The 45706-nt window shown below is 47.8% G+C and carries 39 protein-coding genes, 3 tRNA genes and 1 other RNA gene; 24 read left to right on the top strand and 19 right to left on the bottom strand.

The features are described 5' to 3' along the window. Positions 1-211 precede the first annotated feature (211 nt). Positions 212-2149 (top strand): IS1634 family transposase, encoded by a 1938-nt coding sequence (locus ACZND6_RS07330; RefSeq protein ID WP_489524509.1) that lies wholly within the window; start codon positions 212-214, stop codon positions 2147-2149. A 132-nt stretch (positions 2150-2281) separates the two neighbouring features. Here the strand turns inward: ACZND6_RS07330 and ACZND6_RS07325 are convergent, their stop codons facing one another. The 5 genes from ACZND6_RS07325 to ACZND6_RS07305 form a co-directional block, all read right to left on the bottom strand. Further along, positions 2282-2908, bottom strand: a complete 627-nt coding sequence (locus ACZND6_RS07325; protein WP_489524508.1) for a molecular chaperone TorD family protein — start codon at positions 2906-2908, stop codon at positions 2282-2284. 3 nt (positions 2909-2911) lie between these two features. Continuing rightward, positions 2912-3616, bottom strand: coding sequence for a 4Fe-4S dicluster domain-containing protein (locus ACZND6_RS07320; RefSeq protein ID WP_489524507.1), 705 nt, complete (start codon positions 3614-3616; stop codon positions 2912-2914). A gap of 24 nt (positions 3617-3640) precedes the next feature. Then, on the bottom strand, positions 3641-3775 hold the full coding sequence (locus ACZND6_RS07315; RefSeq protein ID WP_489524506.1) for a hypothetical protein: 135 nt from the start codon (positions 3773-3775) through the stop codon (positions 3641-3643). A gap of 63 nt (positions 3776-3838) precedes the next feature. Next, on the bottom strand, positions 3839-6292 hold the full coding sequence (locus ACZND6_RS07310; protein WP_489524505.1) for a molybdopterin-dependent oxidoreductase: 2454 nt from the start codon (positions 6290-6292) through the stop codon (positions 3839-3841). A gap of 322 nt (positions 6293-6614) precedes the next feature. Beyond that, positions 6615-8381, bottom strand: a complete 1767-nt coding sequence (locus ACZND6_RS07305; RefSeq protein ID WP_489524504.1) for a LysM peptidoglycan-binding domain-containing protein — start codon at positions 8379-8381, stop codon at positions 6615-6617. A 116-nt stretch (positions 8382-8497) separates the two neighbouring features. On the opposite strand from ACZND6_RS07305, the gene ACZND6_RS07300 reads away from it, so the two are divergent. From ACZND6_RS07300 to ACZND6_RS07290, 3 genes are all read left to right on the top strand, one after another. Then, positions 8498-9238 carry a class I SAM-dependent methyltransferase gene (locus ACZND6_RS07300; protein ID WP_489524503.1) on the top strand — a complete coding sequence of 247 codons (741 nt, stop codon included), beginning with the start codon at positions 8498-8500 and terminating at the stop codon, positions 9236-9238. Between the two features lie 35 nt (positions 9239-9273). Beyond that, positions 9274-9729 carry a ribonuclease HI gene (gene rnhA, locus ACZND6_RS07295; protein ID WP_489524502.1) on the top strand — a complete coding sequence of 152 codons (456 nt, stop codon included), beginning with the start codon at positions 9274-9276 and terminating at the stop codon, positions 9727-9729. Between the two features lie 30 nt (positions 9730-9759). Further along, positions 9760-9834: transfer RNA gene (locus ACZND6_RS07290), tRNA-Val, on the top strand. A 377-nt stretch (positions 9835-10211) separates the two neighbouring features. Here the strand turns inward: ACZND6_RS07290 and dcuC (ACZND6_RS07285) are convergent. Both dcuC (ACZND6_RS07285) and ACZND6_RS07280 read right to left on the bottom strand, forming a co-directional pair. Then, a complete protein-coding gene (gene dcuC / locus ACZND6_RS07285) occupies positions 10212-11534 on the bottom strand; it encodes a C4-dicarboxylate transporter DcuC (RefSeq protein WP_489524501.1) in 1323 nt (440 codons plus the stop codon). Between the two features lie 26 nt (positions 11535-11560). Then, positions 11561-12979 (bottom strand): amidohydrolase family protein, encoded by a 1419-nt coding sequence (locus ACZND6_RS07280; RefSeq protein ID WP_489524500.1) that lies wholly within the window; start codon positions 12977-12979, stop codon positions 11561-11563. Positions 12980-13089: 110 nt separating this feature from the next. On the opposite strand from ACZND6_RS07280, the gene ACZND6_RS07275 reads away from it, so the two are divergent. The 9 genes from ACZND6_RS07275 (at position 13090) to ACZND6_RS07235 (ending at position 21796) form a co-directional block, all read left to right on the top strand. Beyond that, positions 13090-14022: a LysR family transcriptional regulator gene (locus ACZND6_RS07275; RefSeq protein WP_021868233.1), complete on the top strand. Its 933-nt coding sequence runs from the start codon at positions 13090-13092 to the stop codon at positions 14020-14022. Positions 14023-14236: 214 nt separating this feature from the next. After that, entirely contained in the window at positions 14237-15916 is a 1680-nt protein-coding gene (locus ACZND6_RS07270; RefSeq protein ID WP_300874090.1) for a putative transporter, read from the top strand. Positions 15917-16088: 172 nt separating this feature from the next. Then, on the top strand, positions 16089-17525 hold the full coding sequence (gene gltX, locus ACZND6_RS07265) for a glutamate--tRNA ligase (protein ID WP_489524499.1): 1437 nt from the start codon (positions 16089-16091) through the stop codon (positions 17523-17525). Positions 17526-17602: 77 nt separating this feature from the next. Beyond that, positions 17603-17678: transfer RNA gene (locus ACZND6_RS07260), tRNA-Ala, on the top strand. Positions 17679-17719: 41 nt separating this feature from the next. Continuing rightward, positions 17720-17795, top strand: a tRNA-Glu gene (locus ACZND6_RS07255). Between the two features lie 624 nt (positions 17796-18419). Next, positions 18420-19319, top strand: coding sequence for an AraC family transcriptional regulator (locus tag ACZND6_RS07250; RefSeq protein ID WP_489524498.1), 900 nt, complete (start codon positions 18420-18422; stop codon positions 19317-19319). 150 nt (positions 19320-19469) lie between these two features. Further along, positions 19470-20255: a carboxymuconolactone decarboxylase family protein gene (locus tag ACZND6_RS07245; protein ID WP_489524497.1), complete on the top strand. Its 786-nt coding sequence runs from the start codon at positions 19470-19472 to the stop codon at positions 20253-20255. Further along, positions 20252-20818 carry a flavodoxin gene (locus tag ACZND6_RS07240; protein WP_293737760.1) on the top strand — a complete coding sequence of 189 codons (567 nt, stop codon included), beginning with the start codon at positions 20252-20254 and terminating at the stop codon, positions 20816-20818. Before ACZND6_RS07245 ends, ACZND6_RS07240 begins: the two co-directional genes overlap by 4 nt. Positions 20819-21019: 201 nt before the next feature. Continuing rightward, positions 21020-21796, top strand: coding sequence for a dienelactone hydrolase family protein (locus tag ACZND6_RS07235; RefSeq protein ID WP_008864274.1), 777 nt, complete (start codon positions 21020-21022; stop codon positions 21794-21796). A gap of 95 nt (positions 21797-21891) precedes the next feature. On the opposite strand, the gene dcuC (ACZND6_RS07230) is transcribed toward ACZND6_RS07235, so the two are convergent. The 3 genes from dcuC (ACZND6_RS07230) to ACZND6_RS07220 all read right to left on the bottom strand — a co-directional run bounded on the left by dcuC (ACZND6_RS07230) (position 21892) and on the right by ACZND6_RS07220 (position 25276). Then, entirely contained in the window at positions 21892-23271 is a 1380-nt protein-coding gene (gene dcuC / locus ACZND6_RS07230) for a C4-dicarboxylate transporter DcuC (RefSeq protein WP_489524496.1), read from the bottom strand. A 94-nt stretch (positions 23272-23365) separates the two neighbouring features. Beyond that, positions 23366-24262, bottom strand: coding sequence for a DMT family transporter (locus ACZND6_RS07225; protein WP_417152595.1), 897 nt, complete (start codon positions 24260-24262; stop codon positions 23366-23368). Positions 24263-24334: 72 nt separating this feature from the next. Continuing rightward, positions 24335-25276: a glycosyltransferase family 9 protein gene (locus ACZND6_RS07220; RefSeq protein WP_489524495.1), complete on the bottom strand. Its 942-nt coding sequence runs from the start codon at positions 25274-25276 to the stop codon at positions 24335-24337. 121 nt (positions 25277-25397) lie between these two features. Here ACZND6_RS07220 and msbA point away from each other — a divergent pair, with 121 nt between their 5' ends. Both msbA and ACZND6_RS07210 read left to right on the top strand, forming a co-directional pair. Continuing rightward, positions 25398-27140: a lipid A export permease/ATP-binding protein MsbA gene (msbA, locus tag ACZND6_RS07215; RefSeq protein ID WP_489524494.1), complete on the top strand. Its 1743-nt coding sequence runs from the start codon at positions 25398-25400 to the stop codon at positions 27138-27140. A gap of 200 nt (positions 27141-27340) precedes the next feature. Then, positions 27341-28873, top strand: coding sequence for an SLC13 family permease (locus ACZND6_RS07210; RefSeq protein ID WP_293737986.1), 1533 nt, complete (start codon positions 27341-27343; stop codon positions 28871-28873). A 76-nt stretch (positions 28874-28949) separates the two neighbouring features. Here the strand turns inward: ACZND6_RS07210 and ACZND6_RS07205 are convergent, their stop codons facing one another. Then, positions 28950-29819, bottom strand: a complete 870-nt coding sequence (locus tag ACZND6_RS07205; protein ID WP_300835157.1) for a LysR family transcriptional regulator — start codon at positions 29817-29819, stop codon at positions 28950-28952. Between the two features lie 363 nt (positions 29820-30182). On the opposite strand from ACZND6_RS07205, the gene ACZND6_RS07200 reads away from it, so the two are divergent. From ACZND6_RS07200 to nikR, 6 genes are all read left to right on the top strand, one after another. Next, entirely contained in the window at positions 30183-30890 is a 708-nt protein-coding gene (locus ACZND6_RS07200; protein ID WP_240141108.1) for a carboxymuconolactone decarboxylase family protein, read from the top strand. Between the two features lie 340 nt (positions 30891-31230). Then, entirely contained in the window at positions 31231-32355 is a 1125-nt protein-coding gene (locus tag ACZND6_RS07195; protein ID WP_489524493.1) for an ABC transporter substrate-binding protein, read from the top strand. Further along, positions 32352-33389: a FecCD family ABC transporter permease gene (locus tag ACZND6_RS07190; RefSeq protein ID WP_279173360.1), complete on the top strand. Its 1038-nt coding sequence runs from the start codon at positions 32352-32354 to the stop codon at positions 33387-33389. Before ACZND6_RS07195 ends, ACZND6_RS07190 begins: the two co-directional genes overlap by 4 nt. A gap of 2 nt (positions 33390-33391) precedes the next feature. Further along, the gene (locus tag ACZND6_RS07185; protein ID WP_008810772.1) at positions 33392-34147 is read left to right on the top strand and encodes an ABC transporter ATP-binding protein; all 756 of its coding nucleotides are present in this window, start codon (positions 33392-33394) and stop codon (positions 34145-34147) included. A gap of 7 nt (positions 34148-34154) precedes the next feature. Further along, positions 34155-34862, top strand: coding sequence for a class I SAM-dependent methyltransferase (locus ACZND6_RS07180; RefSeq protein WP_279173358.1), 708 nt, complete (start codon positions 34155-34157; stop codon positions 34860-34862). A 52-nt stretch (positions 34863-34914) separates the two neighbouring features. Next, positions 34915-35337, top strand: a complete 423-nt coding sequence (gene nikR, locus ACZND6_RS07175; protein WP_008863413.1) for a nickel-responsive transcriptional regulator NikR — start codon at positions 34915-34917, stop codon at positions 35335-35337. A gap of 101 nt (positions 35338-35438) precedes the next feature. Here nikR and ACZND6_RS07170 read toward each other — a convergent pair whose 3' ends face one another. From ACZND6_RS07170 to ACZND6_RS07160, 3 genes are all read right to left on the bottom strand, one after another. Further along, positions 35439-35972: a hypothetical protein gene (locus ACZND6_RS07170; protein WP_278748031.1), complete on the bottom strand. Its 534-nt coding sequence runs from the start codon at positions 35970-35972 to the stop codon at positions 35439-35441. 24 nt (positions 35973-35996) lie between these two features. Continuing rightward, positions 35997-36992 carry an ABC transporter substrate-binding protein gene (locus ACZND6_RS07165; protein ID WP_489524492.1) on the bottom strand — a complete coding sequence of 332 codons (996 nt, stop codon included), beginning with the start codon at positions 36990-36992 and terminating at the stop codon, positions 35997-35999. Positions 36993-37161: 169 nt separating this feature from the next. After that, positions 37162-38508, bottom strand: a complete 1347-nt coding sequence (locus ACZND6_RS07160) for an ATP-binding protein (protein ID WP_418941866.1) — start codon at positions 38506-38508, stop codon at positions 37162-37164. A 266-nt stretch (positions 38509-38774) separates the two neighbouring features. Between ACZND6_RS07160 and ACZND6_RS07155 the strand changes: the two genes are divergently transcribed. The 3 genes from ACZND6_RS07155 to ACZND6_RS07145 are packed head-to-tail and all read left to right on the top strand — an operon-like array spanning position 38775 to position 40237. Further along, entirely contained in the window at positions 38775-39137 is a 363-nt protein-coding gene (locus ACZND6_RS07155; protein WP_008810777.1) for an ArsR/SmtB family transcription factor, read from the top strand. Next, positions 39134-40060 carry a permease gene (locus ACZND6_RS07150; RefSeq protein ID WP_008810778.1) on the top strand — a complete coding sequence of 309 codons (927 nt, stop codon included), beginning with the start codon at positions 39134-39136 and terminating at the stop codon, positions 40058-40060. Before ACZND6_RS07155 ends, ACZND6_RS07150 begins: the two co-directional genes overlap by 4 nt. Positions 40061-40075: 15 nt before the next feature. Further along, positions 40076-40237, top strand: coding sequence for a hypothetical protein (locus tag ACZND6_RS07145; RefSeq protein ID WP_008810779.1), 162 nt, complete (start codon positions 40076-40078; stop codon positions 40235-40237). Between the two features lie 121 nt (positions 40238-40358). On the opposite strand, the gene ACZND6_RS07140 is transcribed toward ACZND6_RS07145, so the two are convergent. The 5 genes from ACZND6_RS07140 to ssrA form a co-directional block, all read right to left on the bottom strand. Next, complete coding sequence (locus ACZND6_RS07140) at positions 40359-40667, bottom strand: ArsR/SmtB family transcription factor (protein WP_008863407.1); 309 nt, start codon at positions 40665-40667, stop codon at positions 40359-40361. Then, on the bottom strand, positions 40651-41202 hold the full coding sequence (locus ACZND6_RS07135; protein ID WP_008810781.1) for a molecular chaperone TorD family protein: 552 nt from the start codon (positions 41200-41202) through the stop codon (positions 40651-40653). The genes ACZND6_RS07140 and ACZND6_RS07135 overlap by 17 nt, the downstream gene beginning before the upstream one ends. Positions 41203-41252: 50 nt before the next feature. After that, positions 41253-42014, bottom strand: coding sequence for a 4Fe-4S dicluster domain-containing protein (locus tag ACZND6_RS07130; RefSeq protein ID WP_279173353.1), 762 nt, complete (start codon positions 42012-42014; stop codon positions 41253-41255). 14 nt (positions 42015-42028) lie between these two features. Next, positions 42029-44578: a molybdopterin-dependent oxidoreductase gene (locus ACZND6_RS07125; RefSeq protein ID WP_300817196.1), complete on the bottom strand. Its 2550-nt coding sequence runs from the start codon at positions 44576-44578 to the stop codon at positions 42029-42031. Positions 44579-45079: 501 nt separating this feature from the next. Continuing rightward, positions 45080-45446: a transfer-messenger RNA gene (gene ssrA / locus ACZND6_RS07120) on the bottom strand. Positions 45447-45706 lie beyond the last annotated feature (260 nt).

Genomic DNA, 45706 nt, shown 5'->3' with positions numbered 1-45706 from the left:
TAGCAGGAATTACCCTTAGAGTCAATTTCAACTATTTAAATTTACGAAAGATTTTTCTCAAAATGAAAAAATCCCGGAGCTATGTTCTGGGAGTTCGGGATCTCAACAAGGGAACTCCGAATTTCTTTAGCCCACCCTTTAAATTATTTTATGATGGCGAATTTACAGCGAATTGTGGTATAATTAGTTGTCCACAACAGCGAGGATCGTTATGTATTTAGTAATCCGAGGAGACCGGCTCTACGAAGGCTATTCGATCGTCTATACGACTAAGTCCGGGAAAAAGTCCACAAAAGGCTGCATCGGAAAAGCCTTGGGAAGTAAGTCAGAGTTACTTGCTAAGGATCCTTTGGCTCTAGAGAAACTCCGCGCTGAACTAAAGAAAAGATCCGCACCCAATCAAGCTACCGAGAGAACAAAGCAGCTTTTAGAGGAAATTCCGAGGAAGCGTCCCTCTCTTCCGTATGCCGGAGAGCCGGTGCTTTGTTACGCAAACTACATCCTCAAGCCAATCTGGAATGAAACTCTCAAACTAAAAGCTTTGGTCCGGTATCAGCAATCCAAGACCGATATTGAATTTGATGCCGAGGCACTGCTTTGGCAGACGGTTGTCAACAGAATCGTCTCCCCGAGCTCTCATCTGAAACATTACCGCTCTCAAACGAATTGGCTCGGAAATTCCTTGGCCGAGACTAATTTAAGAAGCCTTTACCGGATGCTTTCCTTTGCCGCTCGGATCAAAAAAACTATCCTGCGAGGTCTGAATAAAGCTTTGAATCAAGCAATGCCGCGTGATTTATCCGTGGTCTTTTACGACGTAACAAATACCTGGTTTGAAACGGTCTGGGACGATGAGCACCAGTGGGCAATGGAAGTAGAAAAGCAGCTCAGTGCGCTTCCTTCAGGAGCCACACCTGAAGAGAGAAGACAGCTCATTGAGAAGCTTGAAAGAGCCAGAACAAGCTCTTTACGCATGAGAGGACCGTCGAAAGAATGCAGAAAGGATCCGATCGTCTCCATCGTGATGGTTGTCGACAGGGACGGAATCCCCATCGACTTCAGAGTTTATCCGGGCAATAGCTCGGAGAAGACAACCATGAAGTGCTCGATTGACGAACTCGCCAAAACTTACAAGATTACAAACGCCGTTGTTGTTGCAGACAACGGACTCAATACGAATGCGAACCTGATCCGGCTGACCAAAGAAAATCAGGGCTTCCTGCTGGCGCACAGCTTATCCAAAGCCAAGCAAGGTTCTGTAGATGAATGGCTTAAAGACACAGGCTGGCAATGGGATAAGGAAAAAGAACGAAAGATAAAAATCATTCCTTCAAGTCTCGTCGATGAGGACGGAGTCGTTCAAACCAATTACCGAATGGTCATTGGCTGGAGCGAGAAACGGTATCGGGAAGACATGTTCAAAATTGAAATGCATGAGCAAGGAGCCAGAGAAGCTATTGCTCATCATGCCAAGCTTCCGCTGGCCACATTCGGTTGGAAAAAATACATTGAGACCGGGAAAAATAAAGCCCAGAAAATCAACGAGAAGAAGCTCGCTAAAGATAAGAAGCTTGCCGGTTATTACGCCTATTTGTTCAAAGACTCTCGAGAGTTCGACAAGGAATGGGTAAAACTTCCGGCAGAAGAAAAGAAAGAACTGTCGGGCTGGGAGATTATCGAACAATACAAAAAGCAGGCGCAGATTGAAGAATGCTTCCGGATTATGAAGACAAACTTCAATTTAAGGCCGATGTATGTCTACACAGATGAACACATCGAAGCACAGGTCTTGATCTGCGTTCTGGCTCTCATCCTGCTTCGAATATTAAGCAAGAAGCTCAAGCTTGCAGGCAGCCCAATGACGACAGAACAAATACTTGCGGCGCTCAACACCGCCAAGCTGTCGGTTCAGCTGGACAAAGAACAGCCGGCCCTTTATAGGCCGTTAAGACAAATCCTGCGTCGACCTCAAGATGATGATCCACATACACCGATACACCTGTACGAAGAGACAGACCTAAGCCGGATCATGAACTGCGTAGATTTAACTCCTCTGCCGCCCGTAGCAGACAAGAACGAGCTTGCACACTGTCTGAAGACACGCTTCGATACGGACAAGGAAGCTCTGGGCGCCGTTTATCAGATTTAGCGAAAGATGAAATAAAAATCCGGAGGGGAGTTTTACAGTTAAAAAACTTAATTAAAGCCCAAAGCACTCTGGGGACCCAGCGATTTAGGTGTCAAAGACAGGAATCACAGCCTTTTCAAATAGAAGCGAAACTTAGCTTTCAGAAACGCTTTCTAAGTGCTCTGAAAGAAATCCGGAAAGTTCATCAATGAACTCGAGGATTAAGCTTACAAAAGGAAGAATCAGAGAAAAGTCGGGGTTGTCCTTCTTGTTTTCGAGCGAGACATAAAAATCCTTTGTCCAAGCAAGTCTTTCTCGAACAAAAGTTTCGGTCTCTTTGAGGACGTTCGTTTTTTCCGTTTCATTGTCTTCCGGAATTGAAGAAAGAATTCGACCCAGGAACAAGAGCTCTACGCCGAGGTTGTCTGCGGGGAGTCCTGCCGCCGGTTTTATCTTGAATCGATAGTACCAGTCGAGCGCCATGTCTCGCGGTTCCTGCATCGACAAACCGGTTTTGACAACGCTTTCTTCCGGAGGAACACACCCCGGACCGATGCAGAAAACTTGAGACCAAGCTCTCTGCAAGGTTTCTAATTCATTGTCGTCGAGAATTTTCCTCGCCGTTTCGATAAGAGACTCCCGCCCGGAGGCAGATTCAAAATTGAAGTAACAATCCAGCAGCTTGACCGTTCGCGTGTTAAAGCCTTCGATCAGCCAAGTGCCGAATGTCTCTGCCTTCATTGAGGCAATGACAAATTCCGAGATGTGTGCCTGATTCATAAATTAACTTCCGGGATTAAACGTTCTCGATTTGAAGAGGATGCAAGGCTTAGTGTTGCCGGGCTCGAAACCCAAAGCCGTGATGGTCGCATCCGGGTGGCGTTTCCTAAGTTCCTCGATCGGACCGCATTCGAGTGCTCTGCCGATACAGGCTGCAACGCATGCCGGTTTGAGTCCTTGTTTCAAGCGATCGATGCACATGTCGCATTTGGTCATCTTCGGATGTTTCGGATCATCAAAGGCAGTCTTGCTGAGATCTTCGTAATACTGAGGAGCGCCCCAAGGACAAGCCTTTGCGCAGCTGCCGCAGCCGATGCACTTCGAAGAGTCGACGATGACGGCGCCGAACTCCGGTTCCTTAGTGATTGCCTTTACCGGACAGACCGGGATACAGGCCGGGTTTTCGCAGTGGTTGCAGGAAATCGAGAGCGGAGCGATCTCAACATTCGGAGGATTGTCGCCGAGTTCTGCGAAAGTCACTCTTCTCCATGTTTCCTTCATGTCGAATTTACGCAGCATCGCAAGGTTGCTGGCAGATTCGTCACTGCCGGCCTGCCATTTTTCAGGCGTTTCGTACTGAGGCAAATCCTTTAGTTCATTGATCTTGGCATCGCCTCTGCGGCCTTCGTTCCATTCTTTGCAGGCAACGGCGCATGTCTTGCAACCGTAGCAGCGGGTTTGGTCAAAATAGAAACCCCATTGTGTCATGATGTTTTCTCCTAACGGTTGTCATTAGCCGAAATTCGGCAGAGTTTTGCTGACTTCGCAAAGAAGTCCGTTGACGTACATACCGCACGAGTCGCCGGTTTCCTTGTTCAGGACCGGGTCGGATACGCCGGTATCTTGGTCTGTCAGGAGTACGTTCATGCAGCCGCCGACGTCGACAGGAACGACATGCTTTTCAGCCTTGCCGTCGTAGTCCGCATCGAACTAAGCTTCGTAAGTTTCGTCCTTGCTCGGCTGGTACCAGGCGCCTTGTGTGATGGACACAACGCCTTTCGGCTGAGCTTTGGTAACGATCGCTTTAAGCTTGGTGCAGCCCATGTCGTTATAGACATAGACCTTTTCGCCGTCCTGAATATTTCTCTGAGCAGCATCCTGAGGATTGATCATGACGCCGTGCGGAGTCGTATCCATCAGCATCGAAGTGTTGTCGTAGACGGAATGGCAGCGGTGAATCAGATGAGGAGTTGTGTACTGCAGGGTATAGACTCTGCCGGAAGCCGGGCTCTTCTTGCCTTCCATGATGTCTTCGTAGCCCTGCGGCGGCCTGACGTAGCGTGCAGACGGTACACCCATAACCACACGGTCGCGAGAAGCGAGGAACGGAGAATAGAAGTTGATCATGCCGGTATCGGTCGGGAATTTTCCAGGCTCGAATTTTGCAGACGGAATGATGCTTTCTTCCGGAGGAACAGGCAGCTGAAGGTTTGCTGTTTTAAGCATTTCTTCAAAGCTCGGGAGCTTCATATCCGGATCAATCTTCTTATAGGCTTCGGGCAGTTTGGCGCCGGCCCATTGCTGACGCATGACATCCAAGTCTGTCATGCCGTTCATGCTCCAAGGAATACCGAGGCGTTTGGCAAAGAGTTCATTAATTTCGTTGTCCGTCTTGCATTCGTACATCGGATCGATCAGCTGACGAACGACGTTGGTATCGGTCTTGACGCGACCGCCGTGGAAGTAGTTCTGTTCAAACTGCGTGACTACCGGGAAGATGATGTCCGAGTAACGAGCGGACGGGCACAGAACTCGTTCGCAGGAAATAATGGACTTCAGGTTCTTATAGGCGAGGATCTTCGGATTGATGGAAGAACTCTGATTGAAGCGGTCGCCTGAACCGGCGCCTCTCCAAATCATGTCGATTTCCAGGTGAGCATTCGGACCGAGGTCAATGCCGTTGAGTCTCAATACGTCATCGCGAAGCTGCTGAGCGGTGCGGTTGTCCAAACCTGTTTCCAGAACTTTGGACTGCATGTACAGAGAGAAGCGGATCGGAGCAAATTTCTTGGCTTCGCAGAACTTAGGTGCCGGACCAAGTTTCAGTGCCATGCCGTCAGTTCTTCTGAGCGGACCGAAACCGCCGCCGCGAACGGTGGCGTTGCCTGTCATGGCGGCTAATGCCAAAGACAGCCAGCAGAAGTAGAGACCGTTGCCGGAACGTTGAGCGCCGCCGGAAGCTGCGCCGGAGTAGATGCAGGCCGGTTTTGTTGTGGCGTACTTAATGGCTAGATTTTCGATTGTCTTGGCAGGAACACCGGAAAGCTCGGAGGCCCAGCGCAGAACGCCGGCTTCGCCGCCGTATTGTTTCTGCAGAGAATCTAAGTACTCAACGAAAGACTCGCCGGCAGGAACGGTGAAACGCTGTCCTTTGTACGGTTTTCCGGTCATCGGATCATTGATCGGAGACTGGCTGACAACAGAATCATTCGGGTAGAAACCGAAGCAGTATTTCTTCAAATAGGCTTCGTCATGAAGTTTGCGGCGGTAAATGGTATTAGCCATTGCCGCAAGGGTGGCAGAGTCGGTTTCAGGACGCGGGCAGATCCAGGCCGGAATGCCGTCAGCACCTGTACCCATTGCACCGACTGTTCCAGTGTAACGCGTGTCGATGACGACGATAGGTATGCCTCTTTCCTTAGCCTTCGTCATGATGAAGGGAAGGTGAGGAGAGGTGGATTGAGAGTCGGCCGACCAGCAAAGAATGAAGCGGGAGTTCAGCATGTCAGAGGCTGGGTGACCTAAGACACCTTTACCGATACCGGCATAGTTGCTGTCGAGCTGGTTGCCGGCAGACATGTTTCCGTAAGTGTTGAGGTACGGTCCCATGTACGGAAGCAATGTCTTGGAGTGCTCCCAGATAGGAATGTATCCGAGCTCTTTTTGTCTTTCTTTTGCTTTGAGGATTGCTTCGCAGGCTCTGTCTAAAGCTTCATCCCATGTAACGCGTTTGAAACCGTTGATGTTTCCGCGTTCAATGGTTTGAATCATCGGATATTTCAGACGATCGGGTGCGTAAATTCTTTTTCTTTCAGACAGGCCTTTTAAGCACGGACGGCGCTGAATGTGGAAAATATCTTCATCGCTTGCGGTGCAGCCTTCCAAAGGAATATCACCGGCTGAAGTCAGAGCAAGAACGCGGCCGTTCTGCACATGAGCTTTCAAAATGCAAGAACCATGCCAGTGCATGTCATGGAACGTGTTGATGACTTTGACGTTCTTGTTGAGTAAATCTTGAGGAGTGACCGGTTGGAAAACTTCTAAATTATCGGAGGCAAGCGCACTTGCCCAAGGACCTAATGCCGCACTTCCGCCTAAGGCAGTCATTGCTTCGAGGAAGGTACGGCGCGACAACTTCATGCCGCCGGATGAATGTTTAATCATAATATGTCCTAATCGGATTTTGAGGTGAATTTGTCAGTTTGGGATACCTGACATTTGGGAGTCTTTCGAGGTAGATTAATCCGGTCAATTTTTGTTACAAATAAATATTACCAGAGGGGTTATATAGTAATGATTACCCTAAGAGCCTTGTACCTCTTTAGTAGACCTTTGTTGTTTTTAATTGATTTTGTTTGCTTTTTTTGAACTTTTTTCGCAAAAAGAGGCAATTTTCCCGTTCGGGTTTTTACGAGCGGAAATCGAACAAATAAAAAGCGCAGCCTACTAAAGCACACTGCGCTCGAAAATAGATCTCTCCGAATAGCTATTGGGCCAACTTTAAGGTTTGTCCGACCTTGAGATTGTTATTACGAATGCCGTTTAGCTTTTTCAGCTGATTGACAGACATATTCGCCGCCGAAGCAATAGAGAAAAGTGTGTCGCCTTTTCTGACCTTGTAGGTTTTCTTCTTGGCCAACGGGCGCTTGCTGACTTGTTTCTGTACTTTTGCAGGAACCTCCTCTAACACGACATGACGTTTCGTCGGGGTACCGGAGGCATTAATGGTTAAACGCTGGCCGACTGCGATGTTATTGCCGGAAATATTGTTGGCATTTCTCAAAGCCGCAGCCGTGATGCCGTAGCGATTTGCGATGCTGTAGAGGGTATCGCCCTTACGCACGACATAGAACTTAGTGGAGGCTACCGGGGTGTCAGGTGTGCTCCTTGTTGTAGAGGGGCGGGAGGTTGTTGTCTGACGAGTAACGATCGGGACATTGACGCGAAGGGTTTGACCGACGCGCAGACGCTGCGAACGCAGGTTGTTGCTCTTCATGATCGTTGCCGGGGAAACGCCCAAACGGCGTGCCACACTTCTCATGTTGTCGCCGCGGCGGACGCGGTAGGTGACGCGGCGGTAGTCCTGCGCTAACGCGAAAGAAGCATCAATGGTGTCGGAAGCGATGTCTTCAGCATTTCCTAGTCCGCTGGCCTTACTGACGAGGACCAGGGAACCTGCTTTGATCCGTCTTCCGGCCGGGATCTGATTGGCTTCGCGCAGCTCGGCTGCTGTCATATGTGCCTTACGAGCGATAGAGGCCACAGTATCTTCGGGTTTCACTCGATAAGTGGTCCAGCTGGAAAGCGGCTTGCCGCTGGTGCGGTAGGCAACCAAGTTTTCAATAAATTGGTCGAGTTTATCCGTCGGCATCAGCATCGAGTGATTGTGGGAAGCCACAATAACGGGACGATTGAAAGAAGGATTCAGAGTGCTGAATTCTTCATGGCTCATGCCGGCAAGGTTCGCGGCACGTTTAACGTCAATATCCTGGTCTTTGAAGATTTGAACGAAGAAGGGTTCGTTATAAATCGTCGGAAGTTTGATGCCGTAATCGTTCGGATTCTGAACGATGTTTTTGATCGCCTGAAGTTTAGGGTAGTAATTGCGGGTTTCGGCCGGCATCCTAAGCGACATATAGTCTGTCGGAAGTCCTAAGGACTGATTTCGTTTAATCGCACGGCGAACGTTGCCTTCTCCCCAGTTATATGCGGCAAAAGCAAGAGGCCAGTCGTTGAATTCATCGTGCAGCCTCTGCAGATAGGTCAGAGCGGCCGACGTGCTCTGCAGAACGTCATAGCGTTCGTCCTTCCACATGGTCTGATCAAGTTCGTAGTGTTTTCCGGTGGCCGGCATGAATTGCCAAAGACCCGCAGCTTTTACTCGCGACTTTGCGTTCGTGACAAAAGCACTTTCTACGAAGGGCAGAAGCGCAATTTCAGTCGGCATTCCGCGTGCGGTGACTTCTTCAATGATGTGGTACAGGTACTTTTGAGAGCGATTGGCCATGCGCTGTAAGTAATCCGGCCGCTTGGAGTACTTAGCTAGGTTTTCGTCAACGACGGAGTTCTCCATGTTCGGAATCTTGAAACCGTCTCTTACACGTGTCCAAACCGTATAGATTTCGTCGTCATCGGCGCCGGGCGTCACGATTTCTTCAATTTCACTCTCCGGAGGTTCGGAAGCGTAAGAAGTAAACGGAAGCGCTAAAACCAAAGACAAAGCCAAGGTACGGAGAGAGGTTCTAAGAAACATCGGAGTGGTGCTCAGAAGTCAGGATAAAGATACAATTATCAGGCACTTTAATGGAAAATCGTTCCGGATCGATTTGATTGTGTTTCAATTGTCATCGTCCGAAACGTCAGTCATTTATGGCCGAAACAATAACGCTCGAAAAATTTTACTCTTCATCGCTGGGTCAATATGCCCTTCGGTGGGAGCAGAACCAATACGACAAATTGGTATCCGATTGTTTCGGATATAACGCGGTGCAGCTGGGTGCTACCGGAATCGATTTTTTAAAGAACAATCGGATCGGGCTCAAAGTCGCTGCGGAACCGACTTTGCGGCCACTGACTCAGCTCTTGGAAACGGATGATCGCGTTCCTGTGCAAATGCTTTTTGAGGCCATGCCGTTTGAGAGCGAAAGCATCGATTTGGTCGTTATGCCGCACGCTTTGGAAGTCTCCGAGGATCCACATGCCTTATTGAGAGAGGTTTATCGAATATTGATTCCGGGAGGCCGAATTATCCTGACCGGATTTAATCTGATGAGCCTATGGGGACTGCGTTTTAAAATGCAGCGTTTCGGCGCAAAGACTTTCCTGCCAGGTAAGCAGTTTATGTCGGTTTTCCAGATTCGAGATTGGCTGCACTTGCTCTCATTCCATGTCGATCGAGGCGCTTTCGGGTGTTACGGCCTTACATTTTCTTCTCCGCAGAGCCGAGAAGACTCATGGATTGAGAAGGCGGGCGATCGCTGGTGGCCGCAATGCGGTGCAATTTTTGCGATCAGTGCTACTAAAGAAGTGGCCGGCTGCAAGCTGGTTGGAAGAGCTCTCAACAAGAAGTTTTTCTTCTTGGGGCGCCAGCCGGCTCCGAAGAGCGAATGAAGACTGAACGCATTCAACGTAACAAAGATATATCGATGAAAGAAGTAGAAATTTGGACCGACGGCGCCAGTAAGGGCAATCCTGGTCCCGGGGGCTGGGGCGCATGGATGAAATACAAAGGCCATGTGCTTGAACTATGCGGAGGAGCACTGAGTACAACGAATAATCAAATGGAACTCACTGCTCCGACTGAAGCCTTGTGCCGCTTAAAAGAACCTTGCAAAGTTACGCTCCACACGGACAGCAAGTACGTTCAGCAGGGAATGACCGCATGGATATACGGCTGGATCAAAAAAGGCTGGAAGACAGCCGACGGCTCTCCCGTGAAGAACTCAGATCTTTGGAAAAAGCTGTACGAAGCTGCAAAGCCGCACGATATCGAATGGGTCTGGGTCAAGGGACACGACGGAATCGAGGGTAATGAACGCGCGGATTTCCTTGCAAATCTGGGTGTAGAAAAGACACTGGAGCAGAGTAAGAAAAAGAATTAAAAATCGTGTAGAATCTCGCTTCACTGGAGCGCACGGTTAGCTCAGGGGTAGAGCACTGCCTTCACACGGCAGGGGTCACTGGTTCGAAACCAGTATCGTGCACCAAGCCATATTTCAAGTAGCCGCAAGTCATCCTTTATTTCAGGGTTTGCGGCTATTTTCATATTTAGCATTCTGACTAAAAAGCAGCAGATTTTGAAGATGTAAATGCAGGAGTGAAGTATGGAAGAGTCAACACTGCAATCTCTAGTGACTTAACCCGCCTGTTTTTCTCCTAGTTTTGCCTGCGACTAGTCGGCCAGTTATCCGCTGTGTTCCTCCCTAGTACACATTACTAACTTCATTTTGTTCCAGGGTTGAGAATGTTCTTTGGATTGAACGTAAACGGTTACACCGTGAAAATCAATTTCTGGTTTCTTCCTCCTACGAAAAATTCCGGCGAGAGTGTTGAACTCGCCGGAACTGTTAGGGGAAGAACTTAATCAGAATAAGTACATTCCGACTGTAAATACGACGAGTGCCGCACAAACGGGAATAAAGGTTCGCTTACAAATGTCGATCGGATTAACACCTGCGATGCTGGCGATAACGATAACGCCTCCGGCGACAGGAGAAATTGTTCTTCCGAGGCCTGCAGCAACTTGCGCAACGGCACCCAGTTGAACAACTGTCATACCGAAATCAGCAGCATGAGGTGTGATGACTTCATTGAATGCCAGGGCCGCAGCGTTGCCGGATCCGCATACAATCGCCATGAGCCACGGGCCGACGGCTGCTGAAATCATTGCAATGGATTGAGAGCCTTTCATTGCATCGACAAGAGCGCCTGTCAGACCAATAGATTTCATACCGGAGGCAAAGACAGCAGCTGCACCAATGAGCAGGGCGACGTCACAGAAGGCGTCTCCGCAGCCGCGGCAGAACTTTTTAGAGATATCGCCGGCTTTCAGTTTGTTTACGACGCCTACGATAAGCCCGATGCCGGTTCCAATTAACATGCAGCAGGGGACAGTGAAAATTTTCGTGGGCAGCCAGCCGACTTGCTTAGAACCAATAACCAGTAAGAAGAGTGGGAGTATAGGAATCAGTGCATAGAGATAATTCACTTCCCAAGAGCAATCAGCCTTCTTTGTAATGTCTTCTGAGAATTTACGACTTCCTACGCCTTCTTTCATTGCAACAGCAAGGAAGGCCAGGATAATGGCTGCAATTACAGCACCGCATAAAGCCGGGAAAAATTCAGACATGATGACGATCATTGCATCGGGGGAGCTAATTTCGCCGGCTTTGAATGCAAGGTCGGCGACCTGCGGATTAAACATTAAGCCGGGACTGGCAACCGATCCCCACGTACCGAGGAAAACGGCAGCTCCGGCCATGACCGGAGGAACGCCAAGAGCAATTAAAGCAGGAATAAGAAGAACGCCGACAGCTGCAGCGATACCGACAGCAGATGGGAGAACAATGTTCAAAAACCACGTGATGATGACGGCTCCAGGAATTACAAGCATGGGAACTTTGGCTAAAGGCCGTACCAGGGCATTGACTAAGTGGTCTGAGCACTTGGTGTAGCTCATAACGTACCCGAAGCCCATGACGGTCGTGTAAGTGGGGACTAAGCCAGGGTTGGTTAATTGTTTTACGAAAGCGTCAATAGCTTGGCCGAAACCGACCGAGGAGCCTGCTACAAAAACTCCTACGACGGTCATCAAAATGCCGGATAAGAAGAGAACCAAACGGGCTTCATAATTTTTATAAATGAGCCAAAAGGTTCCTATAACGATAGCGATGCCTATCCACAACATAATTAACTCCTTGGGTGATGGGATTTTTATTGATTTTTTGCAAATCTTTCAGTGCGATAAGAAAAAATATCTTTGATATCAATGAGGTACGGTTCGATTTCGTATTCTTTGCAAGCCGATAATCCTTCCTGCGTTGTGATGAATTTGCCTCCTTGCCCTTTAACGCAGCCATCGACGAGTACTTCTTTGCCTTCTACGAAAGAATGAATTGGCTTTTGACGCTCAAAGTCAATGATGGTGATGTCGGCATCGGCGCCGGGACTGAAGTGTCCTTTGTTTTTGAGACCGTAAAGCCTCGTAGCGGAATAACTGGACTTGAAGACAAACTCCTGCAGGCTGAGGGCGCCTAATTTCACAAGGCTGAAGCCGCTTGAAATGATGACGTTTCTAGGAATTCCGCCACCGTCAGTACAAAAGGCGTCAACTAGGAAGTGCTTACCGTCTTTTCGTTTCTGAGTAGCGAAAAAGAAACGAGGAAGTGCCGGATTGACTTCGAAACTCATAGGTACATCCGTCTGAGCTTCCGACCAGATCTTCAAACCTTTTTCTTTATTCGTCAGGACAACAACACCATCGGCTCTTTCGTGAACATGGGCAGCGCCTTCCTCTATGGCCGCTCTCAGCCCATCGATGGTTGGTGCATAGCCTTTGGCAATTAGACAGTTTCTTGTGACTCCGCTTTCAGGAACGCCGTCGATACACTTTCCTGAACAGCCGTTGATTGGGGAGAGATAGCTTTCGCAAAGGATTTCAGGATGTTCTTCGAGCAATTGTTCGGCTTTGCGAATCTCTTCTTCCACAGAAAGTACAGCACCACGGCAGTAGGCGTTTATGTGTGCGAGATGGAAACTCCTCCCGTTTGCTATTTTGATTATTTCTTCCATTCCGCGGATATTCGATCCTTGCTTCGTGGAGCCGGCGTGGACCGCCAAAAAGGTTCCGTTTTCGGAGCAAACTGAAAATAACGTATCCACGGATTCCGGCTCAAGCGGGTAATGGCCGCCCAATAGTTTTACTCCGAAGGCTCCTTTCTTAAGAGCGATTTGAACGGCCCGAAGAATTTCTTGCGATGAAGGATGGTTTGAGCTGAGATTGACGCCGGGTCTGAGCTGTTCCAGACAGCCAATATTTAATCCGGTCCCGTTTTCTTTTATGAATTTTTTAACGCTGTCCACAGGGCCTGCCATTTCTATGGCAGTTGTAACACCGGCTAAAGCCAGCATTTTCAGGCTGTCGGGGCCTCCTAACCAGGAGGATGCATGCATATGGCTGTCGACAATTCCCGGGACAACAAGGAGATTTTTTGCATCGAGATGGCTCTTAGCTTTTCCCAGTGCAGTGCCGATAGAAGCGATTCGACCGTCTTTTACAGCGATGTCGGTAACTTGATCGAGATGGTTTTTGTAATCAACGACCCTTCCGTTGTGAATGATGAGATCAAACATGGTTTTTGAAGTTGAGGAAACAGGAATTTGTTGAGAAAAATTCTAGGTTTCGCTACTTCACTTGAAAAATATTATTTATGATTTGTCTAATTAACAAAAATGTTATAAACATGAGAAATCTGATTCTTCATCACTTGGAAGCCATCATTGAGAGCGGCTCTGTTATCGGTGCATGCAGAAGATTGTTCTTATCACAGCCTGCACTAAGTCAGTACATCAAGAGACTGGAAGCTGAGTACGGAATAGTGATTTTTGACAGATCCGTAAGTCCTTGGAAGTTGACGGAAGAAGGGGAGCATCTTCTTGAGACCCAAAGAAAAATACAACAGCTTGATGAAGAATGCCGACAGTTTTTTAGAGATCGAAAAGGTTTAAAGAGCGGGACTGTCAGAATAGGTTCGACAGCATATCGCACGGCCACAATATTGAATCCGATACTCTCTGTGTATAAAAAACAGTATCCCAACGTGATTGTCAGAATAGAGGAAGGGACGACTCAGGAAGTTGCTGAATTTGCAGATAACGGGAAGGTGGATTGCTCATTTGTTATTTCTTCGATGGTTCCGTCCTCTCTCGAGTCTGTCGAGATTTACAGCGAAAAGGTATTAGTGGGCCTACCGCCGAATCATCCTTATACGAAACGAGCCTCCGGCGAAGCCTCTCTTGAAGAGAAGTTCCCGAAAGTGGATTTTAAGGAGCTCGATGGTACGCCTTTCATCATTATGAAGAGGGGACAGATTTTCAATCAGTACTACTACGACTTATGTCAGAAGCATAGGGTACCCCCGCAAGTTGTGTTAGAAACTCAATCCATTCTTACGGTTCCCGCGCTCATCTCGGCTAACGTCGGTGCTGCTTTGGTTCCATCCACGATCGCAGACGATTGTATGGCCAGAAATGTCCGGCTTTTTTCTCTTGGAGACGATGTTCCTCAAAACAATGTTTCTCTAGTTTGGAAACAAGGGAAATATCAAAGTTACGCTCTGACAGAATTCATAAAAACGGCAAAGGAGATTTTCCTGCCAGCTTTCACTCATCAATAGCCTAACCTGTCCAAAATCATGAATCCGGCTTAAGTGAAAACGCCTGCAACTCTTCAAAAGTTTAAAGTTTGCTAGGGAAAACAATAGGATGTTTCCTCGGAAATAAAGGTTCTCTTTCCGAGAACTAATTAAAATTTATTCCACATTATGAGAGCACTTATCACTATTGGTAAGGCTCTCGATTTATTAAATATTTCTTCCCAAGGTTCAAACTATGGATTGGCTCGTTTCTTTGTGGAGCGATTCAAATTCGGTCGGGCATATTCTTTTGGTTTATGCGATCGTCATCACGGTCGGTTTGCTGCTCGGACGAATCAAAATTTTCGGAATCTCGCTCGGCGTCACTTTTGTGCTCTTTGCCGGTTTAGCGGCTGGTTACTTCGGCTTTACCGTAAACACGACGGTTCTTCATTTTCTTCGTGACTTCGGCCTGATTCTTTTTGTTTTCTTTATCGGCCTTCAAGTCGGACCATCGTTCTTTTCATCCTTCCGAAGCGGCGGTGTTCAGCTGAATCTGCTTACGCTTTTAGCAGTATTTCTGAGCTTGGCTGTAACGGTCGGTCTTTATTTCGCATTTTCGGACACTGTTTCGCTGCCGCAGATGCTCGGCGTTTACTTCGGTGCCGTGACAAATACACCGGGTCTCGGTGCCACGCAGGAAGCATTAAACATGCTGGATTACAAAGGCGAAGATATTGCCGTCGCCTATGCATGCGCCTATCCGCTCGCCGTTGTGGCCATCATCGCAACGTCTATCTGCCTGCGCTTTATCTTCCGTATTGATCTCAAGGAAGAAGACCGCATGTGGGAAGAATCGGAAAAAGAAAACAACGAAGCCCCTATCTTCTTCCACGTCAAAGTCACAAATGCGGCTTTAGAAGGTAAACAGCTGGAGCAGCTCCGCAACTTTATCGGCCGTCCCTTTATCTGCTCTCGATTGCTGCATGACGGAACGATTATTAGTCCTCATGCTAAGGACACGGTCCACGTCGGCGACGTGATGCGTATTGTTGCTTCCGCTGAAAACAAGGACGCGATTACGGTTTTTTGCGGCGCTGAAGATAAAGATGTTGATCTGGCCACAGAAAGCTCTCCGATCACAACGCGCAATATTCGTGTGACAAGGAGCGCCATGAACGGTTTGACGGTTCACGACCTGCACCTCAGCCGTTATGACGGTGTGAACATCACACGTATCTTCCGTGCCGGCATGACCCTTTTCCCGTACCAGCATCTGCGTTTCCAGATCGGTGACGTGGTTTACTGCGTGGGTCCTGAACGCTCGATTCGCCGTTTGGCCGACAAGCTCGGTAATCAGGAAAAGAAACTCGACCATCCGAACCTGATTTCTATTTTCCTCGGAATTGCAGTTGGCATTCTTTTCGGCAGCCTTCCGATCGCCATTCCCGGTATGCCCGTTCCGCTGAAATTAGGTCTAGCCGGCGGCCCGCTGATTGTTGCGATTCTGCTGGGTTACTACGGTCCGAATTTCAAGCTCATCACTTACACCACGGCTTCGGCCAATCTGATGCTTCGAGAAATGGGCATCGCATTATTCCTTGCGAGTGTAGGATTAGCTGCAGGCCGTCCGTTCGTTGATGCGATCGTCGAAGGCAACGGACTGCTCTACGCCTTCTTAGGTTTGTTCATCACGATTATTCCTTTGGTTGTCATCGGAAGTATTGCCCGCAAGGTCTACAAGATGAACTATCACAGCATTGTGGGCATGATTGCGGGTGCGACAACCGACCCTCCCACATTGGCTTATGCCAGCACGCTGACGGAGAAGAACGTTTCCGCAGTTGCATACTCTACGGTCTATCCTTTGGCGATGTTCCTGCGAATTCTTTCGGGCCAGTTTGTATTGCTCATCCTCTGGCAATTCGTTAGCTAACAGGTACAGTTTCATAACTCAGGTCGGTCGATTTTTGGCCGGCCTTTGTTTTTATCGGCTGCCGATGTCGAACTGCTCATATCCAGCTTGGTTCTAACGCGGTAAAATCAAAATTTATGCTTGCCCCGCGCGTTTGCGGGAAATTCAATATTCACGGGATTAGTTTAGAACCATGTTTACAAAAGTCCGTACTCGCATTGCTCCGAGTCCTACAGGAATGATGCACTTGGGAACCGCTCGTACAGCGATTTATTGTTGGGCTGTTGCCCGTCATTTCGGCGGTGAATTCCTTCTTCGCATTGAAGATACCGACCGTGAGCGTTCCACTCCTGAAGCAACTCAAGTGATTCTGGACGCAATGAAGTGGCTCAACCTTGACTATGACAACAAGGAAGTCGTTTATCAGATGAATCGCCTTCCTCGTTACAAGGAAGTGGTGGACCAGCTGTTGGCTAAAGGCTTAGCCTACAAGTGCTATGCCACTAAGGAAGAGCTTGATGAGATGCGTGAAGCCCAGAAGGCCCGCGGCGAAAAACCTCGCTACGACGGCCGCTGGCGTCCTGAAAACTGTGTTGGTAAACCCATTCCCGAAGGCGTAACTCCGGTTATCCGTTTCCGCAACCCCGATGACGGCGTTGTGACCTGGGAAGACGGTGTTTACGGCGAAATTACTGTTGCGAACTCCGAATTGGACGACCTCGTGATCATGAGAGGCGACGGTATCCCGACTTACAACTTTGCCGTTGTTGTTGACGACTGGGATATGCAGATCAGCCACGTTATCCGCGGCGCCGACCACATCAACAACACTCCGCGTCAGATCAACCTGTACAAAGCTATCGGCGCACCTCTGCCGACGTTCGCACACTTGCCGCTGATCCATGGTGAAGACGGTCAGAAGCTTTCTAAGCGCAACGGCACTGTCAGCGTCCTGCAGTATGACGAAGAGGGCTATCTGCCGGAAGCCTTGTTCAACTACCTGGCTCGTTTGGGCTGGGGCCACAAGGATGACGAAAAATTCTCCCGCGAACAACTGGCCGAATGGTTTGAGCTTTCCGACTGCAGCCGTTCTCCCGCCCGCTTCAGCATGAAGAAGCTGGATTGGCTGAATCACGAATACATCAAAGAATATGACGACAAGAAGCTTGCGGAGCTCGTCAAGCCGAGAATTGAGAAGCTCGGTGGTGATCTGAGCCTCGTCAAGGATCTTCCCGGCGTCATGGCTCTTCTGAAGAGCCGCGAACCGACCCTTCAGGCTCTTGCAAAAGCAGCAATGCTGTTCTGCCATAACAATCCGGTTGATGCTTCTTCTCTGCCTGCTCAGCTCAAGGATAAGGAAGATGCTTCTTTTGAAGCGATGGCTGCTTTTGTTCGCAGAGCTCCTTCCATTGATTGGAAGAAAGAAAACATCTATGGCTTAATGAAAGAAATCATGGATGAGCAGGGTGTCAAGGTTTTGCATCTTGCAATTCCTCTGCGCGTTTTGGTGACGGGCGCTGAAAAGACTCCGTCTATCGACGCAACCCTGGAACTGTATGGCCAAGAGCGCGTTCTTACCCGCCTCAACGAAGGTATGGAGAAGTGGGCTGCTCAGAGAGCCGGAAACTAATTTTTACTTTTTAGAATGCGATTTTCTCAGATGGAGTTGACAAGATCAAAAATGTCCCGTAATATCGCACTTCTTTCGGGGGTATAGCTCAGCTGGGAGAGCGCTTGCATGGCATGCAAGAGGTCAGCGGTTCGATCCCGCTTACCTCCACCAAGATTTTAGAAACTTGGTTTTTTGACCGGGTTTCACAAATTGTCCTCATCGTCTAGAGGCCTAGGACACGACCCTTTCACGGTCGGTACCGGGGTTCGAATCCCCGTGAGGACGCCATCATTTGGAAACCCGATAGCTGTTTAGCGTCGGGTTTTCGCTTTTCCGCCAGTACTGCTAGGATTTTTGGTTGGGCAACTGTTTCGTCAATATCTCGACGCTTAATCGTTATTTTCATAGAACTTCGGTTCACCGGCCCTTCTTTCTCGGCATACAAAGTTTGAGCTGCTTATCAAACTTTTCGAGAGGAGGTGGTACTGAATTATCCAGAGGAAAGGATCTCCCAAATAAAAAATCCAATACCAGTTTTTTCATCTTTGATGACTTGTATGCGTAACAACAACGTGTTAGGGGCGAAAATCGCGGAAGCTTGCTCCGGCAGTCACTACAGCTTCTAATCAGAAGTTGTTCAACTAATAAAAGCCAGGGGATAAATCTTCGGGATTTCTCAATTCTGAGTTTTCTGAGAGATAAAAGGACGGCTAGAAATTTCTAATTTAAGCGTTCAACTTGCGCTTCAATCGGCGAGATCGGGCGTTTTTCGTTTCTAAGTTCGCAAACTTAACAGAATCAGGCAAAAGACTAACGGTTTTTTGTCTTTTCACTCTTTTCAATCCGCGTAACAATAGCAATCATGGCGGCGGATTGTCACTTCGAAATCCTGTATCGCCAAAAGGAACAACCATGGAAACTCGAGATACAGAACAGAAAGAAATAACAGAAAAATTCATAAACCAGGCGATTGAAGGCCATCGAGCCCATGATCTCAGTTGGAAAAGAATTCCCGGATTTAATGTAAGCGTTCTGGAAAAAGACGCCGTTAATCGAAGCTGCTTTTACACTCTCTCTATGGCCGTGATTTTTCAGGGCGAAAAAATAGTCGATGTCGGCGACAACCAATACCAGTATGGCGGCGGCTCTATGATCGTTACATCCGTGGAAATTCCGACTTCCTATCGTATTCTCAACGCCAGTCCCGAACATCCCTTTGTTTCCGCCTCTATGAAATTAGACCGCGCTTTGTTGGCTGAAATTATGGGAGAGATCTCGGGAAAGAAAGAATTTCCGCCTTCTGAAGACAGCAATGCATTTTGCGTCGCAAGAACGCCGGTTCAAATTTCAGATTGCTTTTTAAGGCTTCTTCGTCTTGCCGACCACCCGGAGGACATGGATTTCGTTTTCCCTTGTATTCAGCGGGAATTGCATTATTTTGCTTTGACGGATCCTCAGTGTAGCAACCTTAGAGAACTTTGCACCGGAGGTTTGCCGAGCAATCGAGTTTCCAAGGCAGTTGAGTGGCTGAAGCAGCATTACAAGGAGCCAATCCGTATTCAAGAGCTCGCGGACATGGTTTACATGTCTTCGTCTACCTTCCATAACCATTTCAAGAACGTCACGTCGCTCACACCTCTTCAGTACCAGAAACGTCTTCGCTTGCACGAGGCCAAGCGTTTAATGATTACCGAGTCATATAACGCTTCAAGCGCTGCCTTTGAAGTGGGGTACGAAAGTGTTCAGCAGTTCAATCGTGAATATAAGCGCCTGTTCGGTAAGCCTCCCGTTCAGGATGTCTCCGGCTCATAGCTAATTATTGGTAAAAAGAAGCAAACATTACCTGTAATTTTGCGCAAGCCTTGTTTAATTGCAAAAGGATTAGGCAAATATATGCATTATTCAAGGCAAAGATAAAAAAACGAGCTCCCTAAAATATTCTTAACTTAATAGGAGCTCGTTATGACCAATACCTTGAAAAGAAGATCAGTTCTTGTAGCATCCGCTGCCGCATTAGTCGGAGTCTCTGTCGAAGAAACCCAAGCTAAGACAAGCAAAGCAAAAGATCCGGATTTAGACGGTGTTCTCGAAAGACTCCTAAATCAAAAAGAACGCGGTGAAACGCTCAGCCCCCTCCAAAAATACTGTGCGCTTCTCTCTTGTGTGACGGCTCAAGCCCTTCCAGAAGCCGCAGAAAAGATTGTTCTTCGAGCTCTCAAAGACAAAGTCTCGCCGCTCGAAATCAGAGAAATCGTCTATCAATGCGCTCCCTACGTGGGAATCGGACGCGTCCAGGAAACCATGGAAGGCGTCAACGATGCATTTAAAGAAGCTCACATTTCATTGCCTCTGCCGACGGCAACGACCGTAACGGATAAGAACAGAAGAGAATCCGGAGAACAGATGGTCATGAAACTCAACGGCGACCGCATGAAGCAGATTTTGTCTCAGGTCCCCAAAGATGAATATGACCTCAGAGTCAACGACCTGTATGACTTCTGCTTCGGCGATTTCTACACTCGCTCCGGATTAAGCCTCAAAGATCGAGAACTCGTTGTGTTTGGTGCAATTGCTACCTTAGGAGGCTGCGAAGCTCAGCTGCGCAGTCATATCGGAGCCAATCTCCGCGAAGGTACAACAAAAGCACAGTTGGTTGACGCACTGAGAGTCATGCTTCCGTACTTGGGATTCCCGCGGACTCTGAATGCAATGAACCAGGTCAGCCAAATGACAAAGGATTCGAAATGATTAATCGCAGAACTTTTACGTTATTCAGTATGTGCACTGCTGTCGGTGTCTCTGGTTTGGCCAATGCACAGGCTGATAAGAAACCGAAAATCTTGGTTGTATATTTTTCCAAGACGAACCACACAAAGAATATTGCCGACACCATTGCTCGTTTGGCGGGTGCCGATGAACTCAGAGTTGAGGTCGTTAAACCTTATCCTGAGGCCTATCGTTCGACAACCGAAGTCGTGAAGAAAGAATTGGAAAAGGGCATCGTGCGCGAGATCAAGGCCCCCGAAGTCGATCTTTCCAAGTACGACGTGATTATTTTCGGAACCCCGACTTGGTGGCACCATGTAGCCATGCCGCTTCAGACATGGATTAAAGCGCATCCGATGCAGGGCAAAACGATTGCTACCTACAACACCGACGGTGGCGGCGGAACAATGCATACAAGCGAAGACTTTGAAGCATTGCTCAAAGGCAACAAGCTTCTTCCGCACTTCACGATTTTCGGCACGACGGATGACGAAACACCTGCAGTTTCGAAATGGCTGAAAGGAATCGGCTTGCTGAATAAATAAAAGTTCTGCAGAAGAAAAGAAGTAAGCACTCCGAATTGAAAGTTAATTTTCTCTTTAGTTCTTGGGCATGGTTTCTTTTGGGAACGTGCCTATTTTTTCAGTCTTTAAACCTGTTATTTTGTCCAGATTTAGTTGAGCTGCTCTGGGCCTCGAGCTTCTAAAATAGCGTTAATAAAATTATCAATCTCAAGAGGTCCTTATATGGCAATTGAATATACCGGCTCCCTTCAAGGCAAGGTTCGTGCTCACACTCCCGAGACATTGGCTGCCACTTGGCTGAATGCCTATGTCGTTTTGCCGAATGCCGGCGGTGCTCCGAAAGTCGGAACCGTAGAAGAATTCAAAGGAGAGACCAAAGCCTATCCCGCAGTGGTTTTCTGCCACGGCAGCTCCGGTGTCAATCCTCAGATAAAAATTTTCGCTCAGTGGCTTGCTGATGCCTTGAGAGTGGCGGTTGTTGTTCCTGACTCTATGCAGACCGAAGACCGTCTGACTTACTCCTCTCCCGTCCCGGCTGCTGACTATGAAATCATCCACAAGATGCGTTCCCAGGAACTGGCTTTGGCCATGATGGAAATTAAGCACGCACCTTGGTTCGACGGACGTGCCATCATCGCCGGTACGAGCGAAGGCGGCGTAACGGCAGCCCGCTACCAAGCTGACGAAAAAATGATTCAGGAAAAAGGCCGCATGATCTTCTCTTGGTCCTGCGAAGACAACTACCACGTTGAAAGTCACAACACCCACATTCCTGACAACCTCCCGGTTTTGAATGTGATGAGCGCAACCGACAAGTTCTTCAGCCAGTCCAACAGCTATTTAGATAATCCGGAAGCCCTCGGCTACGCAGGCAAGGTTCTGGCCAACAACCCGAATGCAGAAATCGTTCTTCTGCCCGGTGCACCGCATACATTGATGAACCTTCCGCAGGCTCGCGACGCTGTTCAGGCTTTCATTAATCGCGTCCTCAGAAGCTAATCGAAGTCTTTCGAGCTTCGGCAGCTCTCTTCGATAAAAAATAATCCCGCAGACTTTTGAAATCTGCGGGATTCGCTTTTTAGAGCTTCAGCCGATTAGAAGATGGTGGAAACAATAATCAGCATCGTGATGTAACCGACGACACAGGGGATCGCGGTTCTCTTGATAATCGCAAACGGACTGACCTTTGCAAAACCGGCCACGATAATGATGACGCCGGCAACCGGAGACAGTGCGCGAAGCATTTCAGAAGCAGTATGCATCATGAGCATGATGGCGATACCGTTGGAATTGAGGTGCTGTGCAACGTCCGGGATGACGTGAGCCAAGCTAGTGAAAGCAGCAACGCCGGAACCGGTGAGAACAGTAACCACACCGATGATGGCGGAAAGCACAACGCCGGTGCCTGTGACGCCGAGGCCGCAGTTCTTAGCAACGTCGATCAAGTAGGTGATGAGACCGGTCTGCTGCAGGCCTTTAGCAAAGAAGGCGGCAACGAAGATCAGGCCGACGGTACTTGTCAGAATGCTGCCCATGCCCTTAAACATGGAGAAGGACAGGTCGAAGGATTTCTTGGCTTCTCTTCTGACGAGAAGGTCGACGAGGAAGCAAACGAACCAAGAAAGGAACATGGCGGTTGCAACGTTCATCGTAATGGTCTTGTAAACCATCTTGTTGAAGATGAGGAGAAGAACCAGCGGAAGAACCGGCATGCAGGCATAGATGAGCGGTGTCTTTTCGAGTTCTTTTCTCTTAGCTTCGAGTTCGGCGAAGTCGGCAACATAACCGTGAACACCGTCTTTCTTGTCGAAGTATCTCTGAACGATCACGTGAGTGATAGCCATTACAAGTACGACCGGAGCGGCCATGACTAACTGATAAGAAACCAGATATTCAACCGGGTCAAGGTGAACCAGTTCGGCAGCCATCACAGCAACGCCGGAGGCCGGAGCGTAGCCGACGCAGAGGACGCTGGCGACCACGGCAGCGGCAGAAAGAGAAGAGCAGCCGACGCGGATGATCAGCGGATAAACCGTCACGATCAACAGCATGGCCAAGCCGGCAGCCGATGTAATCACCAAGCCGAGGCAGTGACCGATGATGAACACTAAGCCGAGGATGAGGTACGGGTTCTTTAATAAGGTAATCGGTTTAGCGCAAACCGTAACGAAACGGTCGGAAGCACCGACGTCTTTCATGTACTGAGCAAAACCGCCGGAAACAAGAATAATGAAACCGACGCCGGCAATCTGGGTGCGGCAGATCGCGCGGAAGAGTTCGAAGAAGTCAAAGCCTAAAAGGCCTGTGGCAGTGGCATTCTTCGGAAGAAAGTTTGTCGCGCCGTTCATAACACCGATGATGTTCAAAAGCAGACCGGCAATAAAAAGCACCATATTTACTTGGTACTTCTTAACGATTGCCCAGCCTGTCAAAATGACAATAGCGGCAGCGAGCCAAAGTGAAATCGCTTGCATTTGGGACCCTTGGGAAGTTAATGAAATATTTTCTAACAATTATAGATGCAAAAACACGGGATATTTAACCGTGCAGTTCCAAGAATGTCGGCCGCTATCGAGTCTTTTGTTCTGAGGAAGAAGCGGCTTTCTCCGCCTTTTTGGTGTAGACGGTAGCGATCATCCCGGCAGTGGCGACAATGGTCATACCGATAAGAGAGAGCATGTCGGGAATATTTTTAAAGAAGAAGACGCCGATGAGTTCTGAGAAGGGGATCGCAGAAAATCCCAGACAGGAAACCAGAAGCATATTTCCGCCGATCCAGGCTCGGGTGCTGGCGAGCATTCCTCCTGTGGCAAGCAGGCACATCAGAAAGGCGGCAATGGCGGCACGAGTATTGGGCATGTGGAATCCGTCTTCAAAAAAGAGGATACCCAGCAGCGCACCCACTGTGCAGAAAAGAGAATAATAAAAGACGACGCGCCAGGACGGTTCGTGCACGCGGCCTAAAAAGCGGATTTGCCAATATCCGAACAAATCAATAAAAGCGACAAAGAGGCATAAAAGTGCCGAGACCGCATCCCCGCTCAGGAAAGACGGACGCATAACGACCACAATGCCGACAAAGCCGAGAAGAATAGAGCCGATCAGGGGCCATTCGGGCTGTTCTTTCTTCCAGAGCGCCAGCAAAATAAAATTCAGTGCTAAAAAGAGCGGCGTTGAATACGTCAGCGTGATGTTGGTGCCGAGCGGCAGCATCCCTAACGTAAAGAACCAGATAGCTACCGAAGCAAAACCCAGAACATCTCGTCGAAGATGCAGTATCGGATATTGGGTCTTTAACGTTTCTCCTCTCAGAGAGACGGTAATAAAGACGAAGAGAGTCGTGAAAAGAGAGCGGTAGAAAACCAGCTCCAGCGGTCCGAAAACATCATTGCAGTACTTCACACAAGCGGCCATCATGGAAAAGAAGGCCGCGGCGGCTAAGGACCAAAGCGATTGCGCAAACATGTTGTGAAGTAAGGTATTGAGCAGATGCGAATCGAGGAGCTTGAAAGCTCCTCGGATCAGGTTACATCTTAATTAATTTTTGGTCTTCAAAACGTCATCGATGGCAGTAATGACTTCATCGACTTCCGGCCAGCGGCCTTTACGGCCCACAATAACGTTCTTCTCGTTCCAGGGACTGGTGCGGTCGGTGTCCGTAACACCGACAATGGTGATCTGAGGGGCACCCACGGCGGCAGCGATATGGCTTACGCCGGAGTCGTTTGCGATGACAATAGCTGCTTTTTCGCAAAGTGCGGCGAAGTTGCCGAGACTTGTCGGCTCATAGATGGTTGCGTCCGGACAAGCAGCTTTAGCCGCTTCGGCTTCATCGGCAGCCGGGAAGACGACCGGTTCGATGCCTCTGTCGCGAAGCGGCTTGCAGAGTTCATTGAAGTGGCGCCAGTATTTTTCTTTGCCTTCGTGACGGCCTTTGGCGATCGGTGCAAGGATGGCGTAGCGTTTAGGCAAGCCGATTTTTGCGGCTAGATTGCGGGCGCCGGCTTCATTGCGTGCAGCCAGCTTCATGTTGATGCGCTTAGTGAGCTTGGTATATGGCGGTTTGATGCCCATGGCTTTGAGCGCTTCGTAGGCAACGTACCAGAAGCGTTCGACTTCGTGCATTCTCGGAGGCTCCGGAATGGCATGCTCTAACAGAATGGAACGTCCGTCAGTGGCTAAACCGGTGCTTTGGATGCCTGCGCTCTTAAAAAGAAGTGCGGACCCGAAGGAGTTCGGCATCAGGATACCGCGGGGATTTTTTACAGAAGCGGCTAAATCCCGAATGCGTTTAATGTCGTCTAACAAATTTCCTTCAATCGGGTCGAAGCGGCGGTTGGTGCCCTCGAATAACTCTCCGACGAAAGGCTTGCCGATAAGGTAAAGCTTAAATCCGGCGGCCTCTAAAAGGTTTAAGGCCGGCATAGTCATGACGGCGTCACCGACATGATTAGGTAACCTGACGAATAGTGTTGCCATAAAAACTGTTTCAAAGATATATGTGTTTGCCTAGTCTAACGCCTGCCGACTCGTTAAACTACCTGCACCTAAGCTAACGAGGATAGAGTTGAAATCCGTTAAGATCAAAAAAGAACCTTTAATGAGGCTCTTTGCCTACTTACCGCCTTACAAGTTCTACATCTTTCTCGCGTTGATCGCCATGGTCGCCGCGGCTGCCGGCTCATCCCTGATGGCATTGCTGATGGGCAAGCTCACTGATTTAGGTTTCTATCAAAAAAACGGTCTGGTGGCAATTTGGGCTCCGATTGCTTTGATCGGCATCTCTGTTCTTCACGGAGGCGGCCAGTTCTGTTCTTCCTATCTACTTCAAAAAGTTTCTCAGGAAATCCTGGTCAAACTCCGTTCTTTGATGTTTGATCACATGATTCGCTGGCCGGAAGAAGTTGTCCAGAGTCAGGAATCCGGCCGTGTGGTTTCCCGCTTTGTGAACGAAGCTTCTCAGGCCTTGTCAGGCGCCTCTCAGGTGCTGACCGTACTTGTGCGCGACTCTCTTCAGGTTGCAGCCTTGCTTTGCGTTCTTTTTTGGCATAACTGGCAGCTGACATTAGTGACGTTTATTGTTGCTCCGATTCTGATTTATATCTTGAGGACGGTGAGCAAGCGCCTCAAGAAACTGACTTCCGACAGTCAGGTGACTTTCGGCCAGATCTTAAGTCAGCTCAATGAAACTTATCGTTCCGAGCGTCTGATTAAGGTTTACAACGCCTACAAGTTTGAAGAAGAGCGTTTCGGTCACATCAACCGTCGACTGAAAGGGTTGACGATGCGTCAGCAGATCGTCAAAGGCCTCGGTACTCCTGCGACTCAGTTCGTCAGTATCTGCGGTGTTGCGATTGTCGTCTGTGTGGCATTGCTCCAGGCGCAGAAAGGCCAGCTCTCTTTGGCCGAATTTGTGACCTACATTTCTGCGATGCTTCTCATGATGCCGGCCATTCGTAAACTTGCCGGCTTAAATGGCACGATTGCCAGTATGGGCGCGGCCGCCGAAAGCCTTTTTGAGATGATTGATATTCCTCTTGAAAAGGATCCCGGCTCTAAGAGTATCGAACGCGTTAAGGGTAACGTTGAATTCAAAAACGTTTGGTACAAGTATCCCAATGCACTGGAACCCTCGCTGAAGGATTTCACCCTGAAGGCAGAGGCTGGAAAGATGATTGCCTTTGTGGGTGCTTCAGGCGCCGGTAAGAGCACCATCATTAACATGATTCCTCGTTTCATGGTGCCGACGAAAGGAGAGATCTTATTTGACGGTATACCTCAGAACGAGATGACGCTGGAGAGCATTCGCCGTCAGGTGGCAATCGTGACTCAGGAAGTCATGCTCTTTGACGACACCATTGCTGCCAATATTGCTTTCGGAGCGGGAAGACCCGTGACAGAGGAAGAAATCATGCAGGCAGCTGAAGCCGCCTACCTCAAGCCGCTGATCGATTCGCTACCCGAAGGTCTTCAGACTCGGATCGGTGAGGGCGGATCAAAACTTTCCGGCGGCCAAAGACAGCGTGTCTCCATCGCACGCGCACTCCTGAAAGATGCTCCGATTCTGCTTCTTGACGAGGCCACCAGTGCTTTGGATACGGAAAGCGAAAAGTACATTCAGGCCTCTTTGGACAAACTCAGAGAAGGCCGCACGAGCTTTGTGGTGGCGCACCGTCTCTCTACCATTGTGGATGCCGATATGATCGTCGTGATGGATCAGGGGGCGATGGTAGAGGCCGGAACCCATTTCGAGCTTCTGGCAAAGGACGGTCCTTATGCTCGGCTCTATAAGATTCAATTCAGCCACCAGAAGCCCGAAAAGTCTGAGACACAAAAGGCTTAACGGATAAAAGCGTCCTAAAAACGCCTACATCAAAAGCAACAAATTTCACAATGTGAAATTAAATTTCGCATCGTGCTATTTATATTCAATCTATTGAAATTTTTAATTTGCCTCGCGAAGAATAAACAAATTTTTGTGCTTAAATAAATCTGTTTCGCCTTGAGCACAGCTGCTCGATAACTCAATACATAGGAGTATCAATGGAAACACCACTGCAAATGGGTTCCTTCTCGAGACAGTCGAAAACGATTGCTCTTTTTGCCGCCCCTGTTTTAGCCCTGCTTTTATATTGGGTTCTTCCGGACGCGTATGTTAACGGTGCCGGAGCTTCGGTTCCCGTCTCCCATGCCGCAAAGGCCTGCTTAGCCATTTTGTTATGGATGGCCCTTTGGTGGTTTACGGAAACCGTGCCGATTGCCGTGACGGCGCTTTTGCCGATTATTCTTTATCCTCTTTGCGATGTTACGACTTTAGCAAAAACGCTGACGCCTTATGCCTCTGATACGATTTATCTGTTCTTAGGCGGCTTCCTGCTGGCAGCGGGTATTCAGCGCTGGGGCCTCGATAAGCGTATCGCTTTAAAGACGATGCAAATTGTCGGTACCTCTCCCGGCGCCATTATTGCCGGTGTGATGATCGCAACAGGTTTCATTTCCATGTGGGTGTCGAATACGGCAACCGCAGCCATGATGGTTCCGATCGCCATCGCCGTCATGTCCGTGGTTCGTCAGAATTCCGACTCTCCGGCCATTACTAAGGGCGAAAGAAACTTCGGTATCTGTGTCCTGTTAGCCGTGGCTTATGGCGCTTCCATCGGCGGTATGGGAACAATTATCGGTTCGCCTCCTAACGGTATCTTCGTTCGCTTTGTACAACAGACGTACGGTGTTGATGTTTCCATCGTTCAGTGGATGAAGGTTGGTATGCCGGTGGTTCTTCTCCTCATGCCTCTTTCCTGGCTGCTCTTAACCAAGGTGCTTTTCAGAGAACAGATTCAAAAGATTGCCGGCGGCCGTGAATGGATCCGTACCGAATTAAAGAACATCGGCAAACCGACCCGCGGTGAAATCTCAGTTCTGATCGTCTTCATTTGTGCAGTGGTTCTTTGGTGCCTCGGTTCTCAGATTCGCTCCTTCACCTTAGAAAACGGTGTTCGTCCTTTCAGAATGGTTAGTGATGCCGTGATTGCAATGGCTGCCGGTGTGTCTCTCTTCTGTATTCCGGTTAATTTTTCCCGCGGTGAAAGAGCGCTTGACTGGAAGCACTGCGACAATATTCCCTGGGACGTGCTTCTCCTTTTCGGAGGCGGCCTTTCTATGGCAGCTTGTATTCAGGCAACCGGCGCTGCCAACCTCATCGCAGCCCAGGCAACATCCTTCGTTGGTCTGCCGCCTGTGCTCGTGATCTTGGGGGTCGCAACTTTAGTGATCTTCGCAACGGAATTCACTTCGAACACTGCTTTGGCTGCTACGATGCTTCCGCTTCTGGCTGCTGCAGCTCCTGTTCTCGGTATTCCGACGGAGCAAGTGCTCTTAGTGACGACTATTGGTGCTTCTGCCGCCTTCATGATGCCGGTTGCGACACCGCCGAATGCGATTATTTTCGGTACCGGCCGCATCCAGATCGGCGAAATGATTAAGGCAGGTTTTTGGCTGAACGTTATTTCTATTATCGTGATTGCGGGTGTCTGCATGGCTCTGGGAGACGTTCTCCAGCTGCCGATGCCAAAATAAAAATTATCCGGCACCCCTGAAAGGCGCCGGATCAATGAAAAAATGGCCTGAGCGAATCTGTCGTTCAGGCCTTTACTTATTTTTGGACCGGGAAATATTGTTCGATATCCGACCAGAAGATTTCGCAAGGCTTTGAGAGTTTTCTGTTCTTCTTGCGGACTGCGACATGTGAAGTTGTTCTTTCGGGTGTAATCGGAAGGAAGCGGAGATTCGGCTTCGGACGGTTTGTGAAACTTCCTTCAATACAAAGCAGGGAACCGATTCCCTTCTCAACCATTGTTAAAGCATTGGATGCGAGATTGTGATAGGCCGCAACTTTGAACTTACTTTCCGGAACTTTGAACCAACTGCTGATTTCAGAAAGGACGATGTAGCGGCGCGGAAGAATTAAGGTTCGTTCAATAATCTCTTCATAACTCAGCGTTTTTTTCTTGATCGGCATTTCTTCATTGCGAACAACTAATCCCCACTTTTCAATGACATCGATGGGAATTTTGGTGTACTTCGCGCTTTCCACCGGCTCAATGAGTATTGCCATATCCAGTTTATTTTCATCGACATAGCGTTTTAAGTCGTCGCCGTCAGCAGAATAGACTTCAAATTGAACGTGCGGATACCTTTGGTTGAATTGCACAACTGCGTCAGCAAAGTAATCCATGATTCGACTTTCAACGATCCCTACCCGAACGACACCGTGGAGGACGTCTCCGTTTTCTGACAGCTCGGCCTTGGCTTGTTTGGCAAGGTCTAATATTTCCTGAGCACGAAGTAAAAAGAGATAGCCGTTCTCGGTAAGCGACAAACTGCGAGTGCTTCTCACCAATAACTTGCAGCCCAATTCTTGTTCAAGTTCCTGAATTTGCCGTGTCAAAGCGGGCTGAGATATGTAAAGCGCTTCGGCAGCACGCGTGATGTTGCCAAGCCTGCACACAGTGACAAACGACATCAATACTCTTAGGTCCATGAGATTTTCAATTTATGTATTTATTGCATTAAAGATGATTGTAAATAAGTATTGGAAATAAATAAACAGGAACTCTAGAATTTTTAGGAATAGGGAGCCAAATCGAGAAAATGAACGGTCGGCTGGTGTTATTAACGGGAATTTCCAAGGCTTCAAGTTTTGAAGATGACGAGTTTGTATTGAGTCGCGATAAAGGAAAGCACAGCTAGGTTGTCTTCAATATCAGCTTGCTGAAGAACAGGCTCTCGGAAGGTTTTTAAGTTATGTCACTAAAAGGGGTTAAAGATGGTTTTGAACAGAAGAAAAGTATTACTGTCTGCCACCGTTGGTGCAGCAGGAGCAGTTATGACAAATACCGTTAGTGCAAAAGAAAGAAATTTGGATCCGGATATGGACGCCATCGTCGCGAGAATGATGAACGTTACTAAACGCGGAACAACACTTGCGACGAATCAAAAATATTTTGTTTTATTGGCCACATGTGCAGCTCAGGGTCTTTCGGAAGAGGCTGAGGGTGTCACAGCAGCAGCTTTGAAAGCAGCCGTTGAACCGATTGCGATTAAGGAAGCCGTCTATCAGACTGCGCCATACGTTGGAATAGGCAGAGTTAAAGAAGCTTTAGAAGGGGTAAACAAAGCTCTTAAGGAGGCTGGAGTCCGTCTTCCGTTAGCCTCTCAGACCGCCGTCAACGATCAAAATCGTTTGGCCAAAGGCATTGAAGTTCAGACTGCTATTTTCGGCGATGCGATCACACAGATGCACAAGAACACGACGGAACCGATGAAACCGCTCATGATCAATGACTTGTCCGGATATTGCTTCGGTGACTTCTATACGCGTACCGGCATGTCCGTTAAGGATCGTGAATTGGTTGTCTTTGCTGCGATTGCAGCGCTCGGCGGATGCGAAGCTCAGCTTAAGGCACATGCAGACGCAAACCTTAAAGAAGGCGCGACTAAACAGAATTTGATTGATGCTCTCCAGGTAGCCGTTCCGCTGAATGGTTTCCCGAGAACATTGAATGCGGTTACGGTCGTCAATAGTATCGCCTAGTAGTTAGCTTAATCGTCCGCAAAAATCAGCCTCCGACGTTTCTCTCGCCGGAGGTTTTGTTATTTCTATAGGACAAGGGTCTGGCGCCGTTGGTCAAAATGAGTATGACGAATTAAAAATTTATCTTACGAAACCGCATGTAGTTCATGAATATGATAATTTAGAAAAAAGTAATACCTTTCAAATAACTCAAGTTCCTGAATAAAGCCGAGTTAAAGCGAGCCTCCTCGAAAAGTGGTTTTTGACAGCTCGTGAACGTCAAACGTGAGAGGTTTATTTGCTGAGTTTCTGACTTTCGGGCCGTCACGAAAGCAACGACCCACAATCGAAGAGGATCACAATGCTGAGAAAGTTAATTCTTGCTCTTTCTTTTTCTTCTCTTGCGGCCTTTAGCGGTTCCGTGCTCGCGGCGGCCTTTGATATTACGGATATCGAGGGTAGGAAAGTTCATTTCGAGGATCAGCCGAAGACCTTTGTCGTCGCTAACTACATCGCGAACTTTATGATGGTGGGCGGTGCGGCCGGCCTTGAAAAAGTCGTTGCTCTGACAAAAGACGGATGGGAAGATACGCGCTACGGTGAATATCAAGTTTTTACGAAGTCTTTTCCTAAGATGAAAGATCTGCCGAGTATCGGCGGTTACCACGACGATATTCTCAATGCCGAGAAAATCCTCAGTCTCCATCCGGATGTCCTTCTGATCGGAAGAACTCAGTACGCGGAAAACAGCCAGAGAATTAAAACGTTTGAAAAAGCCGGAATCAAGGTCGTCGTCCTGGATTACCATGCGATGACAACGGTAAACCATACACTCAGTACGGAACTTCTTGGCAAGCTTCTGGGTCGGGAAAGGATCGCCGAAGCTCAGAACAAGACCTATAAAGAGGCTCTTGACCACGTTTACTCAACGATTGTCAAACTTCCTGATGATCAGGTTGGTACGAAGGTTTACATGGAGACCGCCAGCAAGGGGCTGGCTCGCTACGGTAATTCATACAATAAGGACGTACTTTGGGGCGCAATCCTCAAAAACATCAAAGCAGCGAATCTCGCCGAGAATTCTCCTCAGCCTTACATGGCCCTCGATAAAGAGTATGTGATTTCTCAGAATCCGAAGGTTATTTTTATCGGCGGGAGCATTTGGCGCAATAAATCCGAGGGGGACCAAATGCGAATGGGCTTTACCGTCCCCGAGTCGCAGGCTCAGGAAAGGTTGGCCAATTTTACAAAGCGTCCCGGCTGGAACATGCTCGATGCCGTTAAGGAAAACCGAGTCTACGGTGTAGACCATGGAAGCTTGAGGAACATGGCTGACTACACCTTTACTCAATATATGGCCAAGGTGCTTTATCCCGAAGCGTTTAAGGATATTGATCCCGTCGGCAATTTGAATAACTACTACAAAACTTATTTACCTGAACTCAAGTATGACGGCACCTTTATGATTCATTTGAATCAAAAATGAGCCCAGAAGATCTCATCATTCGACAGTATCGAAACAGGATCCGCAAAAAGGTTCTGTCAACGATGCTCGTCGGTTTGATATTGAGTGTTCTGGTGTTTCTGGACATTCAAGTCGGTTCATCGTCTATCGCCTTTAAAGACCTGGTCGATGCGGTTCTCAAGGGACCCGCCGGAGGATCGTCCGCTTCTTTTATTGTTTGGGAAATTCGGCTGCCCATGACTTTTACGTGTCTTTTTGTGGGCGCATCTCTGAGTCTGGCGGGACTTCTGATTCAAACGATTACGAATAATCCTCTTGCCAGCCCATACACTTTGGGCGTGACGGCAGGAGCAAGTTTCGGAGCGGCCATTGCCATTACGACCGGCTTTGCACTATTCGGACAAATCTGGCTCGGTGTTTCGCTGGCTGCACTTGTCATGGCGCTGACGGTATCGGCATTCATTTTCTATCTCGGAAGTAAGCGCTCGCTTACGGCAACGACGCTCATTCTTGTAGGCGTCATTATGAATTTCTTCTTTCAGGCGCTCCAGCAGTATCTGCAGTACCGAGCTTCTCCGGAAATCGCGCAAATTATCTCCGGCTGGACGTTTGGCAACCTTCAGCGCTCCTCTTGGATCAGCGCCGGCGTTTCCTCGACTTGCTGGACGATTGTGCTTCTGATTTCTTTTTGCTATTCGTGGAAACTCACTGCGCTCAGTGACGGAACCGAGAGGGCTCGAGGACTTGGCATCAACACGGACCAATTAAGGATGTTTGTCTTTACGGTGAGCTCCGTTCTGGTCGCTTCTGCCGTAGCATTTATCGGTACGGTGGCCTTTGTAGGTTTGATCTCGCCTCACTGCGCCAAGCTGCTTTTGGGTGACGATCAAAGGTTTTTGATTATCGGATCATCTATGGTCGGAAGCGCGCTTATGCTTGCCGCATCGATCATTTCCAAACTGATGTCTGAAGGCGCGACGCTCCCTGTGGGAATTGTGACTTCCATTGTCGGTGTTCCGTTCCTGTTTTTCCTTTTGCTAAGGTCGCGGGAGTAAGGATGCTGAAACTGAAGATCGAAGGCTTGTCTTGTTCTATCAAGAACAAGGAAATTCTTAAGGACATCACGGTGTCCTTTCAGCAAGGCGAAATGGCTGCAGTACTGGGTCGAAACGGCGCAGGGAAGACGACGTTTATTCGCTGTATCGCGAACCTAATTGCTCATCAAGGCAGCATTGTTTTGGAAGAGGACGGCAAGAAGCTCGGTCGCTCTTCAATCGCATACTTACCGCAGCTCGAAAAAATTACGTCCTCGCTGACGACCTTTGAAACGATTCTTCTCGGACTGACTAAAACATTAAGCTGGAAAGTCTCGGAGGCTCAGCTTGCAAAAGTCTCCCAAGTCATTCGTGAATTGAAACTAGACGCTTTTGCCAATACTCCGGTGCGGAGTTTGAGCGGAGGACAAAAACAGCTTGTTTTCTTGGCACAGTCATTTGTCTCCGAGCCTAGGTTGCTTCTGCTTGATGAACCGACCAGCGCATTAGATGTCCGCCATCAGCTTGTCGTGATGGAGACCGTGCATCGTTACTGCAAGAAGAGAAACGCCGTCGCTCTATACGTGATCCATGACCTAATGCTGGCTTCCCGTTTTAGCGATGCCGTGCTGTTCCTCCATAACGGAATGGCGCATGCTTTCGATACTCCCGACGCCGTTCTTAACTCCGAGACGATCGATCCCATTTATCAGATTGAGAGCCTAATTGAGAAGAACAGCAGGGGACTTACGACTATGACTCCCATTAAACCTTTGTAAGATCGCTATGAACAATTTAGAAAAGATAAGAGAGTATTGGAACACTCGCTCCGAAGGCTATCGACAGCAGATCGAAAAGGAAAGAGAGGAGCATAAGGATGAGTTCTACAAGGAGTATTTCAGACAGATACCCGAGGTCTCGAAAGTGCTGGATATCGGGTGCGGTCCGGGTTTCTTTTCACTTCTTTTAGCCTCTCTCGGCATGAATGTGACCGCCGCTGATTATTCTGAAGGAATGCTGGAAAAAGCAAAAGATTTGCTTAATCGAAACGGCTATCACGATGTCGAATTCTGCCGAGCTGACGCACAGCATCTCCCGTTTGCGGATGCTTCTTTTGATGCGGTGGTCAGCAGAAACCTTGTATGGAATCTTGAAGATCCGGAAGCGGCTTATAAAGAATGGCTGAGAGTTCTTAAACCGGGCGGAAAGCTTTTCGTTTTTGACGGCAATCACTACTGCTATTTGTATAACGCGGAATATGCCTCTATCCAGCCGAAGGTTGACGCTTCTAGTAATCACGTCCTCCTCGGCATCAAAACGAACGTTATCGATGACATCGCGCGCGATCTGCCTCTAAGCAGACAAGTTCGTCCTCAGTGGGATGAAGAAGTTCTCGGCCGATTAAAAGCTAGCGCAGTCAAGAGTGAAGTCCTCCTATGGGAGGGAGAAAAGAAGCGGCTTCCTGTGCGTTTTTCGGTCACAGCAGTTAAGTAGCACACTACGACTTTGCGGTGATCGGTAAAAATTTTTAGAATCTCAGAAATTAATGAATCCGCAGATCATGCAACGAATCTCCATCACTGTAGACGAATCCCTGGCGCAAGCTTTTGATGAACTCATTGCTAAGCGAGGTTACCAAAATCGATCGGAAGCTTTCCGAGACCTTTTGAAGAAAGAGCTTGCCCAGGAGGCTTTGGTGAATCCTTCTCAAGAATGTGTGGCCGTCGTCAGCTACACTTACGATCATCGAAAGGCACTTCTGTCTAAGCGAAATGTTGACCATCAGCACGAACATTTAGACATGGTCATCAGTTCAATGCATGTTCATGCCACGCACGACACTTGTGTGGAGGCCGTGATCGCCAAAGGTCCTTACGACAAATTGAAAGTCTTTTGTGAAAACACGATTGCCGAGAAAGGCGTGGGCTGCGGAGAGATCAACTATCTGCCGATCCACGAGCATAAGTAAAGCGAAAAACCGGCGCCCTAATAAATGCCAATATTCGTCGGAGAGGACTAAATTGAAAGAGCCGTGAAAATTCTCTCACGGCTCAGGTGTAACTTGTTTGCTTAACCGACGATCTCGGTTTTCAGAATGTCCTCAAGTTTTGAGTTGACTACCGCGTCGTAAAGCCTGCCTTTGAAACCAATCCAAATTTCGGTTTCCTGCGGCGTGGCGGTTCCGGAATAGAACTTTCTGCCGGCCGCTAAAAACTCCGGAGAAATGATGCCGTCACGGACGGAGATTTTCATGAGTTTCTTTCCGTATCCGACTTCGAAATAAAGTTTGCCCCAGATGCATTCAGGTGCTTCGATCCCGTCGGTTGGAAGCGCCATAAAACGTTTGCGTGTCACACATCTGCCGATGAGTTCAGCAGAGTCTGTAATACCCGGACCATCGAACGCAGTTTTGAAAGTGATTAATTTTCTTCTGGCGGCTTCTCCCTCCGGCACAAGTCTGTCTAACGCGAATTTCATAACACGGAAGCAGAGAGCCAGACCGCCGCAGCGTTTGAGTCCGTGATATTTTTCGCAATCCTCTAAGGTGAGGACCGTGACGGTTTTACCTCCGTTTTCTGTAACTTTAATTTCTTCGTTTAGCATGGCATCAATTCCTTACTGAGTTTGTTATTCCATCGCAACCGGCAGAACCAATTCTTCCACGGTGACTTCATTTCTCATCATTCCGTTGTCTCGCAGGAACTTCTGATTCACTTTTAGATCTTCTAAGTCCTTGGTTGTCATCTTGTCGAAGTAGTGGCTTCGCTCCATCAGCGTTTTTGCATCTTCAATAGAGATGCCGTGTTCTTTTGCACCCATCTCAGCAGTTTCGGCAGGATGGTCTTTCATCCATTGCAAAGATTCTGCGTACACCTTATCGACGCGTTTGACGATGTCCGGATGTTCTTCGGCAAACTGTTTGGTGGTCGTCATCACAAGAGTGGGTTCCACCAATCTTTCTGCATTGATGATGGTTTTAGCGCCGGCTTTGTTCGCCTTGATTAAGGCGCTGCTTGCGACCGGAGCGGCGTCTGCATGACCGGCCAGAATCGTACTTAGTGCCTTAGGAATACCCGTGTTGATGAATTGGACATCGGACTCTTTCATGCCTTCCTTTTCTAAGGCAGCAGCGAGAAGCTGATGTAAGAAAGTACCTTTCGGACCAACGACTTGTTTGCCTTTGAGGTCTCTAACAGAAAGTTCCGTTCCGGGTTTAGACACAATTGCGAAGTTAGAGGTCGGATGAGCTGTTCCGGTAACCACTCTGACCGGAAGACCTTCAGAGTTGAGCATGAGAAGCGCAGCGGTATTCATGTTGCCGGCAATGTCCAGGCTCCCCGAACCCATAGCCCGAGCGGCTTGAGGACTCGTGCCCATGTTGTGCCAATTAATTTTGATGCCGTCTGCCTGGAATTCTTTTTCAAGCAGTTTGTGGTCCTTCATGACAAGAAGCTGGAGGACAAACGGCGGTTTTACGTAAGAAATATTGAGTTCTTTGATCGGTTCGGCTGCGGCGGCAGAAAACGTGGACGCAGTCATCAAGAAAGCAACAAACAGAGGTGCCAATCTCATGGTTTTTTCCTGAGAGACTTTGTTTAGGTTTGAGTGAGGAAGTTCGCTCATTTGGAATTAGTCCATTCCAGATGAGAACAATAATGAGAATTATAATCATTTAAAAGTAAAAAAGTCCGTCAGTTAAAAATAATTAGCAGCCTAATCGAGCTTATCTGACGGACTGGATTACTTTAGTTAATGTCTTGAACTTGCCTTTGTACAAGTTCAAGACATTGGTTCAATTCTTTATATCTTCCAAAGAGAGGCCTTTGAAAGACACGGAGAATTTTTGATACTTGGGGTTATTTTTGAGAAAAACCTTTGCTTTTTCCTGAAGCTTTTCGAGGTATATTTTTTTAGGATTTCTTTTTATTTCAGCAAATTGGATTTTGTCGACGAGTTCGTTGACTGCAACGAGGTCGATTTCGTTTTCTCCTCTTTTGTCCCACCATTGACCAACAGCCGTCCACGCCCCGTTTTCTGAGTAATCTTTTAAGAACCAATTTTCCAGAGTTCTTCCGCAGAAGTCCGGCCAAGCTTTATCAAAAAGCCCCTCAGACAGGTTCCATTGCGAACTTTCATAAAGTGATGCGAAAGTCATAGGCTCAATAAATTTGAACCAGAAACGGAAATATTCGTCGGTAAGGAGGTAACGGGTGCCTCTTCCGGAACTTTCCTTACCGAATGGATAGTTCTTTTTCAAAAGATTGAACTGCGTTTCAAGGCGAGACATGTAAGGGGCGAGATTGGTTGAAACTTCATTTTGAAGTTCCGACCATTGTGTCTTCCCATAAGCGATTGCTCTTAAGAGAGAAAAATAAGCGCTCGACTCCATCCGGAATTCGTTTCCGAGGATGACATGTCCGTCCTGTCGATACCAAGAACTCGCTTGAGAAAAAAGGAACTTTTTGAAACTCTTAACGTCCGAGCAACCTGATGAGGTAAGGAGCTCCATGTATCTAGGAACGCCGCCGGTCATAGCGTAAAACATCAGTAAATCCTCAGCGGTGAAGTCGGGATTGTTTTCTTCCAGATAATGTCGGATGGTGTGGCAGCTAAATGGCTTTATTTTGAGGAGAAGGTCAGTTCGTCCGTAAAGAGGTTCGTTAGCGTCAGAGAAGATATGTTTGATGGCGGAAATGATGGAGCCGCTCATGATCAGGAGGAGTCGGCTTTCATTTTTATTTTTATCCCAAACATTCTGTAGTTCAGACCAAAATTTTGGCGCGACGTAGTCCAACTCCTGGCATTCGTCAAAAACCAAAATCAAAGGCGTCGTTTTGCTCAGCTGCATACAAAATTCAACGAGTTCTGAAAGCTTGCTAATGCCAGGAAGGAATCCCTTCAGGTTCAACTCTCTCTTGATTTGAGCAAGGCAAGATTTCACGAGGTCATCCTCCGAATAGCCTCGCTGTATGAAAAAGTAGAGTGACGCGAGAGAAGATTCTTTAGCGAACTTGGTGATGAGTGTGGTTTTCCCGATTCGTCTTCGACCTGTGACGACGACAAGTCTGGACTCATTCTCAAGAAGAGGCAATTGGTCCGACAGCGTTTCTAACTCTTCTGTTCTACCGTAGAACTTCATAATTAACCTACAAACATTGTACGTACAATGATTGTAGGTTAATCAGAAGAGCGATTCAACTTTTAAAACTCTTTTGAGTCCAGGCCTAACTTTGAGAAAGATCAATCAAAAATAGAAGGATCCAAGGGATAAGAAGCTTTGATCGATGAACGCAGAAGTTTTGGAGAAAATCAGTTTTAACTGAAAATTTTCGGAGGATGTTTGACGTATGCAAATAAATGCATATAAAATCACATGCAATTATTTGCATATTTAAATGATTCTTCATGGTCTTAACATCATTAGAACAAAGTCTTCTTGTTTTCAAGGTGCTTTCTGATCCCAATCGTCTAAGGCTTTACTGGCTTTTGACCCATGTGGGAGCGGCGATTTGCGTATGCGAAGCGATGCGTGTTCTCGATCTTCCTCAATACGAAACTTCTAAGCATCTCAAACAGCTTCGTGAAGCTGGTTTGGTGGAAGCAGAGAAAAGAGGACGTTTTGTCTATTACAAGGTGAAAACTCCTGTCAGTTCATTTGTCCAAGGTATCGCTCAAGCAGTAAACGCTATCGATCCTGAAAGTTTCAAAGAAGATAAAAAACGCTGTAAAGAAATTTGCTGCTGTTTCTCGGACGAACAAGAAAAATGATTTCAAATATTGATTGGTCTCGATTCCTTTCGGAATTTACATATATTTTTTTCGAACTGATCTTTCTATTTTTCACGATCAGTTTCTTAGTTTCGCTTGCTCAGATTTTCATATCACAGAAGCGAATCGAAGGCTGGCTTAACCGTCCTAACAAGGTGATTAGTGCCGTGCTAGGCGCCTGTATCGGATTGGTGACGCCGTTTTGCTCGTGTTCCACGATCCCGGTATTTGTGGGACTGATGAAAAGCCGAGCACCATTCGCGGGAGCTGTTTCCTTTTTACTGACTTCACCGGTTTTGAATCCGGCCATCATCACTTTGATGGCGGCCTTCTTCGGTCTTAAGGCTACGGTCTTATATACCTTGTTTACCTTCGTTTTTGCTGTAAGCATCGGACTTTTACTAGATGCTTTAGGGTTCAAACGCTATGTGTATGACGTGACAGTAACCGGAGGCAAAACTTCGTCGGAGGCCTGGCATTCTTTTACAGGAACATTCCGAGAGAAGTTTTGGCATGCAGTCGTGTTGGCTTTCGGAGATTCCCTTGGACTGCTTAAGAAGGTCTTTCCTTACCTTTTATTCGGTGCATTAGTCGGCGGCTTTATTCATGAAGCGCTGCCGATGGATATTGTCGAAAAATTTGCCGGTGTGGGCGCCTGGTGGGCAATTCCTCTTGCAGCATTGGTCGGTATTCCGCTCTACATCCGAACCGAAACCATGATTCCGATTGCTTCAATTTTATATGGCGCCGGAGTTGGATCTGGGGTGTTGATTGCGCTTATTATCGGAGGTGCTGGTGCAAGCATTCCGGAAGTTGCATTGTTGAACTCTATTTTTAAAAAACAAATGCTGATAGCGTTTCTTCTGTCGGTGTTTTCGGTTGCATGCGTGACAGGTTATTTATTTAATTATTTTTCGTTTTAATTTAGTGGAGCAAATATGGCAGAAAAAGAATCATTCTTTTCAAGATTTTTTGGGAATAAGAAGAAAGAAGGCTGCTGCTGTCAGCTTAACATCGTAAAAAATGAAGAAAAGACCGAATCCGTGCCGAAAAAGAGCGACGAAGCCAAAGAAGTTGGCGGAGAAAAGGATAAAAAATAAAAACTCTGCGAAGACAATCTCCGATCCTTTGGCTCTTTTTTCAAAAAGTTTTAGCAAGGGATCGGGGATCGTAGCTGTTGGCCGATAGAAACCAACGCCTGTGAGATATCGTTAATTAAGGCTAGAGGAGAGTCTTGCTTTTCTTCATCACCACTACGCTTCTGGAGCAATGAAGGAAATTTTTAAGACAAGTCAGTTCTACTGAATAAATAATAGAATTTCCTTTTTTTTCAGACTTGACCACTTGAGCTTCCTTCAAACAGTTTAAATGCCGTGAGACAGTGGGCATTTCTAACTGAACGATAGCGGTAAGCTCAGAGACGGTTTTGGGGCCTTCAAGTAAAGCTTCAACCATCATCAATCTTGCAGGATGCCCGATTGCTTTAAATATTTTTGCTTGTTCCGTATAAATCTCAGGGAACTGCGCCATTCTTTTTTGCCTCCAATTTAGCCCATTCAGTAAAAAATTTCCCTAGATTTTTATAAAAGCCGTGTCTGGCCTCAACCTCCAATAGTTTCGACCAGTCCAGGATAAATTTGCTGAGAAATTTTTCAAAGTACTCAGGCTTTTCTTCTTTATCTAATAATTCATAAACTTCCAGAACAGGGACGATATGTTCCGGAAGTTCTTTAATGTCTTTTTCTGTTTCGAATCCTTTTTTCTCAAGGTAAGAAAGATATTCTTCTAGAATATTATCTCCTAACTTTGTCTTCCAACAAGTCAAATAGTTTTTGGCCAAAGGCGTACCGGGACTCAGGAATAATCTTGTGTAGTCCAGAAGCATTTCTTTAAACGCTTTAGAACTGGCAGTTCCCTGTGTGTACAGTTGGTCCAAAAGAACGGCTCTTCTTGCTAAATCTTCATCGAGATTTTCAGCTGCTTTTTTGAAAACATGCAGTTCTCTGAGCTCTTGTTCTGGTTCAAATAAACCAAGAAGAATAAGATTAAGCGGTGTCGTTTGCATAGTGTATTTAGATTGTCGGAAGAGGCTTAAGCCCCTTCCGAATTACTCAGTTATTCTCTGGGAGAGAATTGTCCGACATAGAAGACTTTAGGATTGGTTCCCTTGTCTTCTTGGAGTCTCCAAACCTTCGAAGCTTTCATCTTTGCCGAAATAGCAGATTTAGGATCATCTAAATCGCCAAAAATTCTTGCACCAGCAGGGCAGGCATCTACGCAGGCGGGATTAAGGCCGTTGGAAGTGCGGTGATAGCACAAATTGCATTTTTCCACTACGCCTTCTTTTCTCTGAGCGGCCGTATCTCCCGCTTTGAAGAGATTGGCATAAGCAGGAAGCGCTCCGGCTTTCTTTGCCAGCTCTAAAGCGCTGCCCGTGACGCCGTCAATAAGAACGGGCCTTGTTGCGGTGTCTCCTCTCGGGTCGACTCCTTTCGGATTGAAACTAATAACCGAATAGGATTTTCCGTCGAGACTTTCAGGGCCTAACTCGGCAGAGGAGTACGGGCAGGCATTTTGACAAAGACGGCAGCCGATGCATGCTTCGTCGTTGTGAAGAACAACACCTTCGGGACTGATGAACATAGCTCCCGTAGGACAGACTTTGACGCACTGTGGATTTTCGCAGTGATTGCACATCACGGGGACTGCGACTTGAGTGCTGTTCGGGAAAGTCCCCTTTGTTTCCTGCAGAAAATCAGCCCAGTTGAAAGACTGACCTTCGCCTCTCGTACGGGTGTTATTCTCCGCTTTGCACGCCAGAGCACAAGCTCCGCAGGAGGAGCATAAATTCAAATCAATGATCATTCCAAATTTCATTTCTCTCTCCCGGATTAATTGTTGCTAGAAACTTTCTTGATGCTGACGCGTGTGTACCCGCCGTTTCTGCAGGAAGTACCCGATAAACGATCGTAGTCATCAACAAGAATTTCATTGTTATTGCCGCCTCGTGGTGTCTTGCCGTATTCCTTGGCAGCAATTTGGCCGTATGCCCAATGGCCTTGTCCGTAGGCTTTTGCAACAGTGCCGGGACCTACGCCTTCCCAAAGTTTGACCTCTGTGACAATAGTGCCGACCGGAGAAGAAATTTCGACCAGATCATTATCTTTGAGGCCGAGCGCTTTAGCGTCGATCGGGTTGATCTTAAGAACATCTCCCCAAGAACGATCGCCTGCATCACATTTCTTGAATTCCTGCATCCAAGGAAGGTTCGCAGAACGTCCTTCTCGGTTCAAGCGGCTCTTATGATCGATGAAAAGGAAGGGGAATTGCTGTTGATCGCCATGGCGCAGCGGTGCTTCATAATGCGGCATCCAGCCTTTAATGCCCCTGGCTTGGTAATTACATAACTCAAGAATTTGGTCCGGAGTTGAGTTGTATTTCGCGGCATGCGTTTCTAATACTTTCTTCAAGTCGCCGGAAACAAATTCAAACTTGCCGCTCGGGGTCGGGAACTTGCAGCCCCAATGCTTCTTGTAAGTCTGAGGAGCAGAGTTATGCATACCCCTTTGTCTGAAGTCTTCCCAACCGTTGATTTGATCTCCGGGAATCGGCTTGGAACCATGGAGCCAGCACGGGGCAGAAGCTATCTTGGTTGTAATTAATTGGAATTCCTTTTCATTTGTGGGTTTTGCACCGGTTTCCGGATCTGCGAATTCGTTGGCGTAGTAGTTCAGCAGTGCAGGCCAGCCTTTCTTGGCCAGCTTTTCTGCGAGAAGCCAAGTGACTTCGTTTTCTTCCTGTTTTACATCCCAAATTCTGTCGCAAGTGGGCTGCTGCAGAGAGGTCCAGGCATGCATAGAGCCGAAACCGGTAACCGCGCCCATTCCCTCGGCTGCATTGAAGGTTGAGGGGAGCACAATATCTGCGAACTGGGTCATTTCAGACGGGAAAGGAACCATGTGGACAAAGAAAGGAACATTGCTTAATGCCTTTTCCCAGCGTTTGCCGTCAGACGCTGCAAAAGGAGTATTCGTCCAAGAACTAATCATGACCTTAATAAAGTCAGGATGTTCAAGCATGTAGTTAGCAATGTTGTTGGTGACAACACCGCTGCCCAGCTTCGCTTTCATGGCTGCCGGCATGTCCTTATCGCCGCGGCCGTCAATCTTCTTGCCTTTTCCGTGCGTCTTGGCCAACTCATCCACATATTTGTCCATTGACGGATACTTGCCGGTCAAGGCTTTAACAGGGTCATGAGTGCCGCCGACATTATCCACGGAACCAAGGATGCCGTTGAGTGCATGGACAACCATGGCGGAATAGGTTCCTCTCGGGTTCATGCAAACGCCCGGGCCCATCCAGACGATGACATTAGGAGCAGCTTTGCCAAGCGTTCTAGCTACTCTTCGGATCTGTTCGGGATCGAGTCTGCATTCCTTGCCCGCTTTTTCAGGCGTCCAATCTTTTGCCTCTTCGTTCCAATAGGTGACGAGGCCGAGCGTATTGTTTTCCTTGAAGGCTTCCGGCTTGACCGTTTTACCAGCAATGAATTGGTTTTTACTATCAACAAAGTCACCGACGAATTCTTTGTTCCAAAGTCCTTCGGTTAATAGAACGTGGGCAATCGCATTCGCTAAAGCTCCGTCTGTTCCGGGAAGAAGCGGCAGCCACTCTTTGGATTTCGCAGCAGCTGTAGAAAGCCGCGGATCAACGGTAATCAGAGTGCCGTTCTTTTGGAGGGTTCCAAGTCGAGAAATCACATTCGGGACCTGGCGGTTGGATGCGAAAGGATCTGTACCCCAGAAAACAACACACTTTGAATTTCCAAGATCGTAATCTCTATAAGAGAAAAGTCCTTGTGTATAGCCGGGTCCCATTTTCTCAGTTTCGGCACAAAGGGCGGAAGTCGAAAAATTATTCGGAGAGCCGAACAGTTTCGCGACAGTTCCGTATAAAAGGGCGTGAGACGTGTTTCCGTAGCGGCCTTTTAGATAAAGAAGTCTCTCAGGTTCGCCGGCATTACGAAGCTCCATCATCTTATCTGCGACGATATCTAAAGCCTCATCCCAAGTGATAGGAATCCATTTGGGATCGATACCTCTGCCTTTTTGCGGATTTGTTCTCTTTAACGGCTGCTTAATACGATCAGGGTCGTAATTCTCTTGTGGAATCAAATGACCTCTGGGGCAGCAGAAACCGTGATTGCCCTGAGAATGTTGGTTACCCCGGACGCGGGTGGCTCTTCCGTTCTGATTAAAAACTTCAATTGCACAGTACTGAGTGCATCCTTGGCAGGCAGATCCGATCCATCTGCCCTGAGCCGGGCTGCAAGGCAACGGCAGTCTTTTAACCGTTACACCCTGAGCTAATAAAGACGGGGCAGAGGCCATGAGGGCGGAGCTGCCGGCTAGCTCTATAAAGACTCTTCTTGTGAGTTTCATTAGATGTTCTCCTTAGGGAAAGAGATTGGGGATAAGCTAATTTGCTATTTAGCTATATTGCTAAATATAGAGAAAACATGGGAGGCCTGAAACAGTGTTTTTACGAAGGGTATTTTCTGAGCAGTATTTGTATTTGTAAGGTTTAACTCAAGAAAGACCTCAAAACTCTAGAAGTTATAGCAGAAAGAGATTTGAAGGTGATAAACAGGTAATAACATCAAAAGTAACTGTCTGTCCTTCTTGATTATTTATTTTTATGCCTTTGAAGAGCTGACTTTTACTAGCGTCGTAACCTTAATGGAAGGTGAAAAATTTTTCTTCCTTAAGATAAGAGACAATTGAGCTAATGAGCTTCATTCTTTTCACAATTGAAGTCAGGGTTACCGCTCAATTCATTAAAAGCGTTTTATGAGGCTCGAAAGACAGGGCAGAATGATTCTCGGCGCTTTACATAAAAATCGAGCAGGCATCCAATCGGATAACCTGCTCAACGATGTCTTGTGGTGGAGGCGGCGAGAATCGAACTCGCGTCCAGAAGCTATCAATACCAGCCTCTACGTGCGTAGCTAATTCACTTAGTTCTTACCGGCAACCCTGCAAACTAGCGATGCCAGTTGCCGGCCAGTTGCTAAGTTTCGCTCCCGCAGTCACAACTCCTGCAGGAACTAGCTCCTATGATATGTCGCTGCCGTCCATTGCGGGACCCGGCCTAGAAGCGAACCGGTCGCAGCGTCTCACCGGAAATTAAGCGGCGAGAGCGAAACGCTCATCGTTGGCGTTTATATTTTTGTAAGCGGTTTAGCGAGGAACTCACACCTCGGCACGCGTCCAAATATCTCATGGCCCCTGTCGAAACCAGGTCGCCCCCACGAGGATTGGTAATTTTATTAAAGACCGTCCTCCCAGTCAAGATTAATCTTGCAGATGTTAAGCAAACGCGACTTTGAGAGCATTTTCCAACACGACTTTGAGAGCGGTTAGCAACTCAACAGTGAGATCTATTTCCAACGCGATTTTGATAGTCCATACCAACGCAAATTTGAGATCGATCGCCAACGCAATTTTGGGTACACTCGTCGATTTATGAAGGAGAAACATGGTCAAAAAAATCAGTTCCTAAGGCGTTTT

The sequence above is a fragment of the Parasutterella sp. genome (assembly GCF_057870745.1).
Note: the sequence above shows the minus strand (reverse complement) of the source record. Positions and strands in the feature narration are given on the sequence as shown.

Bases quoted from the DNA above. Each gene is read 5' to 3' on its own strand.
- ACZND6_RS07310 (WP_489524505.1), bottom strand. From the start codon at position 6,292: ATGATTAAACATTCATCCGGCGGCATGAAGTTGTCGCGCCGTACCTTC.
- ACZND6_RS07180 (WP_279173358.1), top strand. From the start codon at position 34,155: ATGAACAATTTAGAAAAGATAAGAGAGTATTGGAACACTCGCTCCGAA.
- ACZND6_RS07150 (WP_008810778.1), top strand. From the start codon at position 39,134: ATGATTTCAAATATTGATTGGTCTCGATTCCTTTCGGAATTTACATAT.
- ACZND6_RS07325 (WP_489524508.1), bottom strand. From the start codon at position 2,908: ATGAATCAGGCACACATCTCGGAATTTGTCATTGCCTCAATGAAGGCA.
- ACZND6_RS07135 (WP_008810781.1), bottom strand. From the start codon at position 41,202: ATGCAAACGACACCGCTTAATCTTATTCTTCTTGGTTTATTTGAACCA.
- ACZND6_RS07205 (WP_300835157.1), bottom strand. From the start codon at position 29,819: ATGTCGTTTGTCACTGTGTGCAGGCTTGGCAACATCACGCGTGCTGCC.
- ACZND6_RS07245 (WP_489524497.1), top strand. From the start codon at position 19,470: ATGACCAATACCTTGAAAAGAAGATCAGTTCTTGTAGCATCCGCTGCC.
- dcuC (WP_489524496.1), bottom strand. From the start codon at position 23,271: ATGCAAGCGATTTCACTTTGGCTCGCTGCCGCTATTGTCATTTTGACA.
- msbA (WP_489524494.1), top strand. From the start codon at position 25,398: ATGAGGCTCTTTGCCTACTTACCGCCTTACAAGTTCTACATCTTTCTC.
- ACZND6_RS07190 (WP_279173360.1), top strand. From the start codon at position 32,352: ATGAGCCCAGAAGATCTCATCATTCGACAGTATCGAAACAGGATCCGC.
- ACZND6_RS07145 (WP_008810779.1), top strand. From the start codon at position 40,076: ATGGCAGAAAAAGAATCATTCTTTTCAAGATTTTTTGGGAATAAGAAG.
- ACZND6_RS07270 (WP_300874090.1), top strand. From the start codon at position 14,237: ATGGATTGGCTCGTTTCTTTGTGGAGCGATTCAAATTCGGTCGGGCAT.
- ACZND6_RS07170 (WP_278748031.1), bottom strand. From the start codon at position 35,972: ATGCTAAACGAAGAAATTAAAGTTACAGAAAACGGAGGTAAAACCGTC.
- ACZND6_RS07320 (WP_489524507.1), bottom strand. From the start codon at position 3,616: ATGACACAATGGGGTTTCTATTTTGACCAAACCCGCTGCTACGGTTGC.
- ACZND6_RS07160 (WP_418941866.1), bottom strand. From the start codon at position 38,508: ATGAAGTTCTACGGTAGAACAGAAGAGTTAGAAACGCTGTCGGACCAA.
- ACZND6_RS07275 (WP_021868233.1), top strand. From the start codon at position 13,090: ATGAGAAATCTGATTCTTCATCACTTGGAAGCCATCATTGAGAGCGGC.
- ACZND6_RS07300 (WP_489524503.1), top strand. From the start codon at position 8,498: ATGGCCGAAACAATAACGCTCGAAAAATTTTACTCTTCATCGCTGGGT.
- ACZND6_RS07250 (WP_489524498.1), top strand. From the start codon at position 18,420: ATGGAAACTCGAGATACAGAACAGAAAGAAATAACAGAAAAATTCATA.
- ACZND6_RS07155 (WP_008810777.1), top strand. From the start codon at position 38,775: ATGGTCTTAACATCATTAGAACAAAGTCTTCTTGTTTTCAAGGTGCTT.
- ACZND6_RS07305 (WP_489524504.1), bottom strand. From the start codon at position 8,381: ATGTTTCTTAGAACCTCTCTCCGTACCTTGGCTTTGTCTTTGGTTTTA.
- ACZND6_RS07165 (WP_489524492.1), bottom strand. From the start codon at position 36,992: ATGAGCGAACTTCCTCACTCAAACCTAAACAAAGTCTCTCAGGAAAAA.
- ACZND6_RS07280 (WP_489524500.1), bottom strand. From the start codon at position 12,979: ATGTTTGATCTCATCATTCACAACGGAAGGGTCGTTGATTACAAAAAC.
- ACZND6_RS07330 (WP_489524509.1), top strand. From the start codon at position 212: ATGTATTTAGTAATCCGAGGAGACCGGCTCTACGAAGGCTATTCGATC.
- ACZND6_RS07210 (WP_293737986.1), top strand. From the start codon at position 27,341: ATGGAAACACCACTGCAAATGGGTTCCTTCTCGAGACAGTCGAAAACG.
- nikR (WP_008863413.1), top strand. From the start codon at position 34,915: ATGAATCCGCAGATCATGCAACGAATCTCCATCACTGTAGACGAATCC.
- ACZND6_RS07140 (WP_008863407.1), bottom strand. From the start codon at position 40,667: ATGGCGCAGTTCCCTGAGATTTATACGGAACAAGCAAAAATATTTAAA.
- ACZND6_RS07315 (WP_489524506.1), bottom strand. From the start codon at position 3,775: ATGAACGTACTCCTGACAGACCAAGATACCGGCGTATCCGACCCGGTC.
- ACZND6_RS07240 (WP_293737760.1), top strand. From the start codon at position 20,252: ATGATTAATCGCAGAACTTTTACGTTATTCAGTATGTGCACTGCTGTC.
- ACZND6_RS07185 (WP_008810772.1), top strand. From the start codon at position 33,392: ATGCTGAAACTGAAGATCGAAGGCTTGTCTTGTTCTATCAAGAACAAG.
- ACZND6_RS07200 (WP_240141108.1), top strand. From the start codon at position 30,183: ATGACAAATACCGTTAGTGCAAAAGAAAGAAATTTGGATCCGGATATG.
- ACZND6_RS07125 (WP_300817196.1), bottom strand. From the start codon at position 44,578: ATGAAACTCACAAGAAGAGTCTTTATAGAGCTAGCCGGCAGCTCCGCC.
- ACZND6_RS07235 (WP_008864274.1), top strand. From the start codon at position 21,020: ATGGCAATTGAATATACCGGCTCCCTTCAAGGCAAGGTTCGTGCTCAC.
- ACZND6_RS07220 (WP_489524495.1), bottom strand. From the start codon at position 25,276: ATGGCAACACTATTCGTCAGGTTACCTAATCATGTCGGTGACGCCGTC.
- ACZND6_RS07130 (WP_279173353.1), bottom strand. From the start codon at position 42,014: ATGAAATTTGGAATGATCATTGATTTGAATTTATGCTCCTCCTGCGGA.
- ACZND6_RS07225 (WP_417152595.1), bottom strand. From the start codon at position 24,262: ATGTTTGCGCAATCGCTTTGGTCCTTAGCCGCCGCGGCCTTCTTTTCC.
- rnhA (WP_489524502.1), top strand. From the start codon at position 9,274: ATGAAAGAAGTAGAAATTTGGACCGACGGCGCCAGTAAGGGCAATCCT.
- dcuC (WP_489524501.1), bottom strand. From the start codon at position 11,534: ATGTTGTGGATAGGCATCGCTATCGTTATAGGAACCTTTTGGCTCATT.
- ACZND6_RS07195 (WP_489524493.1), top strand. From the start codon at position 31,231: ATGCTGAGAAAGTTAATTCTTGCTCTTTCTTTTTCTTCTCTTGCGGCC.
- gltX (WP_489524499.1), top strand. From the start codon at position 16,089: ATGTTTACAAAAGTCCGTACTCGCATTGCTCCGAGTCCTACAGGAATG.